The organism is Homoserinimonas aerilata (assembly GCF_006716125.1).
Lineage (GTDB): Bacteria > Actinomycetota > Actinomycetes > Actinomycetales > Microbacteriaceae > Homoserinimonas > Homoserinimonas aerilata.
The window spans coordinates 1660554-1717314 of the sequence record NZ_VFOM01000001.1 but is presented as its reverse complement, the minus strand read 5'-3'; the positions used below and the strand labels follow the sequence as shown (position 1 = coordinate 1717314).

Sequence of the window (56761 nt, the reverse complement as noted above, 5' to 3'; positions counted from 1 at the left end):
TCGCGGGCGCAGCGTGGGGCAGAAATTGACCTCTCGCGGAGGGGCGGCGCTCCTCAGGCGGTGCGGAGAGCCGCCGCCTCGTCGTCGTGCGACGCATCCGCAAACGCGTTCTTCGGCACGACGAGCAGCAGCAGCGCCGCCACGAGCCCCGCGCCGCCGCAGACGACCCACACCATCATGTAGCCGAAGAGGCTGCCCGCCGTCTGGCCGGCGATCTGTACGGCGCCGATCGCGAGCAGGATCGCGAAGGCGGAGGATGCGAACGAGCCGCCGATCGTCTTGGTCGTGTTGGTGAGGCCTGACGCGATACCGGTCTGGCCTCGCGGCGCTGCTGCCGCGGCGGCTGCGGGCATGGCTCCGACGAGCGCGCCGGAGCCGATTCCGACGAGCGCCATGTTGGTGCACACCTGCCACACCTCGAGATGGAACGGCACGAAGAGCAGGAACCCGAGGGCGACGCAGGCGGCCGACACGATGAGGGCGGCGCGCGGAGTGGTGAGCCGGGCGAGCATCGGGTAGAGCACGGCGCCGATGATCATGGAGACCAGGTAGAGGCCGATCACGTACGAGATGTCGCTCGCCTCGAGCCCGAGACCGTAGCCGAGTTCGCGGGGCGTTCCCGCGTAGAGCGAGAGCGGCGCCTGGGCGCCGAGCACGCTGATGCCGACCAGGAACGCGGTCACCTGCACGGGCCACATGTTCGGTTGGGCGAGCACCCGGATGTCGATGGCCGGGTCGGGCTGCTTCAGCTCGAAGAGGGCGAAGGGGATGAACAGCAGGAGCCCCACGGCGATGATGAGGAGCACCCAGCCCTGCGGACCGCTGTCCTTCATGATGGCGAGGCCGATGGTGATGCAGAGGAGGGCCGCGGTGAGGATGGCGAAGCCGGGCCAGTCGAGTCGGCGTCCGGCGAGCGGCTCCGACTCGGGCACGCCGAAGAGGATGACGAAGAAGACGAGCGTCACGGCCACCGCGGGCACCATGAGTGTCGGCGTGATCGCCAGGTCGAGGAGCTCGACGCCGCCGAAGGCCTTGAACACGGCGGAACCACCGAGTGCGCCCGCGATGGCTCCCGCTTCGAGCCCGACCACGAGGAGGCCGGCCGCCTTGCGGGTCGAGGATGCGGCGTGGCCGCTGCGCCTGCCCTTGTCGAAGATGAGCGCAACCTCGAGCGGAAGCCACACGGTGAGGAACGCCTGCAGCGTCCACGCGATGAGAAAGCTCCAGTAGTCGCCGGCGAAGGCGAGCCACCAGGTCGCGCCCGCAGTGAAGACGGTGGAGATGAGCAGGATGCGTTTGTGGCCGTATATGTCGCCGAGCTTGGCGAGCACGGGCACGACGAGGGCGGCGAGCAGAAGCTGCGTGCCCTCGAAGACGTTGAACTCGGCGTCGGCGATGCCCAGATGCTTCACCAGGTCGGGGATCAGCGGAACATAGAAGCCCTGCAGGATGCCGCTGACGAACTCGACGAGGATGAGAAAGCCGATGAGCCCAGCGGTTATGGAGCGGGGCTTCTTCGCCCGAGGTGTGCGCATGGGGTGAGCGTAGCGCCAGGGCGGGCTCACCGGCAGCGCCTCGCGGAGGCGACAGCGTCGGGGCCTGCCACTACGCTCGAAGCATGACGCCTCGCCCGCTCTCGCAGCTCGTCGAGCAGGGCTGGGCGGAGGCGTTGCGCCCCGTCGAGCCGACTGTTGCCGCGCTGGGGGAGTTCCTCCGGGCGGAGACGGCGGCGGGTCGCGACTATCTGCCGCCGGGTGAGCGCGTGCTGCGCGCCTTCGGCTACCCGCTGGCGGATGTCCGGGTGCTCATCGTCGGGCAGGATCCGTACCCGACGCCCGGGCACGCGATAGGGTTGAGCTTCGCCGTTGACAGGGGAGTGCGCCCGCTGCCGCGCAGCCTGCAGAACATCTACCGGGAGCTGCACGACGACCTCGGCATCGAGCCGGCGCAGCACGGCGATCTGAGCGCGTGGGCCGAGCGCGGCGTCATGCTGCTCAACCGGGTTCTCACGGTGCGCGCGGGTGAGTCCGGCTCGCACAGGAGGCGCGGCTGGGAGGAGGTCACGGAGGCGGCGATCCGTGCCCTGGTGGCGCGGCCGGAGCCCCTCGTCGCGATTCTCTGGGGCAATGATGCGGCGTCGCTTCGCCCGCTTCTGGGCTCGACGCCTGTCGTGGCATCCGCGCATCCGAGTCCTCTGTCGGCGTCGCGGGGTTTCTTCGGTTCGCGCCCGTTCAGCAGGGCGAATGCATTGTTGGAGGAGCAGGGCGCAGAGCCGATCGACTGGCGGCTGCCGTGAGGGGCTTTCCTCGATGGCCGATTATGGATAGGGTTGTTATATGACAAATAGAACAATGGGAGCCACGGGATGACCACGGTCCAGACGATAGAGATACACGGCCTCTCCAAACGCTTCGGCGCCGTCGCAGCCGTCAGCGACCTCAGCTTCACCGTCGAGCCCGGCCGGGTCACCGGATTCCTCGGACCCAACGGCGCAGGCAAGACCACAACACTGCGCATGCTCCTCGGGCTCGTCAAGCCGACATCCGGCACCGCGACCTTCGGCGGCACGAGCTACCGGCAGCTGCGCGCCCCGCTCTCGACCGTCGGCACGGCGCTCGAGGCGGCCAGCTTCCACCCCGGTCGCAGCGCCCACAATCACCTCGCCGTCTACGCGGCGGCAGCAGGCATCGGCCGGGCCCGCGTCGACACCGTGCTCGGGCAGGTCGGCCTCGCCGACTACGCCGGGCGACGCGTCGGCGGCTACTCGCTCGGCATGCGCCAGCGCCTCGGCCTCGCCTTCGCGCTTCTCGGCGACCCCGGCGTGCTCGTGCTCGACGAACCCATCAACGGCCTCGACCCGGAGGGCATCCGCTGGATCCGCACCCTCCTGCGCGAGCTCGCCGCGGAGGGTCGCACGGTGCTCGTCTCCTCCCACCTGCTCAGCGAGGTGCAGCAGACCGTCGACCGGCTCATCATCATCGCCGGGGGCCGCCTCGTCTACGAGGGTGGCCTGGATGAGCTCGACCACAGCACACAGGTCGTCGTCGACTCCCCGAATCGCCCGGCGCTCGCCGCAGCGCTGCTCGCGGCAGGAGCCGAACCGCGCGAGACCGATGCAGGCCTCGCCGTCGTCGGCATCGACGCCGCTCGGGTCGGAGCCGTCGCGCTCTCGGCCGGAGTGCCGCTGAGCCTTCTCATGGTGCAGCACGGAGGGCTCGAGAACTCGTTCCTCGAACTCGTCGGAGAGGGGGGTCGCCCGTGAGCGCCTCGCATTCGGCCGCAACGGTCGCATCCACGCCCGCATCGACGTTCGTCGGAGCGATCAGGGCAGAGTTCATCAAGCTGTTCAGCACCCGGATGTGGTGGGTGCTGCTCATGATCATGGTCGCCTATGTCGGCGTCATGGCTGCCGCGATGGCGGGCCTCTTCGGCTCCAACATGGGGGATGCGGGCGGCATGCCTCCCGCTGAGGAGGGGCAACTCGCCACGCTGCCCTCCCTCGTGTACAGCCTCGCGACATCGCTCGGCTACGTGTTCCCGGTCATCCTGGGCACGCTCGCGGTCACGGGTGAGTACCGGCACCAGACGCTCACCCCGACGTTCCTGGCGACGCCGAAGCGCGGGCGGGTGCTCCTCGCGAAGCTTCTCGTACTCGCGCTTGTGGGTGCTCTGTTCGGAGCGGCAGCGCTGATCGGAACCGTCGGCATCGGCGGCCCCATCCTCGCCGCGACGGGCAACGATTCGGGCCTCGGCGACACCGAGACCTGGATGCTCATCGCCAGGGCCGTGCTCGCCATGGCGCTCTGGGCGGTCATAGGGGTCGGGGTGGGGACCCTCATCCCCAACCAGGTCGCGGCCATCGTGGTGCTGCTCGCCTTCACGCAGTTCGTCGAGCCGACGCTGCGGGCCGCAGCTCTGTTCGCCGACTGGGCTGCCGACATCGGCCGCTTCCTGCCGGGAGCCGCCGGTGACGCCCTCGTCGGGGCCAGCTTCTTCTCGCTGGTCTCAGCGGGAGCGACATCCGCCGATCCGCTGTTGTGGTGGCAGGGCGGGCTTGTGCTGCTGGCGATCGCCGTCGTGGCGGCCCTCATCGGCTACGTGTCGGCGTGGCGCAAGGATGTCACCTGATGCATCGCTGCATGTCGGGAGCGGGAGGAGCGGATGCTTGAGGAGGAGTACGCGCCGAGGCGCCGTCTCCCCGCCCGCCTGCGCCCTCCGGCTCCCGACCCCGCCGCCTTCGAATACGACATCCGGGAGGCGGTGGTGGCGGATCTGCCCTCGGTGCGCGCCATCTACAACCACTACGTCGCCAACTCGGTGGTCACCTTCGACGAGGTGCCGCTGACGCTGCGCGCGCTGCGCTCGAAGTTCGCGCATCTGCAGAAGCTGGGCTTTCCGTTCATCGTGGCGGAGAGCCCCTCCGGCGAGGTTCTCGGCTACGCCTATGTGTACCCGTGGAAGGAGAAGGCCGCCTACCGGTTCACGGTCGAGAACTCCATCTATCTCGGCCCCGCCGCGACAGGCAAGGGCCTCGGCAGGGCGCTCATGGCGGAGCTCATCGAACGCTCGAAGGCCGCCGGAATCAAGGAGATCGTGGCGGTCATCGCCGACAAGGGGGCGGAGGGGTCGATCCGCCTGCACGAGCAGTTCGGTTTCACCGAGATCGGCCGCATGGGGCGGGTGGGCTTCAAGTTCGAGCGCTGGCTGGGCACCGTGCTCATGCAGAAGTCGCTCAAGTAGCCCACCCCGCGGCTCAGCTCTTGGGTGTCGCCTTCTGCAGCAGGAAGTAGCCGGAGATGGCGATCAGCGTGCTCGGCAGGAGCGACCACATGACGACCCCGAACGGGCCCATCTCGACGAACCACTGGCCGACGGTGACCCAGTTCTGGGTGAAGGTGATGAGTGCTGCCGCGCCGATGAGCAGCACGGCGAAGAGGGCCCAGAAGACGATCATGCCGTTCGAGCGCCACCTGACGTAGACGGCCGAAACGCCGGCGCCGACCAGGAAGAAGAACAGGAACAGCACGAAGAACAGCACGAACTGCATCACCGGGTTGGGCGCCTGAAAGTAGAGCACATCGAACATGCGCCCGCCGAAACCCCAGCCGTCCGTTGCACGCTCGATCGCGGCGAGGATCGTCATTCCGAGGCCGTAGTAGGCGCTCATGATGACGAACAGCACGAGCGACCCGAAGTAGAAGTCTCTGCGGGTTGCGCTGAAGCCGAGTGCGAAGGGGAACGTGAGGTTCACCGATTGCACGGCCACGACGAGCATGTAGACGAAGATGAAGCCGGTCGCGCCGCTGAACTGCATTCCGTCGGAGGCGTCGGCGCGGTCTGCTGCGCTGACATTCGTCATGATGAGCCACCAGACGGCCAGGTTGACGATGAAGATGAAGCCCAGGATCATCCATGGCAGCACGAGCAGCGAGAAACGGTTGATGAGCTGCATTCGTGTGACGTTGATGATGCGCCGCACGCCTCCTCCCTGGGGGAGGGCTTTGGTTTCGATTGCCGTGGTCATGCGGTCTCCTCGAATTCTTTTGTCGATGAGTTGGTCTTTCTGACGATGAGTTGCTGCAGCGAGACCGATGACAGTTCGAGGCCGGCGGCTGATGCCTCACGGCGTCCGTCGCTGTCGAGGGAGTCGACGGTGACGGATGCGAGCCCGCCGATCCCTTCGCGGTGCAGCACGGTGCGGCCTTCGACGAAGACGTCGATTGCGGTGCGCGTGCCGACGACTGTTGTCGCCGAGCCGCGCAGGGTCTCGGCCTCTTCGTCGATGATGATGCGACCGTTGTCGATGACGAGCACGTGTTCGAGAAGGTTGCTGACCTCATCGATCAGGTGCGTCGACAGGATGACGGTGCGCGGATGCTCGGCGAAGTCCTCGAGGAGGCGGTCGTAGAAGAGCTGCCTGGCCACGGCATCCAGCCCCAGATAGGGCTCGTCGAAGAAGGTCAGCGGCGCCCGCGAGGCGAGGCCGGTGATGACTCCGACGGCGGAGAGCTGGCCGCGGGAGAGCTTCTTGATGCGGCGGCCCAGGGGCAGTCGAAACTCGTCGACGAGGCGGTCGGCGAAGTCCTGATCCCAGTTCTCGAAGAACCAGGGGGCACTGCGCAGCACATGCTTGACGACGTAGTCCTCGGGGTAGCGCTGGCTCTCTTTGATGAAGCAGATGTTGCGCAGAACGGAGGCGTTTTCAACGGGGGAGGCGCCGAAGACCTCGATGTCACCGCGGCTGGCGAAGTCCTGGCCGGTGAGCAGGTTCATGAGGGTGGACTTGCCGGCGCCGTTGCGGCCGAGCAGGCCGTAGATGCGGCCCTCCTCGATGGTGAAGCTGACGTTGTCGACGGCGCGCACGCTGCCGAAGTTTTTGCTGAGCCCAGAGACGCTTACGACGGGGGTCATGCTCCGGTTCCCTTCTGTTCGGTTGTTGTTGAGCGGATCATGTCCGCGAGCTGCTGGGTGCCGATGCCGAGTTTGGCGGCCTCGTCGATGAGCGGTGCGAGAAAGTCGCGCTCGAAGCGCGTGCGGCGGCCGTCGACGATGCGGGCCCGCGAGCCTTCGGCTACGAACATTCCGATGCCTCGTTTCTTGTAGAGGATGCCGGCGTCGACGAGCAGGTTGACGCCTTTGCCGGCGGTGGCGGGGTTGATGCGGTGGAACGCGGCGAACTCGTTCGTTGACGGCACCTGGGTCTCTTCGGCGAGGGCGCCGCTGAGGATGTCGTTTTCGATGAGTTCGGCGAGCTGAACGAATATCGGTCGGCCTTCGTCCATGTCAGCCCCTCTCGTGTTGGTCGGTTAGTTACTTGACTAAGTAACCACCGAACGGAATCCGTGTCAAGGCTAGGCTCGAAGAATGTCTGAGATCCACGACCTGACCGCCCGCGAGCAGTGGGAACGGCTGCAACAGCGGCAGCTCAGCCCACTCGAGATCGTCGACCACTATCTCTCCCGCATCGAGAGGCTCGACGACGGCCTCGGTGCCTTCGTGACCGTCACCCCGGATGCCGCGAGAGAGCGGGCGCGCCGCCTCGGTGATGCGGGGCCGAGACCCGATCCGCTCTGGGGTCTGCCCTTCGCCGACAAGGACCTCACCATGCGCGCGGGCGTTCCCGCGAAGTTCGGCTCCCGGCTCATGGCGGACTTCGTGCCTGACACGAGCGACGAACTGCCGCAGGCGCTCGATGCCGCCGGCGGTATCAGCCTCGGCAAGACCAACACCCCCGAGTTCGGGATGCCCTCCTACACCGAGTCGCTTGTCGCCCCGCCCGCACGCACTCCTTGGAACCCGGCGCTCGGAGCAGGCGGCTCCAGCGGAGGGGCTGCCGTGGCTGTTGCTGCAGGGCTGCTGCCGTTCGCGCCCGGCTCCGACGGGGGCGGGTCCATCCGCATCCCCGCGGCGGCCACCGGCCTTGTTGGTGTGAAGCCATCCCGCGGGCTCGTGCCCTCCGGTTCCGGCATCGGCTCGCTCGGCGGCCTGCCCGTCGCCGGACCACTCGCCCGCACGGTCGGCGACGCCGCAATGCTCCTCGACGCGATGATCGGCGACGAGCCGTTCCCGTTCACGCTGAGGGCGCCGCGCTGGGAGGGCGGAGCGCTCTCCAACGCCGCCATCCGAGGGGAGGGGCGCTACCAGCTCGCCGTCATGACGACGAGCCCGTGGGACGACGCCTACGACATCACCGTCTCGTCCGAGGCATCCGCAGCCCTCGACCACGGCATCGCCGAGCTCGACGCGCTCGGGCACGGCATCGAGGCGATCGCCCTCGAACCGTGGCCTGACTACGCGCCCCACTTCAGGGTGCTCTGGCAGGCCGGCGCCGCCGGCATTCCTGCGGAGGGTGCCGCCCTCGAGCTGCTCGAACCGCTCACCCGCTGGCTCGTCGAGCGCGGCCGTGAACTGCCCGCGCGCAGGCTCGTCGAGGCGCTCGCCGGCCTCGCGCAGTTCGAGCGCTCCGTCATCCGCCAGTTCGCGCCCTACGACGCCATCGTCACGCCCGCGCTCGCGATGACGCCGCGCCCGCTCGGCTGGTACGACAGCGCCGACGGGGAGAAGAACTTCGCGCAGCAGGTGCAATACACGCCGTTCACCTCATTCGTGAACGTCAGCGGCCTTCCCGCCGTGACACTGCCGGTGCATCAGACGGATGACGGGCTGCCTATGGGCATCCAGCTGATCGGTCGCCCGGGAGGCGAGGCGACACTGCTGGCCATCGGCGCCCAACTGGAGAGGCGCATCGGCTGGCAGAGACGCCACCCACCGCAGTGGTGACGGCGCGGATGCGGGGCTAGCGGGCCGCGATGATGGCGCGGACCTCATCGATTCCGGCGCGCTGCACCGAGTGGAACCAGGCGCCAGGCTCGAACAGGAACGTGTCGTCGTGGCCGAGCGTGTTCGTCTCGGGGGCGAGGGCGTAGACGGCGTCGCTGCCCTCATCGCTGCGCACGTAGCCATCCGCCACCAGCTGCTCCTGCACCGCCGCGGCATCCGCATCACTGATCTCGGAGTAGCCGAACGCGGCCCAGCCGTCGCTGTTGGGCAGGAACCACATGCAGGCGATGCCGCCGAAGTCGAAGAACTTCGCCTCGATGCTGTTGTCGTCGCGCAGCGTCTGCTCGTAGGTCTCGTCGTGCACGAAGCCGTTCGCCTCGAACTCGGCCAGGGTCGCCTCCGAGACGAGCGAATCGCACGTCAGTGGCGCCGGCGACTCCGGTGTGCTGGGCTTGGCCTCGCCGGATGGTGCCGGCGCTGCGGTCGTGCTGGGAACGGTGCGGGCGTCGTCACCGCTCGGGGTCTCCTCGCCGCTCGAGCAGGCCGTCGCAAGGAGCGATACGGCGAGGGCCAGCGCCGCGAAGCGGGCGACACGAAGCTTCATGGTTCTCCAGGATGACGGAACGATTCGGGCGGAATGCCGCACACAGCGACGTCTAGACAGATTAGTGCAGGCGGCTGTGAGGGCAAGGGGAGAAGTGGCCCACCGTTATGCGATCGTCGCAGAATGGATGCCATGCCTCACCACGCGTCAGCGGTAGCCGCCGAGCTCCAACCCCGCCTCCACCTCGAAACGGTTCGTGCGCCCGTCGAGCCCGGCCGCGAAATACAGGGGGATGAAGGCCAGACCGTAGCGCCTCCACTGCGCGCGATGCACGGCCTCGTGACGCAGCACATCCGGTGAGATCGTGTCGCAGGTCAGATAGACGGCGCCCACCGTGGTGCCGCCTCGCCCGAAGGCCCAGCGGGGGCAGCTTCTGGCGACGATGACGCCGCCGTCACCGCGGATGCGACCCAGGCTCAGGATGGTGCCCCACAGCAGTCCCGCGGCCGTCGCCACCCAATAGCCGGGCCTCGCCACCACCGGATGCAGCAGAACAGTGCGAAGCCAGCCGACACGGGAGACACCGCGCACGAGCCCGCGACAGCTTCGCTCCAGCAGGGTCGGTGAGGCGGACATGACATGTTTCTAGCACGTCGTGCCGACACTCGGCCCGTACGCCAATACAGTGGCATCATGACGGGCACGCTGAGACGGGTTGCTCTGGTCTCGATGCACACGCCGCCTGCGCAGCAGGCCGGCACGGGAGACGCCGGCGGCCTCAACGTCTCCCTCATCGCGACCGCCCACGAGCTGGCGGCCCGGGGGGTCGAGGTGGAGTTGCTCACGCGGGCCGCAGGGGCTCCCCGCGTCAGCCGGGTGGGTGCGGGGGTGACCCTGCACGAGCTCGCCGCCGGGCCCGCATCCGTCATCGACAAGTCGTTCCTGCCGGGCATCGCCGACGACTTCGGGGAGGCCGTCGCCGAACTGGCCGGGCGTGACTCGTCGCGCTACGACGTCATCCACGCCCACTACTGGCTGAGCGGCATCGCCACCCTGCCCGTGGCGCTCGAGCTGGGCCTGCCGTTCGTGCAGAGCTTCCACACCCTGGGGGCGATGAAGAACCGCCACCTCGCCGCAGGGCAGACACCCGAATCAGACATGCGGATGCGATCGGAGGCCTACCTCGCCAGCCAGGCGGGCGCCGTCATCGCCGGCTCGGCCGCCGAGGTCGAGAGCCTCATCGACGACGCGAGGGCGCCCGCCGACCGCATCTGGGTCATCCCGCCCGGCGTCGACGTCGAACTCTTCACACCGGAACATCCGGATGCTGCGGCGCGCGTGCGCAGACGCTACGGCATCGAGGAGGGTCGCCCCATCATCGCCGTCGTCGGCCGCGTGCAGCCGCTCAAGGATCAGGAGTTGGCCATCCGTGCACTCGCCGGTGTGCACGAGCTGCGCGGCTGGGCGCCCGTTCTGGTGGTCGTGGGGGAGGCGACCCCCGGCGACGAACGTTACCTGGACTCGCTGCGCTCGCTGGCCGTCGAGCTGGATCTCGCCGAGGAGGTGCGCTTCGTCGGGGCGCTTGGGCGCGAACCGCTGGCCGAACTGCTGGCGGTCGCGAGCATCACACTCGTGCCCTCACACTCGGAGACGTTCGGTCTGGTCGCGCTCGAGTCTGCGGCGAGCGGCACCCCCGTCATCGGCTACCGCAGCACGGGGCTGGCGGAGTCGATCGCCGAGGGGCGCTCCGGTCTGCTCCTCGACACGCGTGATCCGCGCGACTGGGCGCACGCGATCACCGCGCTGCTCGACGATCCGGCGGCGCGGGCGGCGCTGTCGTCGAGCGCCCGCGAGCACGCCCTCGGCTACACGTGGGCGGCGACCGCCACGGCGCTCCTGGGCGTCTACGGCAGCCTGCGCTGAAAACGAAGGAGATTCTCGCCATCCGTGCCCCGAATGCGCCCGGCGCGGCTCTTTCCGCGAGAATCTCCTTCGTTTTCAGCGGGCGTCTCGGGGGCTCAGCGTCTCGGGGGCTCGGGGGCGCGACGGGGCGCGGGCGCGGGGGCGAGCTACGGCGTGGCCGTGAGCGCGCCGATGATGCGCAGGATGGTCGGCAGGTCGCCCTCCGCCTGCTCACGGGAGGCGGGCGCGAACTCGGTGATCCCCGCGCCGGCGAACTCGAAGCGCCGTCGCAGCGCCCGGATCGACTCCACGAGCGTCGCCGCCGTCAGCCCGAAGGGAACGGGGTAGCCGAGGCCCTCCACGATTCCGGGGTCGAGCACGTCGAGGTCAATGTGCAGGTAGACGGAGTCGGCGCCGGTCGCCTCGACGGCCGTCACGAGCGCATCCGGTCCCAACTCGAGCGGGCCGAGCATCCGGATGCCTGTGGTCTCGATGTATTCCTGCTCGCCGTCGTCGAGGGCGCGGGTTCCGGCGAGCACGACTTGTTCGGCTGCGAGCGGGTGCTGCGGCAGCAGCGCCTCCGGTCCGTCTCCGAGAAGCGTGCGCAGCACCATGCCGTGGAAGGCGCTGGACGGCGAGCCTTCGGGGTTGTTCAGGTCGGCGTGAGCGTCGAACCAGACGACGGCGAGCGTGCGCCCGCGCGCCGCGTGCTCGATGGCGGCGAGTTCGACACCGCAGTCGCCGCCGATGGTGATCGCCGGTTCGCGGCGGGAGGCGAGGGCGTCGGCGAGCCTGTCGCGCACCGCCGCGATCGAGCTGAGCCGGTGCACTCCGGTGTCCTGCGCGTCGCCGGCCTCCGCCGGCACGTCGATGACGGTGGTGGATGCTGAGGGCAGATCGCCCCGGATGGCGGCGGCCCCGTCGGCGAGCCGCATCGCGCGCGACGAACCAGACCCCTGCCATTGGGGTACGACGTAGAACGAGGCGGCCACGGCTCAGTCTCCCATGCCGTGGCCGCGCGAGGTGAGCAGGATGTTACTCGCCGCTCGTGACCTGCCGCGGGGCGGCCGTTCCTGCTTTGAGCGCCGCAAGTCGCGCATCCAACTCGACCGCGGTGTCGGATGCCTCGAGCTGTTCGAACTGCGAGTCGAGGCTTGAGGCGGCCAGCTCCTGGGCGCCGAGTACGCGCGCCTCTTCGCGGCGTACCTTCTCCTCGAAGCGGCTGATCTCGCTGGTGGGGTCGAGCAGGTCGATGCTCTTCATGGCGTCGAGCACCTGCGTCTGTGCGGATGCGGTCTTGGCCCGGGCGATGAGCTGGTCGCGCTTCGACGACAGTTCGCCGAGCTTGCCCTTCATCGCCTCGAGGCCCTTCTTGAGCTGGTCGACGACGGCGGTCTGCGAGGCGATGACGGGTTCGGCATCCGTCGCCTCCTTCTCTGCGGCCATCTGTCGGCCGAGGGCGACCTTGGCGAGGTTGTCGAACTTGTCGGCGTCGCCAGTGTTGCCGCCTCCGCGAAGTTCGTCGGCCTTGCGGCTGGCGGCGACGGCCTTGCGGCCCCAGTCCTCCGCGTTGGCGACGTCTTCGGCGTGGTCCTGCTCGAGCAGGCGCAGGTTGCCGATGGTCTCCGAGATGGCGCTTTCGGCTTCGGAGATGCTGCTGCTGTAGTCGCGCACCATCTGGTCGAGCATCTTGGCGGGGTCTTCTGCTGCGTCGAGCAGGGCGTTGATGTTCGCTTTCGCCAGTTGGGCGATGCGTCCGAAGATCGATTGCTTGGCCATGCGGGTCCTTTCGTCGGGGGCGGTCTTCCCTTGTGCGAGCGTATCCGAACAGGCTGGGCGTCGACAGGGGCGGCCGGCCTCGGCTATTCGATCGTGATGGCCTGCGCCGGCCCTGTCACGAGCTGCCCCGCCGATCCGTCTTCCGGTGTCAGAAGGATGGCGGCGCTCAGCTGGTATTCGCCGGGTTCGAGCGGCGGCAGCTCCGCGCGGAACTGCTCCTGCGTCTCGTCCTCCTCGCCGCAGAGCACAGGCGTGATCGTCGCGTCATATTCTCTGGATGCGCCCGGCGCGAGGTCGACGAGGGCGGCGAGCATGATGGTGGGCCCGTTGCTGTGCCACACGGTCACGCCGTCCTGCGACAGGGTCATGGTGGGCGAGGCTGCGGTCGTGCCGCGCACCTGCTGGGTTCCCGTGTTGAGCAGCGTGACGGTGCCGGCGACCTGCTGTGTGCCGGCGGCGACGGATGCCTCGAACTGCGGTTCGAGCACGAGCCCGGCCTCGTTCGGTGTGACCTCGGCGAGCGGGCCGCCGCAGCCGTTGAGCTTCTCGATGGGGGCGAGCCCGGTCGTGCCGCCGCCGGAGAACGTCGGCGCCCATTCGCCTGCGCCGGAAGAGTCGGAGGCCGTCTCAGCCATCATGCCCACGGGGCTGGGCTGAAGCCGGGTGAAGCCGGCGACCCCGATGCCGATGACGGCGAGCGTCATGGCGGAACCGACACCGATCTGGCGGGGCAGCCTGCGGCGCCTGCTGCGGCGGATGACCGAGCCGGTGTCGATGTCGAGTTTCGGCAGGGGAACATCCGCGAGCATGGTCCTGAGTTCGTTCTCACTGGGCATTGTCGGCTCCTTCCGCGTCGGATGGCGCGTTCCTGTTCTGCGATGCCGTCCTCCCGGATGGCGTGGTCAGTTCGAGCGGTTCTGCTTCGTCGTCGCGTTTCACGGAGATCGACAGCCGGGCCAGCCCGTCGCTGAGGTAGCGCTTGACGCTGCCCGGGCTGATGTCGAGGGTCTCGGCGATGTCGTCGACCTTGAGGTCGTCGTAGTAGCGCAGCACGATGCAGGCCCGCTCGCGCGGGGAGAGCCGCATGAGCTCGCCGCGGAGATCCAGGCGGGCCTCGGCGGCGGGGGCGGGGGAGTCGTGCGATTCGGGCTCTGCGGCCAGGTGGGAGATGGTGCGCCAGCGTGAGCGGCGGCGGGTCGCGTCGATGTGGCCGTTGAGGATGGCGCGGCGCACATACGCTTCGGCGCTCGTGATGCTGAGGCCGTTGCGGAGTCGCCCGAAGGTCTTGACGAGGGCGTCCTGCACGAGGTCGGCGGCGTCGTCGGCGCTGCCGGAGACCAGGTAGGCGTAGCGGGTGAGCGCTTCTCCGCGCTTGGCGACGAGCGTCGTCACGAGCTGTTCCCAGCTGTCTGCGGCCATCCGTTTCTCGCCTCTTCCTGTCGCGTCTTGTGTCGTCTCACCGAGCCTGCCCGTGGATGCGCCACGGGAGACCCCTCACACACTAAGACGCACGGGCCGACAGAAACGTTGGGGCGGATGCGCCGCACCGCTTAAACGACACAGCTGCGTTAAATGACACAGGCGCACCCCTCTTGGAAGGGGTACGCCCGTATCTCCACACTTCGGCGTCGTTTGAGCGCATCCGTGAATGAGACGTCCGTCGTGTGCGCACGCCGCAGTGTGGGGCCTGGGTGCTAGCGGTCTGCCTTCTGCAGCATCCGCTGGCGGATCTCGGCGAGCTGGGTCGCCATGGCTGCGGGCAGCCGATCGCCGAATCGGGCGAAGAAGCCCTCGGTGTCGTCGAGCTCGGCGAGCCACGCCTCGGGGTCGATCGCGAAGAGCTGCTTCAGCTGCTCGTCGTCGATGTCGAGTCCGTCGACGTCGAGCCCGCCCTCGACGGGGGCGTAGCCGAGCGGTGTGTCGACGGCGGCGGCGCTGCCGTCGACGCGGTCGAGGATCCACTCGAGCACACGCGAGTTCTCTGAGAAGCCGGGCCACAGGAAGCTACCGTCGTCACCCTTGCGGAACCAGTTCACCTGGAAGATGCGGGGGACGCTGCCGGTCTTGCGCAGGCCTTCGCCGACGGAGAGCCAGTGCGACCAGTGGTCGGCCATGTTGTATCCGACGAAGGGCATCATCGCGAAGGGGTCGCGGCGCAGCTCGCCGACGGTTCCCTCGGCCGCTGCCGTGCGCTCAGACGAGACGGTCGCGCCGATGTAGACGCCGTGCTCCCAGTCGCGCGCCTCGGTCACGAGCGGCACATTGGTGGCCCGGCGACCGCCGAAGATGATCGCGTCGATGACCACGCCCTGCGGGTCGTCCCAACTCTCGGCGATCGAGGGGGCCTGGTGCGCTGCGACGGTGAAGCGGGAGTTCGGATGTGCTGCGGGCGTTCCCGATTCGGGTGTCCATGGCCTGCCCTGCCAGTCGGTGAGGTTGGCGGGCGCCTTGTCCGTGAGCCCCTCCCACCACACGTCGCCGTCCTCCCGGAGCGCGACATTCGTGAAGATGGTGTTGCCCCAGAGTGTCTCGATGGCGGTCGAGTTCGTCTTGACACTCGTGCCGGGAGCCACGCCGAAGAAGCCGGCCTCCGGGTTGATGGCGCGCAGGCGGCCGTCGGCGCCGGGGCGCAGCCAGGCGATGTCGTCGCCGATCGTCTCGACCTTCCATCCCGGGATGCTCGGCTTGAGCATCGCCAGGTTGGTCTTGCCGCAGGCGGAGGGGAACGCCGCTGCAACGTGGAAGACTCGGCCGCGCGGGTTGGTGACCTTGAGGATGAGCATGTGCTCGGCGAGCCACCCCTCCTTGCGGGCGATCACGGAGGCGATGCGCAGGGCGAACGACTTCTTTGCGAGCAGCGCGTTGCCGCCGTAGGCGGAGCCGAACGACCAGATCTCGCGGGTCTCCGGAAAGTGCGAGATGTACTTGGTGTCGTTGCGCGGCCAGGCGACATCCTGCTGGCCGGCATCGAGCGGGGCGCCGACACTGTGAACGGCGGGCACCCATTCGGTGTCGTCGCCGATGAGGCGCAGCGCGTCGATGCCCATGCGGGTCATCACGGCGGTGCTCACGACGACGTAGGGGGAGTCGGTCACCTGCACGCCCAGCTTGGCGAGCGGGCTGCCGAGCGGGCCCATCGAGAACGGCATGACGTACATGGTGCGACCGCGCATGGAACCGGCGAACAGGCCCTTGAGCGTGGCGCGCATCTCTTTCGGGTCGACCCAGTTGTTGGTGGGGCCGGCATCCGCCTCGTTCTCGGATGCGATGAAGGTGCGCGATTCGACCCTCGCGACGTCGTCGGGGTGGCTGCGGGCCAGAAAGCTGTAGGGGCGGTGCTCGGGGTTGAGGCGGGTGAGGGTGCCGCGTTCGACCATCTCGCGGGTGAGGCGATCCCATTCCTGCGGTGAGCCGTCGCACCAGACGATGCTGTCCGGGGTGGTGAGCTCTGCGATCGATTCGACCCAGGCGATGACCTTCTCGTTGGCGCCGGCGGGCGCTCCGCTCGGTTCGCCGTTGATGGTGCCGAGTCCGGATGTCGTGCCCGTGGGGCGAGGTGTGGTGAGCGTCATTGGCCTTCCGTCCTTTTCGGTGCGTTCCGCGATGTCTGCTGAAAAGCGATCTGCTAAAAAGCGGTGACATATGCAGTCTGAGCCAGTGGACTGGCAAAATAGTGCCGGAATGAGTGGAAAGATCGGTGAATCTTTCGCTAATCTGAAGACATGACCGATCTTGCGACACTGGGCCAGCGCATCCGTCACTTCAGGGCTGGGGCGGGGCTGACGCTCGATCAGCTCGGCGCGGCCGTCGGAATCGCCGGCAGCCAGCTATCGCTCATGGAGAACGGCCGTCGCGAGCCGCGGCTCTCACTCCTGCAGTCCATCGCAGAGGCGCTCGGTGTGAAGGTGGCCGATCTTCTCAGTACGGAGCCGCCCACCGCGCGGGCCGCCCTCGAGATCGAACTCGACAGACTGCAGGGCGGCGCCATCTATTCGGCGCTCGGCCTTCCGAGCATCCGTGCCTCCCGTTCCATGCCCGACGACACGCTCTCGGCGCTCGTCGGGCTGCACCGCGAGCTCGCGCGCCGGGCCCGCGAGGCGATCGCGACCCCCGAGGAGGCGCGGCGGGCGAACACAGAACTTCGCCACCACATGCGCGACAGGAACAACTACATCCCCGAGCTCGAGAAGCTGGCGGAGGACACCCTCAGGAGCGTCGGGCACACGACGGGTGCGCTCACGCACCGCTCGGTCGCCCTCATGGCCAGACGCATCGGCTTCGACCTCATCCACGTCGACGATCTGCCGCACTCGACCCGCTCGGTCACCGATCTCAAGAACGGCCGCATCTATCTTCCGCCCGCCTCCATCCCCGGTGGGCACGGGCTGCGCTCGATGGCGCTGCAGGCGATGGCGCACCGGTTGCTCGAACATCACGAGCCGGAGAGCTATGCCGAGTTCCTCCGGCAGCGCCTCGAGATCAACTACTTCGCGGCGGCGTGCCTCATGCCGCTCCAGCAGTCCGTCGACTTCCTGCAGGCGGCGAAGGGTGACCGCAATCTGGCCATCGAGGACTTCCGTGACGCCTTCGGGGTCACACATGAGGCGGCCGCGCTGCGCTTCACGAATCTTGCGACCAGCCACCTCGACATGACGGTGCACTTCATGCGGGTCGGCGACGACGGCGCGCTCTACAAGGGCTACGAGAATGACGGGATGCGGCTGCCGACCGACGTCACGGGTTCGACGGAGGGGCAGGTCGTGTGTCGGCACTGGAGCGCCCGCGTCGCCTTCACCCGCACCAACCGCACGACCGAGTTCTACCAGTACACCGACACGCCCACGGGCACCTTCTGGAGTTCGACCCAGACGGGAACCGGTACCCAGGAGGACTTCTCGATCACCTTCGGCGTGCCGTTCAACGACGCCAAGTGGTTCCGTGGCCGCGACACACGCAACCGCGAGGTGTCGACGTGCCCCGACGAGAACTGCTGCCGACGGCCCTCCGGTGAGATCGCCGACCGCTGGGCGCACAAGGCGTGGGCGAGCGCCAGACTGCACGCGCACATCCTGTCACCGCTGCCGTCGGGCACCTTCCCCGGCGTCGACGACACAGAGCTCTACGACTTCCTCGAGGCGCATTCGGGCGACACCGACTGATGTCGAGCACAGAGCGTCGGATGCGAGTCCTAGGCTTGTCTGGTGGCGCGACTCGGTAGGTCCTTCGGCGGCCTGTGGTTCGCCACGGGCGCAGCGAACCTCGGCGACGGCATAATCCTGTTCGCCCTGCCGCTCGTCGCCATCGCGTCGGGTGCCACCGGTGGTCAGGTCGCGCTGATCACGGCGCTCGCCACCCTGGCCTGGCCGGTCGTGGGGCTGCACGCCGGCTGGGTGGTCGACCATCTCGGCTCACGCCGCATCCTCTTCGTCACCAATGCGGTGCGCGCCGTCGTGCTCGGTGCGCTCGCCGTCGCCATCGCGCTGGGGATGCTGACGTACCCGCTCCTTGCGGCGGCCGCCGTCATCTACGGCGTGGCCGAGGTGCTTGTCGACACCTCGCTGTTCGCGGCGATCCCGGCGACCATCACGAGGGAGCAGAGCGGCCGCGCGAACGCGCGCATCGAGGCGACGATCAACGTGTCCAATGACATGCTGGGCGCGCCGCTTGCGGGGGCGCTCATCCTCCTGGGGCAGTCCGTCGTCGTGGGGGTGAGTTCTGGACTGTACGCGCTCGCGCTCATCGGTGTCGGCTTCGTGCGGCGGCTCACACCGATGCCGGTGACCGCGCCGGGCGCCGTGCCGTCCGACCGGCGCGTGCGGGCGGGGCTCGTCTTCCTCTGGCGCAACCGCACGCTGCGCTGGCTGACCGCGATCAACGCCACCATGAATCTGAGCTGGGCGATGTGGATGGCCGTCATGGTGCTGTACGTCGTCGCGCCGGGCCCGCTCGGTGCGAGCACCGTCGAGTACGGGCTTGTCTTCACGGTCATGGCGGTCGGCGGCGTCATCGCGAGCGTCGTGTACCGCTGGCTGCGCGGTGCGCTGGGTGTTCGCCTGCTGCTCGCCTTCGACCCGATCGCGACCGTCGCACTGGTGCTGGCACCTGCGCTGGGTGCGAACCTCGTCGTCTGCGCGGCCGCAGCTTTTCTGGGCGGCGTGGGCAGCAGCACCTGGCGCATCCTGAACGCCACCGTGCGTCAGCACGTGACGCCGGTACGGATGCTCGGGCGCGCCTATTCGGCGTTCCGCGCCATCAGCTGGGGTGCGCTGCCGGCTGGCGCCTCGATCGCCGGGATCGTCATCGAGCTCGCGGGCCTGGCCGCGGTCTTCTGGGTCGCGACGGCAGTGGCGCTGTTCGCCCTCGGCCTCTACACCACAATGATGCTGCGCCATCCGATCGCCGACATGGACGGCGAGCCCGCGCGCCGCTGAGCCGCCCGCGCTGAGCCGCCCGCGTCGCTCTGCCATCCGCCCGCCCACTCGCGCCGCCGCGCCACTCGCGCCGCCCGGCCGCCCCGGCTGCCGCCCCGCCCTCTTCGCCGAGACTGCACGAATCGCACGCTTTTGTGCCAGAACCGTACGATTTGCGTACTCTCGCGGAGCATCCGCAGCCCTCGACCTCGCACCTCCCACGGGGCCGGTTCCGCCCCTCTTCGCCGAGACTGCACGTATTGCACGCTTTTGTGCCAGAACCGTGCGATTTGCGTACTCTCGCGGAGCATCCGCAGCCCTCGACCTCGCACCTCCCACGGGATTGGCCGCCCTCTTCGCCGAGACTGCACGTATTGCACGTTTTCGCGCCGGAATCGTGCAATTTGCGTACTCTCGCGGGGGCTGGGTACCCAAGGCTCAGCGCTCACACGAGCGGATAGCTGATGTGCGCACTCCAGACGGCCGGGTCGCTGAGGTCGGTGAGTGGGAAGCCGAGTTCGGCGCGCTCGAGAAAGGTGAGGCCGGGGCCGTCCGCGGCGAGGCGATCTCCGATGACGCTGAGCGCCAGCACGAGAGCCTGAACGGAGTCGATGCCGCCGGCTCTGGTCGCCCACAGCTCGCGCCCTTCGGAGTCTTCGAGGCGCACAGGGCAGAAGTGGTCAGGCAGACCCTCTTCGAAGGGCACGGGGAGGCCGATCAGCACGGTGAGTTCTTCGCCGTCGCGTTCGAGCGTTCGGCGGGCGATGATGGTTCCGAGGTCCTGGGTCACGGGCGGGCTCCTTTTCGGGCGTCCGGATGCTTCGGGGTCGTGCTTCCGCGACAACCGAGCCTAGCGAGACGCGGCAGAAGCAAGCCGAGAAAAAGCATGAGCAAGACTCATTAGGTGCCCTCGGAGGGATTCGAACCCCCGACCTTCGGTACCGGAAACCGGCGCTCTATCCCCTGAGCTACGAGGGCGGATGTGCACCCCGGGCGTGGAGGCCCGGGGTGCCTCAATAGATTAGCAGCAGCGCGGAGCGCCTCCCGCCGGTCGCGCCCCCGACGGAGCGGCTCAGCCGAGATGCTTCAGCGCGGGCTCGACGAGACCCCGGGCATCCGCCGCTTCGACGAATTCGGGCGACGAGACGCTGAGCCAGTGGGTGCCGCTGATGATCTGCACGGTGCCGCCGCTGAACCAGCCCTTCACTCCGAAGCCCGACACGGGCGTGGCGGAGGAGAGCTCCTTCTCGATGGCGGCGAGCGCGTCGGCGCCCGGGGTTGCGACGGCGACCACGATGGTCGTGCCGCTGGTCTGGTTGACGTAGCCGCAGGCCACGCCCTTCGCGGCGACGGCCTTGGATGCTGCGCTGTTCGCGGCCGGCGAGAAGCCGTTCACGAGGCTGTAGTTGGGGTTGTAGTTGTAGATGTCGTCCGCGCTGATCAGGGCGTCGCAACTGATGCCGACGGGGGTGGCCGGTTCGCCGGGTTTCGCCGAGCTGCTCGGCTCGGTTGTGTCGTCATCGGGCGCTGCAGAGCCGCTCGGGCCGGGCGTGGCGGAGGATCCGGGTGTTGCGCTCGTCGACGGGCCCGGCTGCGTGTCTTCTGGCGCGCATCCGGTGAAGAACATGACGGATGCGAGGGCGAGCGCCGTCGCGGCGCCCACACGGAGCAGATGGCTGGGCTGTGGTGGTGTCAGTGTTCGCACCTCTCCATCATGCCCCGGCCGCCGGCGCGCGCCCGGCAGGCGCGGGCGGTTCGGCTGATGCGGCCCGGTAGAATTCCCCCTGTGACTCCTGCTGAACTCTCTTTGCGCATCCTCGACATCGTGACCGCTGTGGTCGCCCGCCGCGGGGGAGAGGTGTCGCTCGGTCCTGATGATGTGCGGCTGGAGCGGCCGAAGAACCGTGAGCATGGCGATTGGGCCTCCAATATCGCGATGAAGTTGGCGAAGCCGCTCGGCGTGAACCCGCGCGAGCTGGCCACGGAGCTGGCTGAGGGTATTTCGGCGCTTGATGGTGTCGCATCCGTCGATGTCGCGGGCCCGGGCTTCATCAATGTGACGCTGGATGCGGCTGCCGCGGGCGAGCTTGCCCGGTCGATCGTGGAGCAGGGCGAGAGCTACGGCCGCAGCGAGGCCCTTCGGGGGCAGGTCATCAATCTGGAGTTCGTCTCGGCGAACCCGACGGGGCCTCTTCACATCGGGCACACCCGGTGGGCGGCGCTCGGCGATTCCATCGGTCGTGTGTTGCGGGCTGCGGGGGCGCAGGTCGCCAATGAGTTCTACATCAACGACGCCGGCAGCCAGATGGACAAGTTCGGGGCCAGCATCCTGGCGGCGGCTAAGGGCGAGCCGATGCCGGAGGGCGGCTACCCGGGGCTGTACATCGCCGACCTGGCGAAGGTGGTTCTCGAGCGTGAGCCCCGGCTTCTTCAGCTTGATGACGATGCGGCGCTGGCGGCGGCGCGTGAGCTCGGCTACGAGCAGCAGTTGGCTGAGGTCAGGGAGTCTCTCGCCCGCTTCAACGTCGAGTTCGATGTGTGGTTCTCGGAGCGTGAGCTGCACGCCGGCGATCCGAGCGCGATCGACACGGCTGTCGAGCGTCTGCGCGAGCAGGGGCACGTCTTCGATGAGGATGACGCCATCTGGGTTCGCACGACCGATTTCGGCGACGACAAGGATCGGGTGATCAGGCGCGGCAACGGCGTCTACACGTATTTCGCCGCCGATGCCGCCTACTACCTGAGCAAGACCGATCGCGGTTTCGACCACAAGATCTATCTGCTCGGTGCCGACCACCACGGTTATGTGCACCGCATCAAGGCGATTGCGGGTGCGGCGGGCGACGACCCCGAGCGTGATGTCGAGGTTCTGATCGGCCAGCTGGTCTCCATCAACGGCGCGAAGCTGTCGAAGCGCGCGGGCAACATCATCGAGCTCGACGATCTGCAGGCGTGGTTGGGCACGGATGCTCTCCGCTATTCGCTGGGTCGCTATCCGGCTGATTCCCCGCTCACGCTCGACCCTGAGGTGCTGCAGCGTCGCACCAACGACAACCCTGTCTTCTATGTGCAGTACGCCCACGCGCGCACGCACCAGGTGGCGAAGAATGCTGCCGCTTCGGGGGTGGACCGCAGCGTCTTCGATGCGGGTCTGCTCGATCACGAGACGGAGAGCGTGCTGCTCGGCGTTCTTGCGGAGTTCCCGCGCATCGTGCGCCAGTCGGCCGAGCTGCGCGAGCCGCACAGGGTCGCGCGCTATGCGGAGGAGCTGGCGGGCGCCTTCCACCGTTGGTACGACAACTGCCGTGTCACCCCGCTGGGTGATGAGGAGATCGCGGATGTCCACCGCACCCGTCTGTGGCTGAACGATGCGAGCGGGCAGGTGCTGCGTAATGCGCTCGACCTGCTCGGTGTCTCCGCCCCCGAGAGGATGTAGGCATGGTGCGGCGGCCGAGCTACGACGACTACACGGCTTCGGGTCCCGGCGTGGGCCGGAAGGTGGTCAAGATCGTCGCCGGTCTGGTGGTCACGCTGCTGCTCCTGGGTGGCGCTGTCGTCATTCTGGACATGGCGGCGCGCGATTTCACGCAGGCGCGCGCCCGCGACCAGGTGGCGTCCCGTCTGCCGGCCGGCAGCGGTGACGTTCAGGTGTCGATCGGTGGCTTCTCCTTCTTCCAGCAGCTCTTGTCGGGCAGTTTCGATGATGTGGGGTTGTCGTTCACGATGAGCGAGGGGGCGCTCACGCAGCTCGCCTCGGAGGGCGGCTTCGCCGGTCAGATGCGGCTCGTCGGCTCGGGTATCACCGTGGAGGGGAAGGTGGATGTGCTCGGCGTTGCCGTGCCGTACACGATCGACCTCGACCCGTCGCTTGATGGCGGCTATCTGGTGTTGACGGCGACGGGCGTCTCCGCTGCGGAGGCGGTCGACATCGATCTGACCCAGTTCGTCGATCTGGCGACCGTGGGTGCGAAGGTGTGCACGGCGAGTCTTCTTCCTGAGAGCATCCGTCTCACCAAGGTTGAGCCTGAGGGTGGTGTGCTCCGCTTCGAGGCGGTCGGCACGGGTGTTCCGGTCGATCTCGACCAGTTGATGACCCGCGGCAGTTGCGACGAGGTGGCTCCCGGCACTGAGGCCCCTGCGGACACCCCGGCGGAGGCCCCTGCCGATGGCGGGGCTCCGGCCGCGTAATAGAATCGCTGCAGGCATGGCCGGGCCGCGTGGCTCTGAACCTCTGCGGGCCGCACGCCTCAGGCAGTCCCCGTTCCCGACCCCCACCGTGAGGCATCCTTGACCGTCAACCCGCTCGCCCCTGACTGGCTCGCGCATCCGCTCGACGCCAATGGGCTCATCGACGGCGTGTGGCCGCGCGGTGCCGTTCGTGGCGGCGATGGCGTCATCGAGTTGGCCGGGGTGTCCGCGACGGAGCTTGCGGCCCGCTACGGCACTCCTCTCTATGTGATGGATGAGGCGGATGTCCGGGGTCGCGCCCGTGAGGCGCGCGAGGCTTTCGATCGTGAGTTCGCGGGCGTTGGTGGCAGCGCGAAGGTCTATTACGCGGGCAAGGCGTTCCTGTCGGCGGAGGTGGCCCGCTGGGTGACCGAGGAGGGTCTGTCGATCGATGTGGCCAGCGGCGGTGAGCTCGCGCTCGCGCTTGCGGCTGGCGTCGCCCCCGAGCGCATCGGTCTGCACGGCAACAACAAGTCTCTCGCCGAGATCGACCGCGCTGTGCGCGAGTCGGTCGGCGTCATCATCATCGACAGCATCGTCGAGATCGGCAGGGTCGCGGATGCCGCGGCACGGCATGGCAGGCGGCAGCCGGTGCGTCTGCGGGTCAACAGCGGGGTGCACGCCCACACGCACGAGTACTTGGCGACGGCGCGCGAGGATCAGAAGTTCGGCATCGCTCTGGCGGATGCGGCGGCGACTGTCGCGATCATCCGCTCCCGGCCCGAGCTGGAGTTTCTGGGGCTGCACAGCCACATCGGGTCTCAGATCTTCGAGACGGAGGGCTTCGCGGAGGCCGCCCGTCGGCTCATGGAGCTGCACGCCGAGCTGCTGGCCGGCGGCCCTGTTCCGGAGCTGAATCTGGGCGGAGGCTTCGGTATCGCCTACACGAGCGCAGACCGCGCGCTTCCGATCGAGCGCATCGCGGCGGCCCTCGCCGGCATCGTCGCGGCGGAGGCTCAGCGCCTCGGCGTGCCCGTTCCCGTGGTGGCGGTCGAGCCCGGCCGCGCGATCGTGGGCCCCTCGACGGTGACGCTGTACGAGGTCGGCACGATCAAGGATGTCCTTGTCGACGGCGCGGCCGTGCGCCGCTACGTCAGCGTCGACGGCGGCATGAGCGACAACGCCCGGCCGGCCCTCTACGAGGCCGACTATTCGGTGCGTATCGCGAGCCGGGCATCCGACGCCGATCCGGCTCTTGTGCGTGTGGCGGGCAAGCACTGCGAGAGCGGCGACATCGTCGTTCGGGCCGACTATCTGCCGGGCGATGTCGAGCCGGGCGATCTGGTGGCGGTTCCGGCGACGGGCGCGTACTGCTGGTCGCTGTCGAGCAACTACAACTATCTCGCGCGTCCGGCGGTCGTCGCCGTGCGCGATGGGGAGGCCCGCGTCATCGTGCGCGGCGAAACCGAGTCCGACCTCCTCGCACGGGACATGGGGCTCGCGCCCCGGATGCCCGAGGTCGGAACCGAAGCACAGAACGGAAAGCAATGATCGAGTACCGCAATCTCCGAGTCGCCCTCCTGGGGGCCGGCTCCGTCGGCGCGCAGGTCGTCGCCCTGCTGCAGAAGCACGGCGATGAGCTCGCCCAGAGGGCGGGCGCGGGCCTCGAACTGGTGGGCGTCGCCGTGCGCGACGTCGACGCGCCCCGCACTGCGGACATCCCGCGCGAGCTTCTCACGACGGATGCCGAGGCGCTCATCGTCGGAGCGGATGTCGTCATCGAGCTGATCGGCGGCATCGAGCCGGCACGCACCTACATCCTGCAGGCGCTGAACTCGGGCGCCGACGTGGTGACCGCCAACAAGGCGCTCATCGCGACCCACGGCCCCGAGCTGTTCGCGGCAGCTGAGCAGGTGGGTGCGCAGCTGTTCTACGAGGCGGCCGTCGCGGGGGCGATTCCGATCATCCGCCCGCTGCGTGACAGCCTCGCCGGCGACCAGGTGACCCGCATCATGGGCATCGTCAACGGCACAACCAACTTCATCCTCGATCGCATGGACACCGACGGCGAGGGGCTCGAGACGGCTCTCGCGACGGCCACGGAGCTCGGTTACGCCGAGGCGGATCCGACGGGCGACATCGAGGGCTTCGACGCCGCGCAGAAGGCGGCCATCCTGGCGAGCCTGGCCTTCCACACGACGGTTCCGATCGACTCTGTTCACCGCGAGGGCATCACCTCGGTCACGGCGGAGCAGGTCGCATCGGCACGGGCTGCGGGCTTCGTCATCAAGCTGCTCGCCATCTGCGAGAGGCTGACGGATGCGTCGGGCACCGAGGGCGTGAGCGCTCGCGTCTACCCCGCGCTGGTCCCGAGAACACATCCGCTCGCGGCTGTCCGCGGCGCCAAGAACGCCGTCTTCGTCGAGGCGGAGGCGGCCGGCGATCTCATGTTCTACGGTGCGGGAGCCGGCGGCATCGAGACGGCCTCCGCCGTGCTCGGCGATCTCGTCTCCGCCGCTCGCCGGCATGTCATCGGCGGCCCCGGCATCGCCGAGTCGAATCACGCCGATCTTCCTGTTCTGCCCATCTCGAGCGTCACGACCCGCTACCAGATCTCGCTGCTCGTCGGCGATCGGCCCGGCGTTCTCGCGACGATCGCCGCCGTCTTCGCCGAGCACGGCGTCTCCGTCGAGACGGTGTCGCAGTCGGTGAGCTCGGTGGGCGCAGATGGTGGCCCCGCCACCGCTACCCTTGTCATTGGAACCCATGAGGCGTCGGAGGCCGATCTGGCCGCGACCGTCGCCGCACTGGGCGGCAACGACGTCGTCAGGTCCGTCACCTCCGTCCTCCGCGTCGAGGGCTCGGACTAGAAGCCCACAACAGCAAGCCCACACGAGAAAGCCCGACCAGAAAGCCCGGGGTAGAAGGTTCATCATGGCCAATCAATGGCGCGGAGTCCTCCGCGAGTACGCAGACCGCCTCGACATCTCGGATGCGACGCCCATCGTGACCCTGGGCGAGGGCGGCACGCCGCTCATCCCCGCCCCTGCGCTCTCTGCGCGCACGGGTGCGAAGGTCTGGGTGAAGTTCGAGGGTATGAACCCGACCGGTTCCTTCAAGGACCGCGGGATGACGATGGCCGTCAGCAAGGCTGTCGAGGCCGGCGCGAAGGCTGTCATCTGTGCCTCGACCGGCAACACCTCGGCGTCGGCTGCGGCCTACGCCACGCATGCCGGCATCACGGCGGCGGTGCTGGTGCCTGAGGGCAAGATCGCGATGGGCAAGCTCGCGCAGGCGATCGCCCACAACGCGCAGCTGTTGCAGATCCAGGGCAACTTCGACGACTGCCTCGACATCGCGCGCGATCTCGCGGCGAACTACCCGGTGCATCTGGTCAACTCGGTCAACAACGACCGCATCGAGGGTCAGAAGACTGCGGCGTTCGAGGTCGTGGAGGTGCTCGAGGATGCGCCGGACTTCCATCTCATCCCTGTCGGCAACGCCGGCAACTACACGGCCTACTTCCGCGGTTACAGCGAGGAGCTCGAGCGCGGCATCACGACCAAGCTGCCGCGGATGTTCGGATTCCAGGCCGAGGGCAGCGCCCCGATCGTCCTGGGTCATGTGGTGAAGGATCCCGACACGATCGCCAGCGCGATCCGTATCGGCAACCCCGCATCATGGGAGCTGGCGATCGCCGCCCACGAGACCAGCAACGGCTACTTCGGCGCGATCTCCGACAAGCTCATCCTCGAGGCGCACCGCATCCTCTCGGCCGAGGTCGGCATCTTCGTCGAGCCCGCATCGGCGATCAGTGTCGCCGGCCTTCTCGAGCGGTCGGATGCGGGTGAGATTCCGAAGGGATCCACGGTCGTTCTCACGGTCACAGGCCACGGACTGAAGGACCCGCAGTGGGCGCTTCGCACGGCTGACGGCTCCGACGTGAAGCCCACTGTCGTCGCTGTCGACACCGCCGAGGTCGCCGAGGTCCTCGGCTTGTCGAAAGCCTGAGGATGGCTGCGGCTGCCGTTCCGATCGGAAGGTCGGTCTCCGTCAAGGTCCCGGCGACATCCGCCAATCTCGGGCCGGGCTTCGACACTCTGGGGCTCGCGTTGTCGTTGTATGACGAGCTTGAGGTGACGACGCGCCACGAACCGGGTGCGACCGTGACGGTCACCGGCGTCGGCGCCGGCGAGGTGCCGACGGACGCGAGCAATCTGGTGGTGCAGGCGATCGCGTTCACCTTCGATCGCTACGGCGTGGAGCTGCCCGGGTTGTTCCTGCTGGCGAACAACCGCATCCCGCACGGCCGCGGCATGGGGTCATCCGGTGCCGCGATCGTCGCCGGAGTGATGGCGGCGAAGGGCCTCCTCGAGGGCATCGTGGAGCTCGACTCGCATGCGCTGCTCTCGATCGCCACCGATATGGAGGGGCACCCCGACAATGTGGCTCCCGCGCTGTTCGGCGGGCTCACGATCGCCTGGACGAGCGAGTCCGGCCCGCAGCACAAAAAGCTGATCGTGCACCGTGGCGTCACCCCGCTGGTGTGCGTCCCCGAGGCGACCATGTCGACGGCGTTGGCGCGCAGCCTGCGCCCCGAGTCCGTTCCGCACGAGGATGCGATCTTCAACGTCTCGCGCTCGGCGCTCCTGATCGCGGCCCTCATCCAGAGCCCTGAGCTGCTGCTCGCGGCGACGGAGGACAGGCTGCATCAGAACTACCGTGCGAGCGCCATGCCCGACACGACCTCTCTCGTGGAGGAGCTTCGGGCGCAGGGTCTCGCGGCCGTCGTCTCGGGTGCAGGGCCGTCCATCCTTGTGCTGTGCAGCGACCCCGCGCAGAGGCTTGCCGCCGCCGAGATCGTGGCGGCGCATGAGGGCACGCCGTGGCAGAGCCTCATGCTGGCCGTCGACTTCAAAGGTGCTACAGTGATTTTGCACCCGGCAGAGGCTTCGGCCTAGGCAGGCCTGACTGTCAGTCAGGTCCACGGGTTGCGCAATCTCTAGCCTCGCTCCGTCACCCGCTCAGCCAGTGCCTCGGCACCGGCACCGGCGTGTGAGATGCGACTAGCTCTCCACCGGGTCCTCGCCATGTCATTCCCGATACGCGCCCGGTAGGGGAAAGGAATCCTCTTAGTGACTGATCCCATCATCCGCGCCGCAGGCCCGGACTCACATGCCGAGCTGTCCAAGCTGCGCCTTCCTGAGCTTCAGGCTCTGGCGGCCGAGCTGGGCATCAGCGGCGCATCGAAACTTCGTAAAGGAGCACTCGTGGACGCAATCAACGAGACGCAGAACAGCAACACCAGCGCGCCGGCCGAGCAGGCCGCCGCAGAGCCGAGCAGCTCAGAGGCGCCGGCAGCGCCGCGCAAGCGCGCATCTCGCCGTGCCACCGCCAGCGGCGGCGTGATCACGACGACCGAGGCCGAGGCACCCGCCGCAGCACCGGTCGCCGCGCCCGCAGCAGCACCGGTCGCCGCGCCCGCAGCAGCGGCAACCACCGAGACGGCCGCACCCGCCGCTGAGGCCGAGGCACCCGCAGCGAAGGCGCCCTCGCGTCGTCGCACGGCACCCAAGGCCGCAGCCGAGCACGCCAACGGTGGCGAGTCGGGTGTCGACGCGAGCTCAGCCGCAGCCCCGGCGGAGAAGGCAACGGATGCCGCAGCAGGCGTCGACGCCGATGCCGCAGCCGAGAAGCCCCAGCGCTCCGGCCGAGGTGGCGCGCGCAACGCGCAGAAGCCGGCCGTCGAGGGCGAGCAGTCCTCCGCCGACAACGGTGGCAGCGACAACAACGGCGACAACGCAGACAACAACGACAACGGCGACGGCTCGGAGCGCCCCCAGCGCAGCCGCAGCCGCAACCGGGGCCGCGGCCAGAAGAACAACGACGGCCAGGGCGGCAACCAGCAGGGCGGCAGCCAGCAGGGTCAGCAGCAGGGTGGCAACCAGCAGAGCCAGCAGGACGGTGGCCAGTCAGACGGCAACCAGTCCGACGGTGGTCGCGGCAACCAGCAGCGTCGCCAGCAGGACCTTGACGGAGAGCGTGGAGGCCGCGGACGCTACCGTGACCGCAAGCGCCGCGGGCCCGGCGGAGACGAGTTCGAGCCGGAGATCACCGAGGATGACGTCCTCATCCCCGTCGCGGGCATCCTCGATGTCCTCGACAACTACGCCTTCGTGCGCACCACCGGCTACCTGCCCGGCAACAACGACGTCTATGTCTCGCTCGGCCAGGTCAAGAAGTACAACCTGCGCAAGGGTGACGCCGTCGTCGGCGCCATTCGCCAGCCGCGCGACAACGACAACCAGGGCGGTCGCCAGAAGTACAACGCGATCGTCAAGATCGACTCCATCAACGGGTTGCCCATCGAGCAGGCGGGGGAGCGCGTCGAGTTCGGCAAGCTGACCCCCCTGTACCCCTCGGAGCGCCTGCGCCTCGAGACGGAGCCGCAGAAGCTCACGACCCGCATCATCGACCTCGTGTCGCCGATCGGCAAGGGTCAGCGCGGCCTCATCGTCTCGCCCCCCAAGGCGGGCAAGACCCTCGTGCTGCAGGCCATCGCGAACGCGATCGCCAAGAACAACCCCGAGGTTCACCTCATGGTCGTTCTCGTCGACGAGCGCCCCGAAGAGGTCACCGACATGCAGCGCACCGTCAAGGGTGAGGTCATCGCGTCGACCTTCGACCGTCCGGCCGAAGACCACACGACCGTCGCGGAGCTCGCCATCGAGCGTGCCAAGCGTCTCGTCGAGCTGGGCCACGACGTCGTCGTGCTGCTCGACTCGATCACCCGTCTGGGCCGTGCCTACAACCTGGCTGCCCCGGCATCCGGTCGCATCCTCTCGGGTGGCGTCGACTCCTCGGCGCTCTACCCGCCGAAGCGTTTCTTCGGCGCAGCGCGCAACATCGAGGATGGCGGCTCGCTGACCATCCTCGCGACGGCGCTCGTGGAGACCGGGTCCAAGATGGACGAGGTCATCTTCGAGGAGTTCAAGGGCACCGGCAACATGGAGCTCCGCCTGTCGCGCCAGCTGGCCGACAAGCGCATCTTCCCGGCCGTCGATGTGAACGCCTCCGGTACCCGCCGCGAGGAGATGCTCATGGGCACCGACGAGGTCAAGGTCACCTGGAAGCTGCGTCGCGCCCTCGCCGGTGTCGACACGCAGCAGGCGCTCGAGATCGTGCTCGGCAAGCTCAAGGAGACGCAGTCGAACGTCGAGTTCCTCATGCAGATCCAGAAGTCGCTCCCCGGCGCCGCGGCGAACAAGGAGGACTAGTCGTGTTCGAGTCAGTGGCGGTGCTGCTGGCCGAGCACGAGGATCTGCAGGTTCAGCTGTCGGATCCCGCCGTCCACGCGGATGCGGTCAGGGCCAAGAAGATCAACCGTCGGTACGCCGAGCTCAGCCAGATCAAGGCTGCGCACGAGCACTGGGTGCAGGCCACAGACGACCTGGCCGCCGCTCGCGAGCTCGCCAAGGAGGACGAGGCCTTCGCCGAGGAGGTCCCGTCGCTCGAGGTGGGGCTGGCGACAGCGCAGGAGAAGCTGCGCAGGCTGCTGATCCCGCGCGACCCGGATGACGGGCGTGACGTGATCATGGAGATCAAGGGTGGCGAGGGCGGGGCCGAGAGTGCCCTGTTCGCCGCCGATCTCCTGCGCATGTATATGCACTATGCGGAATCGAAGGGCTGGAAGACGGAGCTCCTCGAGCGCACCGAGAGCGACCTGGGCGGCTACAAGGACGTACAGGTGGCGATCAAGTCGAACGCCTCCGACCCTTCGCAGGGCGTGTGGGCGCACCTCAAATACGAGGGCGGTGTGCACCGCGTGCAGCGCGTTCCGGCGACCGAGTCGCAGGGGCGCATCCACACCTCGACGACGGGCGTGCTCGTGTTCCCCGAGGTGGATGCTCCCGAGGAGGTCGAGATCAGCCAGAACGATCTCAAGATCGACGTCTACCGTTCAAGCGGCCCCGGCGGCCAGTCGGTGAACACGACCGACTCGGCGGTGCGCATCACCCACCTCCCGACGGGCATCGTCGTGTCGATGCAGAACGAGAAGAGCCAGCTGCAGAACCGCGAGGCCGGCATGCGCGTGCTGCGTGCCCGCATCCTCGCGCGCCAGCAGGAGGAGCAGGCGGAGCTCGACAGCGCCGCGCGCAAGACGCAGATCCGCACCATGGATCGCTCGGAGCGCATCCGCACCTACAACTTCCCTGAGAACCGCATCGCCGACCATCGCACGGGCTACAAGTCGTACAACCTGGACTCCGTCATGGACGGTGCCCTCGGGCCCGTCATCGAGTCGTGCATCCAGTTCGACGAGGAGGCTCGGCTCGCCGACATCGGCGACCAGTCCTGACTGTGGGTTGAGGCATCGCCGTCCAGGGCGATCGTCTCGAAACCCACCCCACAAGAAACACTGCTCATGCCACTGACGATTGCAAGCATCAAGGCGGATGCCACTGCCGCGCTCGCGACCGCCGGCATCGAGTCTCCTGACGTCGACGCCGAGCTCCTCATCGGCCACGTGCTGGGGTTGAGTCGCGGCGAGGTGCAGGCGAAGTCCGTCACCGGAAGCGCGGTCGACGATTCGGATGCCGCGACCATCGCCGCATTCGTCGATCGTCGTGCTGCTCGCGAGCCTCTGCAGCACATCACGGGTCGCGCCCCGTTCCGTGCTCTCGAGCTGGCGGTGGGCCCGGGTGTCTTCGTGCCGCGGCCGGAGACGGAGCAGGTGGTGCAGTTGGCGATCGACGCCTTGCGGGCGGTGCCGTCTGCAGCTCCGATCGGGGTCGATCTCGGTTCGGGTTCGGGCGCGATCGCGCTGGCGATGGCGACGGAGGTGCCGCATGCGCGGGTCTTCGCAGCCGAGAACTCGCCGGAGGCGTTCCCGTGGACGCGCCGCAATGTCGATGAGAGCGGCGCCGAGAATGTCGTGCTCGAGTTCGTCGATCTGGGCGATGCCTTCCCCGAGCTCGACGGCACTGTCGATGTCGTCATCTCGAATCCTCCGTACATCCCGGCTGCCGCGATCCCGCGCGACCCGGAGGTCCGCCTGTTCGATCCGGCCCACGCGCTCTATGGCGGCGATGACGGGCTGGATGTTGTGCGTCGCGTCTCGCAGGTGGGCCTGCGCCTGTTGCATCCCGGCGGTGCCCTGGTGATGGAGCACGGCGAGCTGCAGGCTGCCGCGATCGCTGGGCTGCTGCGCGCGGACGGCTGGCTCGCTGTCGCTGGCCACCGCGATCTCACCGGGCGCGACCGCGCGACCACCGCCATCCGCTAGCCCTGTGCCCAGTCGGCTGCATCAGGAGAGGCGTGCCCACAGGCGGGGCCCGGTAGGATTGGCGCGACATGGCGACCATTCACGACTGCGCTGACCCGGGCGCTCTCCTCAGCGGTATGCGTCTCGCGCGGGCGGCGATCGCCCGTGGCGAGCTGGTCGTCATGCCCACAGACACCGTGTACGGCGTTGCGGCGGATGCCTTCAATCCTGTGGCCGTGCAGCGTCTCCTTGATGCGAAGGGTCGCGGCAGGCAGTCTCCGCCTCCTGTTCTCATCCCGAGTCTTGCGACGCTTGATGCTCTCGCCGCGGAGGTTCCGCCGCAGGTCCGTGCGCTCGTGGAGGCGTTCTGGCCGGGCGGGTTGACCGTCATTCTTCCGGCCCGCGACTCGCTTCAGTGGGATCTGGGTGACACCGCCGGCACCGTTGCCCTGCGGATGCCGGCCGATCAGGTGGCGCTCGAGTTGCTGGCCGAGACGGGTCCGCTCGCGGTGTCGTCGGCCAACCTGACGGGGGAGCCCGCAGCCCTGACGGCGGAGGATGCGCAGCGGATGCTCGGCGACAGCGTCACGGTCTACCTCGATGGCGGGCCCGGCGGCACGGCGAGCTCCACGATCGTCGACGCGACGGGGCTCTCCTCGGGAGGGGAGCTGCGCATCGTGCGCCACGGTGTCATCTCCGATGATGACATCCTCGCGGTGATCGCTGAGAGTGACGGTGGCGATTCATGAGAATCATCTTCTACATCCTCGTCGGCGGGGCGTCGGCACTGGTCACCTTCCTGCTTGCCCTCGCGATCCTCAAGCTGAGCATGCGGTACCGCCTCTACCCGAAGATCCGGGAGCGCGACGTGCATTCTCGGCCGACGCCGCGCCTGGGCGGGGTGGCCATGTTCATCGGGGTTCTGGTGGGGTTCGCCATCGCCTCACAGTTGGATCGCTTCCATCTGGTCTTCGTGAATCCGCGTCCTGTCCTCGCGCTCCTGGGTGCTGCGGCGATGATCGTGCTGATCGGTGTGGCCGATGACATCTGGGATCTCGACTGGGTGACGAAGCTCGCGGGGCAGATCCTCGCGGCGGGCCTGCTCGTGTGGCAGGGCGTGCAGCTCACGACGCTGCCGATCGGTGGTGTGACGATCGTCCCCTCGACGACGGGCCTCATCCTCACCGTTCTGGCGGTGGTGCTCGTCATGAATGCCGTGAACTTCATCGACGGCCTCGACGGCCTTGTGGCCGGTGTCGCGATCATCGCGAACGGTGTCTTCTTCGTCTACACCTACATCCTGTCGAACGGGGTGGGGGAGTCGGAGTACTTCAACCTGGCCTCCCTCATCACGACGGTCCTTGTCGGTGCCTGCCTCGGTTTTCTGCCACTCAACTGGCATCCGGCGAAGCTCTTCATGGGTGATGCCGGCGCGCTCCTGGTGGGGCTGCTGATGGTGGCCTCGGCAATCTCGGTGACGGGCTCGGTCGATCCGGGGGCGCTCGATTCCGGCAGGCAGCTGCTGCCCGCGTTCATCCCCATCCTGTTGCCGTTCGCGGTGCTTCTGGTGCCGCTGCTCGACTTCGCGCTCGCGGTCATCAGGCGCCTGCGCGCCGGAAAGTCTCCGTTCTCGGCCGACCGGATGCATCTGCACCACCGCCTGCTCGACATGGGGCATTCGCATCTGCACGCCGTGCTCATCTTCTACGCGTGGACGGCCGTCGCGTCGATCGGCTGCCTCCTGTTCATGCTGGTGCCGCTCGAGTGGGCGGTCGGCTTCCTCGCGGTCGGCTTCGCGCTGAGCGCCTGGTTCACGCTTGCGCCGTTGACGCGACGCAAGGCCGGTGAGGCTTCCGCCCAGCGCGCCAGGGGAGCCGAGGCGTCCGGTGTCGCCCGCCTCGATCCGCTGGATGCCGCATCCGAGTTCGACGCGGCCCCCGACGACAGCATCGTGACGGATGCCTCGCCCTCACCTAAGGAAACCCCATGAGTTCAGTCCCCGTCTTCAAGCGCGTCCTCCTCTTCGGAGGGCTGCTCGCCGCCGTCATCGCGATCGTCGGATCGGTCATCGGCTATTTCGTCGCGGGCGGTGTCGGCGTCATCAGCGCCCTGATCGGCACGGCGATCGCCCTGGTGTTCCTCGGCGTCACCTCGGCGAGCATCATCGTCGCCTCGCGATACGACCTGACGGTTTTCTTCGGCATCGTCATGGGCGCCTGGCTGCTCAAGTTCGTCGTGTTCCTGGCGCTGCTGTTCCTGCTGCGCGACCAGCCGTGGATCCATCCGCAGGTGCTGTTCTTCTGTCTTGTGGCCGCAGTCCTGGGCACACTCGTCGTGGATGTCGTGGTCATTGCACGGTCCCGGATGCCCTATGTCAGCGACATCGTGCTGCCGGATGCTCCGAAAGACGAAGATCAGGCGCCGTGAGTGTACTCTCAGGCTCCCAACTATTGATAGAGTGATTTCTGAACATCCCCCCATTTTGACGCCGCGTTTCATCACGCCCCGACTCTGGAGATAGTGCTGCTAGTCAACGCTCTGACATCGCTTATCCCCCTGGCCACCGGCGGCTCCGGGGGTGACGGTGAGTTCCATGGCCCCACGATCATGGAGTTCTTCCCCGACATCGTCCTGTTTGAGGGCACGCCCTTCGCCATGAACCGGATCATGATGATCCGTGTCCTCGTCACTCTGGTGATCGTGGCCGTCTTCTGGCTGGGAACGCGCAATCTGCGCCTCGTCCCCACCCGCGGTCAGGGTCTCATCGAGTACGGCTTCGACTTCGTGCGGGTCGGCATCGCAGAAGATCTGCTGGGCAAGAAGGATGGGCGGCGTTTCCTCCCGATCCTCATGACCTTCTTCTTCCTGGTGTTGGCGAGCAACATAACGGGAGTCGTGCCGTTCCTCAACATCGCCAACACGGGTGTCATCGGCCTGCCGTTGCTGCTCGCGCTCATCGCGTACGTCACCTGGATCTACGCGGGCCTCAAGAAGCATCCGGGTACGTTCCTCAAGAACGCGCTCTTCCCCCCGGGCGTCCCGCCGGCGCTGTACATCATCGTGACGCCGATCGAGTTCATCTCGACCTTCATCGTCCGTCCGGTGACGCACACGCTCCGACTCATGATGAACATGGTCGTCGGGCATCTTCTGCTCGTGCTGTTCTTCTCGGCGACGCACTTCTTCTTCTTCACCGTCGGGGGCGGCCTCGGCCTCTTCGGCGTGGGCACGCTTGCATTCGGCGTCGCGTTCTCGTTCTTCGAGATCCTGGTCGCCGTGCTGCAGGCCTACGTGTTCACGATCCTGACGGCGGTCTACCTCCAGCTCGCGCTGGCCGAGGACCACTGAGAACCACCCACTGGCTATGCACTAAGGGGTCGGGCATCCGCTCGGCTCACCTCATGGAAGGAAACACAACGTGGACGTAACAACCGTTGCTGAACTCAGCGGAAACATCGCGACCGTGGGCTACGGCCTCGCGGCGATCGGCCCGGCCATCGGCGTGGGTATCGTCGTCGGCAAGACGATCGAGTCGGTCGCCCGCCAGCCCGAACTGCAGGGCAAGCTCCAGGTGCTCATGTACATCGGTATCGCCTTCACCGAGGCGCTCGCGTTCATCGGCATCGCAACGTACTACATCTTCGCGTAAGGAATCTCGATGCTCAACGCACTGACACTCGCGGCTGAGGGGACGCCGAATCCGCTGGTGCCCGCCGACTACGACATCCTGTGGTCCGCGGTCTGCTTCATCGTCATCCTCCTCGTCTTCTGGAAGGCCGTCATCCCTCGGGTGACGAAGATGCTTGACGAGCGTGCCGAGGTGATTGAGGGCGGAATCGCCCGCGCGGAGAGCGCGCAGGCCGAGGCCAGTGCGCAGCTCGAGAAGTACAACGAGCTGCTTGCCGAGGCGCGTGCCGAGGCGGGCAAGATCCGCGAGCAGGCCCGTCTCGACGGTACGAAGATCCTGAGCGAGCTCAAGGAGCAGGCATCGGCCGAGGCGGCCCGCATCACTGCGAACGCCTCAGCGCAGATCGAGGCGGAGCGCCAGAGCGCGCTCGTGTCGCTGCGTGCCGAGGTCGGTTCGCTGGCCCTTGATCTCGCAGCCGGCGTCATCGGCCAGAGCCTCTCCGACGACAAGAAGGCGACGGCACTTGTCGACTCCTTCCTCGCGGACCTCGACGCAGCAGACAAGGCGACGAAGTAACCATGGGATCAGCGAGCAGAGAAGCGACCGTCGCATCGCGTGCGGCGCTTGCCGGCGTGGGCGCGAAGGTTGACCTGACCCTGGCAGAGCAGCTCTTCGCGGCGGGGCGCACCATCGGGGGCTCCCTGCAGCTGCGCACTCTGCTGGCGGAGCCGGCGGGCGACGCAGCGGCCAAGAAGGCTGCCATCGCGGCCGTCTTCGGCTCGTCGCTCAGCGCGACCGCCGTTTCACTGCTCGAGACCGTGACGGCAAGCCGTTGGTCGAGCGTTGATGATCTGCTCGCGGGCGTCGAAGACCTGGGGCTGCGTGCAGCCGCCCAGTCCTCGAACTCGTCGGCCGTCGTCATCGGCGAGCTGTTCGCATTCGGTCAGACGGTCACGTCCAACCCCGAACTCGAGCTCGCGATCGGCAGCAAGCTCGGCGACCCGGCCTCCAAGGCTGCGCTCGTCGACGCGCTCGTCGCCGGCAAGGTCTCGGGGCAGTCGGCAGCGATCATCCGGCATCTCGTGCAGCAGCCCCGCGGGCGCCGCATCGGGCGTCTGGTGTCGGATGCTGCGGCAACGGTCGCAGATCAGGCGGGCCAGGTCATCGCCACGGTCACCTCCGCGGCGACGCTCTCGGCCGCTCAGCGCACCAAGCTGCAGAAGGGCCTCTCGGCTCGGTACGGCAAGCCTGTGACCCTGAACGAGCTGATCGACCCCGCTTTGGTCGGGGGAGTTCGCATCGCGATCGGCGACGACATCATCGACGGCAGCATCGCGACGAAGCTTGCCGAACTCAGACTTCAACTGGCCGGCTGACCCTTCGGGGAACCGGCAAACAAAGCCACGGGGCCGCAAGGCGCCGCGAAGACAAGGAAACGCAAATGGCAGACGTAACGATCAGCCCGGATGAGATCCGTGACGCACTCAAGGACTTCGTCAAGTCATACGACCCGACGAAGGCCTCGACGACCGAGGTCGGCCACGTGGTCGATGCGGGCGACGGAATCGCCCACGTCGAGGGGCTCCCCGGCGTCATGGCGAACGAGCTCATCAAGTTCGCGGATGGCACCCTCGGCCTCGCGCTCAACCTCGATGAGAGCGAGATCGGCGTCGTCGTGCTCGGTGAGTTCAGCGGCATCGAGGCTGGCCAGGAGGTGACCCGCACGGGCGAGGTGCTCTCGGTTCCCGTCGGCGACGCCTACCTCGGCCGTGTCGTCGACCCGCTCGGCAACCCGATCGACGGACTCGGCGAGATCGCGAGCGAAGCCCGCCGCGCCCTCGAGCTCCAGGCTCCCGGCGTCATGGCCCGCAAGTCGGTTCACGAGCCGATGCAGACCGGCATCAAGGCGATCGACGCAATGATCCCGATCGGCCGCGGCCAGCGCCAGCTCATCATCGGTGACCGCCAGACCGGTAAGACGGCCATTGCGATCGACACGATCATCAACCAGAAGGCCAACTGGGAGTCGGGCGACACGAACAAGCAGGTTCGCTGCATCTACGTCGCCATCGGCCAGAAGGGCTCCACGATTGCCGCCGTCAAGGGCGCGCTCGAGGAGGCCGGGGCGCTCGAGTACACGACCATCGTCGCGTCTCCCGCATCCGACCCCGCCGGCTTCAAGTACCTCGCGCCCTACACCGGTTCGGCCATCGGCCAGCACTGGATGTACGGCGGCAAGCACGTTCTCATCATCTTCGATGACCTGTCGAAGCAGGCCGAGGCCTACCGCGCCGTGTCGCTGCTGCTCCGTCGCCCGCCGGGCCGCGAGGCGTACCCCGGTGACGTCTTCTACCTGCACTCCCGTCTGCTGGAGCGTTGCGCGAAGCTCTCCGACGAGCTGGGCGCAGGCTCGATGACCGGTCTTCCGATCATCGAGACGAAGGCCAACGACGTCTCGGCCTACATTCCGACCAACGTCATCTCGATCACGGACGGCCAGATCTTCCTGCAGTCCGACCTGTTCAACGCCAACCAGCGCCCCGCCGTCGACGTCGGCATCTCGGTGTCACGAGTCGGTGGTGACGCTCAGGTCAAGTCGATCAAGAAGGTCTCGGGAACGCTCAAGCTCGAGCTGGCCCAGTACCGGTCGCTGCAGGCATTCGCCCTGTTCGCATCCGACCTCGATGCGGCCAGCCGTCGCCAGCTCGCCCGAGGCGAGCGCCTCACCGAGCTGCTGCGCCAGCCGCAGTACTCGCCGTACCCCGTCGAGGACCAGGTCGTCTCGATCTGGGCCGGAACAAACGGCAAGCTCGACGAGGTCCCTGTCGAAGACATCCTGCGCTTCGAGCGCGAGCTGCTCGACTACCTGGCTCGCAACACCAAGGTGCTCGACACCCTGCGCGAGACCAACGTGCTCGACAACGACACCGTGTCGAACCTTGAGTCCGCGGTCGACAAGTTCAAGCTCGAGTTCCAGACGGGTGAGGGCAAGCCGCTCATCTCCGCCGGACGCGAGGAGTTCGCGGAGATCGCAGAAGAAGACGTCAACCAGGAGAAGATCGTCAAGCAGAAGCGCTGACGCCCTTCGGGCATCCGCACTTCGTTGATCATCGACTGATTAGGACAGAGAGAGAAACATGGGAGCGCAACTTCGGGTCTACCGGCAGAAGATTCGTTCTGCCCAGACGACCAAGAAGATCACTCGGGCCATGGAGCTGATCGCCGCGTCGCGGATCGCCAAGGCCCAGGCGCGGATGCAGGCGTCGGCGCCGTACTCGCGTGCAATCACGCGCGCGGTCTCGGCGGTCGCCACGTTCTCGAATGTCGACCACATCCTCACCACGGAGCCGGAGAAGGTCGAGCGCGCTGCGATCGTCATCTTCTCCTCCGACCGCGGACTCGCGGGTGCGTTCAACTCGAACGTGCTCCGCGAGGCCGAGGAGCTGGCGTCGCTTCTGCGCAGCCAGGGCAAGGATGTCGTCTACTACCTGGTGGGTCGCAAGGCCGTCGGCTACTTCGCCTTCCGCAAGCGCGACTTCGTGCAGAACTGGGTGGGCGGAACCGACAACCCCGAGTTCGACACGGCGCGGGAGATCGGCGCAGTCCTCGTCGAGGCCTTCGTCACCCCGGCGGCAGAGGGCGGCGTCGACGAGATCCACATCGTCTACAACCGCTTCGTGAGCATGCTCACGCAGACCCCCGAGGTCGTGCGGTTGCTGCCGCTCGAGGTCGTCGAAGGTGTGGAGGAGCCGGATGCCGGCGAGGTGTTCCCGCTCTACGAGTTCGAGCCGGAGGTCGGCGACGTGCTTGACGGTCTTCTGCCCGTCTACATCGAGAGCCGCATCTTCAACGCGATGCTGCAGTCCGCGACCTCGAAGCATGCGGCGACGCAGAAGGCCATGAAGTCGGCGAGCGACAACGCGGACACGCTCATCACGGACTACACGCGGTTGGCGAACAACGCCCGTCAGGCCGAGATCACCCAGCAGATTTCCGAGATCGTCGGTGGCGCCGACGCGCTCTCGACATCGAAGTAAAACCACGAGAACAGGGAAGCAATGACTACAACAGCCCCCGCTTCAAAGAAGCCAGCAGCACGTCGGCCCGCTGCGTCCAAGAAGGCCGCAGCCCCCGTCGCCCCCGTGGCCTCGGGCAGCGTCGGACGGGTCGCGCGCGTCACCGGCCCGGTCGTCGACATCGAGTTCCCGCACGACTCGATCCCGGGCATCTACAACGCCCTCAAGGCGACCGTCACGATGAGTGGTGAGACGCACGAGATCACACTCGAGGTCGCGCAGCACCTCGGGGACGATCTCATCCGCGCCATCGCGCTCAACCCGACCGACGGCGTCGTCCGCGGCCAGGAGGTTCGTGACACGGGCGAGCAGATCACGGTTCCCGTCGGTGACATCACCAAGGGCAAGGTCTTCAACGTCATCGGTGACATCCTCAACGCCAAGCCCGACGAGAAGATCGAGATCACCGAGCGCTGGCCCATCCACCGCACGCCGCCGCCCTTCGACCAGCTCGAGTCGAAGACCGAACTCTTCGAGACCGGCATCAAGGTCATCGACCTGCTCACACCGTACGTGCTCGGTGGAAAGATCGGCCTCTTCGGAGGTGCCGGCGTCGGCAAGACCGTGCTCATCCAGGAGATGATCCAGCGCGTTGCCTCCGACCACGGTGGTGTCTCCGTGTTCGCCGGTGTCGGTGAGCGTACCCGTGAGGGCAACGACCTCATCCACGAGATGGAGGAGGCGGGCGTCTTCGACAAGACCGCCCTTGTCTTCGGCCAGATGGACGAGCCGCCGGGAACGCGTCTTCGCGTGGCGCTGTCGGCCCTGACCATGGCGGAGTACTTCCGCGATGTGCAGAAGCAGGATGTGCTGCTCTTCATCGACAACATCTTCCGCTTCACGCAGGCCGGTTCCGAGGTCTCCACGCTGCTGGGCCGCATGCCCTCCGCCGTGGGTTACCAGCCGAACCTCGCCGACGAGATGGGTGTGCTCCAGGAGCGCATCACCTCGACGCGTGGTCACTCGATCACGTCGCTGCAGGCGATCTACGTGCCCGCCGATGACTACACCGACCCGGCCCCGGCAACGACCTTCGCGCACCTCGACGCGACGACCGAGCTGAGCCGTGAGATCGCATCGAAGGGCCTCTACCCGGCCGTCGACCCGCTGACCTCGACCTCGCGCATCCTCGACCCCCGTTACCTGGGCGAGGACCACTACCGCGTGGCCACCACGGTCAAGCAGATCCTGCAGAAGAACAAGGAGCTCCAGGAGATCATCGCGATCCTCGGTGTCGACGAGCTCTCCGAAGAAGACAAGATCACCGTCTCGCGGGCACGTCGCATCCAGCAGTTCCTCTCGCAGAACACCTACATGGCGAAGAAGTTCACCGGCGTCGAGGGATCGACCGTCCCGCTCAAGGACACGATCGAGTCGTTCGACGCGATCGCCAAGGGTGAGTTCGACCACGTGGCTGAGCAGGCGTTCTTCAACGTCGGTGGCATCAGCGACGTCGAAGAGCAGTGGGCGAAGATCCAGAAGGAGAACGGCTGATCATGGCCGTACTCAACGTCAGCCTCGTCTCGGCCGACCAGGAGGTCTGGTCGGGCGAGGCGAAGATGGTGGTCGCCCGCACGACCGAGGGTGAGATCGGCCTGCTCCCCGGCCACGAGCCGATGCTTGCCATCCTCGGAGCCGGCGAGGTGCGCATCACGCTCACCGACGGAGCAGCCGTGGTCGCCGATGCGGCCGAGGGCTTCCTCTCCGTTGAGCACGACACGATCACGATCGTCGCGCGTCACGCGGCGCTCGTGAACGCCTGAACAACCAACACCGAACGCCCCGGCGTCGATGCTGCTGATCCTTCCTCCCTCCGAGTCCAAGCGGACCGGAGGCGAGGAGGGCACAGCGCTCGACCCGGGGCGTTTGAGTTTTCCGGAGCTCGCAGTGCCACGGCGTGAGGTTCTGAGGGCGACGAAGGCGCTCGCGCGTAACCTCAGCACGATGGCGGCGGCGCTCAAGATCGGCCCGAGTCTGCAACACGAGCTGCAGCGCAACCGCGAGATCACCACATCGCCGGTCATGCCAGCAATCGACCGATTCACGGGCGTGCTCTTCGACGCCCTCGACGCGGGGAGCCTCTCCGAGCAGGCACGCACCTTCGCCGCCCGCACCATAGCGATTCATTCCGCGCTGTTCGGGCTTGTGGGGGCGCTCGACCCGATCCCGGCATACAGGCTCTCGCATGACTCCCGTCTGCCGGGCCTCTCGCTCAAGAAGGCCTGGTCGAAGCCGATCGCCTCCGTGCTCGCGCAGCAGCCCGGCCTCCTTCTCGACCTTCGCTCGGAGGCCTACGCCACGCTCGGACCAGCGCCGCAGCGCGACGGCTCGCTCTACCTGCGGGTGGTGGCGCAGGGAGCCGATGGTCGCATCCGGGCGCTCAATCATTTCAACAAGAAGGGCAAGGGCGAGTTCGCGCGGGCCGTCATCGAGGCCGGCATCGAGCATCCGGATGCCGCATCGCTCGTCGACTGGGCGGCATCCGTCGGCTTCGACCTCGGTCACGGACGCCCCGGCGAACTCGAACTCGTCGTCGCCAACAGCGTTGCGGCATGACTGCCGATCGGCGGCTTCGGTGCAGCCGCCCGCTCGATAGCATGGCCCGATGATGGTGGACGCTGCCCCGGATGCGCCGGGCGGGTCGATGGTGGCCCGCATCGCCACGATCCTGCGCGCCTTCGATGAGGACCACGACACCCTCTCGGCCTCAGAACTCGCCGAGCGCACGGGGCTTCCGGTGGCGACCGCGCATCGCATCGCGGGCGAGATGGTCGCTGAGGGGCTGCTCGATCGCGACGGCCGCCTGTACTCGATCGGCACGGGCCTCTGGGAGAGGGGCGAGCTCGCCGCCGTCAGCCTGCGCTTTCGCGAGATAGCGCTGCCGTTCCTGCTCTCGCTGTACGAGGTGACGGCGGAGAACGTGCACCTCGCGATCCTCGACGGGCAGGAGGCGCTGTACGTTGCACGCCTCATCGGGCACCGCTCGGTGCCGACGATCAGCCGCATGGGCGGGCGGCTGCCGCTGCACACGACGGGGGTGGGCAAGGCGCTGCTCGCGTTCCAGGATGAGGCGTTCCTGGCCGATTTCTTTGCGAAGCCGCTGCACCGCGCGACCCTGCACTCGCGGGTGGGCGAGGCCGGGCTGCGGGAGGAGCTCGAGGCGATTCGGGCATCCGGGTTCAGCATGACGAACCAGGAGATGACGCTCGGCAATGCCTCCATCGCGGTTCCCATCTTCACGGAGGACGGCCCGCCCTATGCCGCGGTCGGGCTCGTCACTCATCTGAACCGCTCCGATCAGCGGCGCAGTGTTCCGCTGTTGAAGGAGGCGGCGACAGGGATCTCGGATGCGCTCGGCGTGAGTCTCGACGGTGGGCGGCGGCGCTGGAGGGACCTGCTGCACTGAACGGCGCAGCATCCGGAGCATATTCTCACTGACTGAGAACGGGGGCTTGTCGCTCGGCCCTGAGCCTGCGAGCCTGTCCCCGTGACCGATTCAACCCCCACCCCAGCACCGTCGCAGGGCACAGACCCACTGGCGACGACCGCGACACAGGCCGACATCAGCGCCGAGATCCAGGACCTCGGGCGCCGCTACCAAGAGGGCGTCGCCGCGGGCGGGGCGCGCGAAGACAAGACGCGTATCGACTACGCGCCCTACCGCAGCAGCCTGCTCCGCCACCCCACCAAGAGCCTGCACCTCGCCGACCCCGAGACGATCGAGCTGCATTCGCCGGCCTTCGGCCATCGCGACGTGTCGTGGGTCGAGGCCGACCTGACCATCCAGCACAACGGTGAACCCCTGGGCGAGCGGATGATCGTGACCGGGCGGGTCATGGACGGCGACGGCCGCCCCGTGCGCAACCAGCTCGTCGAGATCTGGCAGGCGAACTCGGCCGGACGCTATGTGCACAAGCGCGACCAGCATCCGGCACCCCTCGACCCGAACTTCACGGGCACGGGCCGCTGCCTCACCGACGACGACGGCGTGTACCGGTTCCAGACGATCAAGCCGGGGCCGTACCCGTGGCGCAACCACACGAACGCGTGGCGCCCCGCGCACATCCACTTCTCGCTGTTCGGCACCGAGTTCACGCAGCGCATGGTCACCCAGATGTACTTTCCGAGTGACCCGCTGTTCGCACTCGACCCCATCTATCAGTCGATCGTCGACCAGGATGCGCGCGACCGCCTGATCGCCAACTACGACCACGACCTCACCAGCCCGGAGTACGCGCTGGGGTACCGTTGGGACATCGTGTTGACAGGGTCGAAGCGAACCTGGACCGAGCCCGAGGATGGAGACCACTGATGGCGAAACTCGTGGCGACCCCCGGCCAGACCGTCGGGCCGTTCTTCGGCTACGCGCTGCCGTACGCCGGCGGTGAGGATCTGGTCGACCGCACGCATCCGCACGCGGTGCGCCTGCACGGCAGGGTCACGGATGGGGCAGGCGCGGCCATCCCTGACGCTCTCGTCGAGCTGTGGCAGGCCGACGAGCAGGGGAACATCCCGCACGAGCCGGGTTCCCTCCGCCGTGACGGCTACACCTTCACAGGCTTCGGTCGAGCCGCCGTCGACGACACCGGCCACTACCAGTTCACGACGGTGGAGCCGGGGGCGACGGATGCGGGCAGGCCGCCGTTCTTCATGATCACGGTGTTCGCGCGCGGTCTGCTCGACAAGCTGCACACGCGGGCGTATCTCCCGGAGGCGGCGGCGCAGGGCGGCGACGCTGTGCTGTCTGCGCTTGCGCCTGACCGGGTTAGGACTCTCATCGCGACGCGGGATGGTGAGGGCAGCCTGCTGTTCGACATCCGCCTGCAGGGCGATCAGGAGACCGTCTTCCTCGACTTCGGGGCCTAGATGACGGGGCACGTCGACTCCGGTGACTTCGGGCTGCTCTCTCCGCAGTGGGCGGGCTCGGATGTCGCATCCGCGACCTCCGACGCCGCAGTGCTGCTGGCGATACTCGACGTCGAGGTGGCGCTCGTCGAAGCGTGGCAGGGGCTTGGGCTCGCGCCCGAGAACGCCGCCGCGACGGTGCGCTCGGCGCTCGACGGGGCCGGCATCGAGGGTCCGGGAATCGACGTGTCCGCGCTCGCCGCGCAGAGCCGAGCCGGGGGCAACCCGATCATCCCGCTCGTGAAGCGTCTCAGGGAGGCCGTCGCGAAGGGTGACGAGAAGGTCGCCACCTGGGTGCACCGCGGCGCGACCAGCCAAGATGTGCTCGACACCGCCCTCATGCTGGTCGCGCATCGTACCCTCGCTCTCATCGAGGCCGATCTCGAGGCGGTCGCCACATCGCTGGCCGCCCTCGCAGAGTCCCACCGCTCGACCCTCATGGTCTCCCGCACGCTCACCCAGCACGGCGTCCCGAGCACCTTCGGGCTGAAGGCGGCGGGCTGGCTCGACGGAGTCGTCGCAGCGGCCGTGCGGCTGCGCGAGGCGCGCGCCGGGCTCCCCGTGCAGTGGGGCGGGGCCGGGGGCACGCTCGCCTCCTTCGCCGTCATCGCCGGACCGGGAACGGGCCTGCGGATCGCGGATGCCCTGGCCGACAGCCTGGGCCTCGCACCGTCGACCCCGTGGCAGACGCAGCGGGCTCCCGTCACGATTCTGGGCGACGCTCTCGCGCAGGCGAGCGGTGCTCTCGGCAAGATCGCCGTCGACGTGCTCGCATCCGCCCGCCCCGAACTGGGCGAGCTGGGCGAACCGAGCGAGGCCGGCCGGGGAGGCTCCTCGGCGATGCCGCAGAAGCAGAACCCCGTGCTGAGCGTGCTCATCCACTCCTCTGCACAGCGGGCGCCCGGCCTTGCCGCGGAACTTCACCGCAGCGCCGTCGCCGTCGATGAACGCCCGGACGGTGCCTGGCACTCCGAGTGGAGCGCCCTGCGCGAGCTGCTCCGCTTCGTGGGCGGCGCATCCGAGCTCGCCGCAGAGCTGGCGGCCGGGCTCGTCGTGCACCCCGAGGCGATGCGTCGCAACCTCGAACTGAGTGGCCCGCTCGTCGTCGGCGAACGGCTCATGATCGAGCTGGCGCCGCTGCTGGGCCGGGAGCGGCTGCAGGAACTCGTGTCGGCCGTCGTCGCAGACCCCGAGCGAGACCTCTTCGGTCTGCTGCGCGCTGAGCCCGCCCTCGCTGAGCTCGGTGAAGGCCGCCTCGCAGCCATGCTCGACCCCGCAGGCTATGTGGGGGAGAGCGACGCCATCATCGACCGCGTGCTCGCACGGCACGCCGAATTCGCCGCCCGGGAGGGCCAGTGACTGTTCCCCGCCTCACAGGAGTCCGCATCGAGAACAGTTCGGGCCCCGCACTGGTGCTCGGCCCCTCGCTCGGAACCTCGTCAACCGTGCTGTGGGCCAGGGCGGTCGCGCTTCTGGCACCGCATTTCAGCATCCTCAGCGTCGACATCCCCGGGCATGGAGAGTCGCCTGCCGCGACCGAGTCGTTCACGGTCGGCGAGCTCGCGGATGCGGTCGTTGCGACGGCAGCGGATGCGGGCTTCGAGCATTTCTTCTATGCCGGGGTTTCGCTCGGCGGCCAGATCGCCCTCGAGCTGGCGCTGCGGCATCCGGAGCGCGTCGATGCCGTTTCGATCATCTGCTCCTCGGCGAAGGTCGGGCAGGCGGATGCATGGCACGAGCGGGCGGCGACCGTGCGCGCCCAGGGCAGCGCCGTGATGGTCGCGGGCTCGGCGAGCCGCTGGTTCGCGCCCGGTTTCATCGAGGAGCAGCCGGAGCATGCTGGGGCCCTGCTGAACTCGCTCGCCCATGCCGACGACAACAGTTACGCGCTGTGCTGCGAGGCGCTGGCCGCGAGCGACATCCGTGACCGCCTGCCGCAGCTCGCCGTGCCCACGCTCGCGCTCTGGGGCGAGCTCGACGGCGTCATCCCGCCCGTCGAGGCGCGTGCGGTCGCCGAGGGCGTGCAGCAGGGCACAGGGATCGAGATCGCGGGCGCCGCCCACCTGGCGCCGATCGAGCGACCCGAGGCGGTCGCGGATGCGCTGCTCGGATTCTTCAGGAAGGGAACGACGGATGCGTGACGACGGCCGCAGCAACCAGCAGAGCTACGACGAGGGCATGGGGGTGCGCCGCGAGGTGCTCGGGGCGACCCATGTGGATCGCGCCACGGCGTCGATCGACGAGACCACCGCCGACTACCAGGACCTCATCACCCGCTACGCGTGGGGCGAGATCTGGACGCGCCCCGGGCTCGACCGGCGTTTGCGCAGCGTTGCGACGATCACGGCGCTGATCGCGCACGGCCACTACGACGAACTCGCCATGCACCTGCGTGCGGCGCAGCGCAACGGGCTGAGCCGCGCCGAGATCAGCGAGGTGCTGCTGCAATCGGCGATCTACTGTGGCGTGCCCGCCGCGAACTCCGCATTCAAGGTCGCACAGGCGGTCTTCGCCGAGGCGCCTCCGACCGACTGAGGCCTCTCGCGGCGGTCTTCTGTGCCCGGTGATGACGACTCCGGCAGCGGATGTTTGCAGAAAGAACTTGTGTTCGCCTTGCGAACGCAGCATCATGGGTCTAAAGCGCGTCACCAGCGCCGGAAAGCCCCTCGCCCCCGCGAGGCAACAGGGACAGGAGCCATCTCCGCAATGATCTCCAAGATCGTCGACAGTGCCGCAGAGGCGGTGCACGGTATCCCCGATGGGGCGACAGTGATGATCGGTGGCTTCGGCAGCGCTGGTCAGCCCGTCGAACTCATTGATGCGCTGCTCGAGCAGAGCGCGACAGACCTCACCATCATCAACAACAATGCGGGCAACGGCGAGATCGGTCTCGCTGCGCTGCTCGCAGCGGGGCGGGTGCGCAAGATCATCTGCTCGTTCCCCCGGCAGGCAGACTCGCAGGTGTTCGACGGCCTGTACCGCGCGGGCAGGATCGAGCTCGAGCTCGTGCCGCAGGGCAACCTCGCTGAGCGCATCAGGGCGGCCGGCGCCGGCATCGGCGGCTTCTTCACCCCGACCGGCTTCGGCACCACACTTGCCGAGGGCAAGGAGACCCGGCGCATCGACGGGCGCGACTACGTCTTCGAGACGCCGCTGAAGGCCGACTTCGCGCTCATCAAGGCCGTCGCGGGAGACCGCCTCGGCAATCTCGTCTACCGCAAGACGGCCCGCAACTTCGGGCCGATCATGGCGACGGCGGCAGCGGTGACGGTCGCACAGGTCGACCGCGTCGTCGAGGCCGGCGAACTCGACCCTGAGGCGGTGGTGACCTCGGGCATTCACGTCAGCAGGGTCGTGCAGCTCGACTCGAACACCCAGATGATGGAAGGGGCGGGCCAGTGAGCGACGTTCGTGCGGGTCTCGACCGCAACCAGATGGCGGCACGTGTCGCCCAGGACATCCCCGAGGGTGCCTACGTGAACCTCGGAATCGGCCTGCCGACGAAGATCTCGGACTACCTGCCGAGCGACCGCGAGGTGATCCTGCACACCGAGAACGGCATGCTCGGCATGGGTCCTGTCGCTGTCGGCGACGAGGTCGACCCGGATCTCATCAACGCGGGCAAGATCCCGGTCACCGAGCTGCCCGGCGCCAGCTACTTCCACCACGCCGACTCGTTCGGCATGATGCGCGGCGGCCACCTCGACATCTGCGTGCTCGGCGCGTTCCAAGTGTCAGAGAAGGGCGATCTCGCCAACTGGCACACGGGGGCGCCGGATGCGATCCCCGCGGTCGGCGGAGCCATGGACCTCGCGATCGGTGCGAAGCAGGTGTTCGTGCTCATGGAGCTGACCACCCGCGACGGCGCGGCGAAGCTCGTCAAGGAGCTGACGTACCCGGCGACGGGCCTCGGATGCGTCACGCGGCTGTACACGGATCGTGCGGTGTTCGAGCTCGGCGCCGACGGGGCATCCGTCATCGAGACGTTCGGCGGCACGACGATCGACGAGCTGCGCGAACTTACCGGCCTCGACCTGAAGGAGCAGTGACGATGACCAGCTATGTCTTCGATGCGGTGAGGACCCCGTTCGGCCGCTACGGCAAAGCGCTTGCCGAGGTGCGCCCCGACGACCTGGGCGCGACAGTGATGAAGGCGCTCATCGAGCGCAACGAGGGCCTCGACCCGGCGCGGATCGACGATGTGCTGTTCGGCAACGCCAACGGCGCCGGCGAGGAGAACCGCAATGTGGCCCGGATGTCGGCCATCCTCGCGGGGTTCCCGACCTCGGTTCCCGGCGCGACCGTGAACCGCCTCTGCGGTTCTGGCGTCGAGGCGGTCATCCAGGGCAGCCGCGCCATCGAGGCCGGCGATGCCGAGCTGATCCTGGCCGGCGGTGTCGAGTCGATGAGTCGCGCCCCCTGGGTTCTGCCGAAGCCGTCGCGCACGTTCCCGGCCGGTAACGTGACCCTCGTCTCGACGACGCTCGGGTGGAGACTCGTCAACCCGGCGATGCCGAAGGAGTGGACGGTGTCGCTCGGCGAGACCGCCGAGATCCTGGCCGATCGCTACGGCATCAGCCGTGAGGAGCAGGACGAGTTCGCGGTGCGCAGCCACCGCAATGCTGCCGCAGCGTGGGCCGACGGCCGATATGACGACGAGATCGTCGCGGTCGACGGCGTCGAGCTGACCCGCGACGAGGGAATCCGAGACGACACGAATGCGGAGGCGCTCGCGGCGTTGAAGCCCGCGTTCCGCCGCGAGGGGGGTACCGTCACCGCCGGCAACTCCTCGCCGCTCAACGACGGAGCATCCGCTCTCCTCATCGGCGCCGAGAACGCGATTTCCGGTGTGGAACCGCTCGCGCGCATCACGGGTCGGGGCGTGTTCGCCAATGACCCGAACATCTTCGGTATCGCCCCTGTCGAGGCGGCCAACCGGGCGCTTGCGCGAGCCGGCCGCACCTGGGCGGATGTCGACCTCGTCGAGCTGAACGAGGCGTTCGCCGCGCAGAGCCTCGCCTGCCTGAAGCTGTGGCCGGAGCTCGACCCCGCTAAAGTCAACGTGGACGGCGGAGCGATCGCGATCGGCCATCCGCTGGGCGCCTCGGGCGGCCGCATCATCGGTCACCTCGCGCATGCGCTCAAGCGTCGCGGCGGTGGAATCGGTGTCGCGGCGATCTGCATCGGCGTCGGGCAGGGGCTCGCGGTCGTGCTCGAGGCGTGAGCCTCGATGGGCGGTTCTGAGGGAGGAACGACGATGTCGATGACGGATGCTGAGCTCAGCACAGCAGGCGGCGAGCCTGTGAGCACAAGCGCGACAGCGTCGGTTCAGTCCCTCGTGCGCGGCCTGTCGGTGATCCGCGCATTCGATGCGGAGCAGCCGGAGATGACGCTCAGCGACGTGGCGCGCAAGACGGGCCTGACGCGGGCGACGGCGCGCAGGTTCCTGTTGACGCTCATCGAGGTCGGCTACGTGCGCACCGATGGCAAGTCCTTCGCGCTGACGGCGCGCGTGCTCGACCTCGGCTACAGCTATCTCTCGGGCATGTCGCTGCCCGATCTCGCCCAGCCCCATCTGGAGTGGCTGAGCACCGCGGTGGGGGAGTCGACCTCGGCGTCCGTTCTCGACGGCACCGACATCGTCTACGTCGCCCGCGTGCCCACGAGGCGGCGCATCATGAGTGTCGGCATCTCGATCGGCACGCGCTTTCCCGCCTATGCGACCTCGATGGGGCGCGTGCTTCTGGCGGCGTTGCCGCAGCAGGAGCTTGAGGCCAGGCTCGACGGCCTCGAGCTGCCGTTGCGCACGGAGCGCACCATCAACACCGTCGCGGTGCTGGAGGACGAGCTTCGCAGGGTGAGGTCACAGGGTTTCGCCGTCACCGACCAGGAGCTCGAAGCGGGCCTGCGGTCGATGGCGATGCCGATCAGGGACGGGCAGGGTCGCACGCTCGCGGCGATCAACGTCTCAGGGCATGCCGCCGACGGCACTCTCGAGGAGTTCACCGAGCGCGTCGAGGCGCCGCTGCGCACCGCGACGGAGGCGATAGTCGCCGATCTACGGCGGGCGAAGCCCGTGTCGAGTCTGTTCCTGCCGAACTGAGTCGTCGTCTCTCGCTCAGCGGTGTTTCGCCGTCGGCGAACGAGGTCGTTCGGAGTTGTGAGTGAGTACTCACTCAACTAGAGTCTTCCGGTGACCTCGACAGCAGAACCCGACGCCCCGAGCAGGCGTGCCAGCCCTCTCGCGGTCGAAGAGCGCCAGTCGATGATCATCGACGCCATCATGCCGCTCCTCATCGAACACGGCCGTGACGTCACGAGCAGGCAGATCGCCGAGGCCGCCGGAATCGCCGAAGGCACCATCTTCAGGGCCTTCGGCGACAAGGACTCGCTCATCGACGCGGCGATCGAACGGTATCTCGACCCCGAGCCGATGAAACGCGAGCTGCGGATGATCGACGTCGGCAAACCGATCGAGGAGAAGCTCCTGCTGCTCATCACGATCATGCAGGAGCGCTTCGGCCATGTCTTCCGCATCCTGACCGCAGTAGGCCACAGGAGGCCACCCGAGCGATCGCAGCGCGAGGATTTCGCCCGCATCGTCTCGGAGGTGCTCGAGCCCGAGCTCGACGCCCTCGGCTGGGCGCCCGATCGGGTTGCCCACATCATCCGCATGATCACCTTCTCCACGGCGTTCCCGCAGCTCAACCACGGGATCGAGTTCACACCGGAGGAGCTCACCCACCTCGTGCTGCATGGCATCATGCGCACGCCGCCCACACCATCCCAAGGAAACCGATGCTCGCACGACTCCTAGGCCGCTACCTCAGGCCGCACTGGCCGCTCCTCGTCGCGGTCGGCATATTCCAGCTCGCACAGTCGCTGGCATCCCTCTACCTGCCGAGCCTCAACGCCGACATCATCGACCAGGGCGTGGCCAAGGGCGACATCGACTACATCTTCTCGACGGGCGCCATGATGCTCGGCGTGACGCTCATCCAGGTCGTGTGCGCCATCTCGGCCGTGTACTTCGGGGCCCGCTCGGCGATGCTGCTCGGCCGCGACCTGCGCGGCGCGGTGTTCGGCAAGGTGAGCGAGTTCTCGGAGCGCGAGGTGTCGAAGTTCGGCGCACCCTCGCTCATCACCCGCTCGACCAACGATGTGCAGCAGGTGCAGATGGTCGTGCTCATGATGTGCACGCTCTTCGTCTCCGCCCCCATCCTCGCGGTCGGCGGCGTCATCATGGCCCTCCGCGAAGACCCGGGGCTGTCGTGGCTCATGGGCGTCAGCATCCCGATCCTGCTCGTCGGCCTCGGCCTCATCATCGTGCGGATGATGCCACTCTTCCAGTCGATGCAGAAGCGCATCGACAACGTCAACCGGGTGCTGCGCGAGCAGCTCACGGGCATTCGCGTCGTGCGCGCCTTCGTGCGTGAAGATGTCGAGACGAAGCGTTTCGCCGACGCCAACGCCGAACTCACCGACGTCGCGCTCAAGGTGGGCAAGCTCTTCGCCCTCATGTTCCCCATGGTCATGCTCGTGCTCAACGTGTCGAGCGTCGCCGTGATCTGGTTCGGCGGGCTGCGGGTCGACTCGGGCGAGATCGAGGTGGGAACCCTCATGGCGTTCCTGCAGTACCTCATGCAGATCCTGATGGCCGTCATGATGGCCACCTTCATGGCCGTCATGCTGCCGCGCGCCGCCGTCAGCGCCGACCGCATCGGCGAGGTTCTCGAGACCGAGTCCTCCGTCGTGCCGCCGAGCAACCCGGTCACCGAACTGCACGAAAGCGGAACGGTCGAACTGCTCGACACGAGTTTCGCCTACCCCGGCGCCGAGGAGTCGGTGCTGCACAACATCAGCTTCAGGGTGCAGCCGGGCACGACGACCGCGATCATCGGCAGCACGGGCTCCGGCAAGACGACCCTCGTCAACATGCTGCCGCGCCTCTTCGATGCGACGGGCGGCTCTGTTCTGGTCGACGGCGTCGACGTGCGCGAACTCGACCCCGATCTGCTGTGGAGCCGCATCGGAATCGTTCCGCAGAAGCCATACCTGTTCTCGGGCACCGTCGCGAGCAACCTCCGCTACGGGCGGCCGGAGGCCACCGACGAGGAGCTGTGGGAGGCCCTTGAGGTCGCCCAGGCGGCCGGATTCGTGCGCCGCATGGAGGACGGGCTCGAGTCATCGATCGCCCAGGGCGGCACCAACGTCTCGGGCGGCCAGCGCCAGCGCCTCGCCATCGCGAGGGCGCTCGTGAAGCGCCCCGAGATCTACGTCTTCGACGACTCCTTCTCGGCCCTCGACTCGGCGACGGACGCCCGACTGCGGGCCGCCCTCACATCCGAGCGGGCGGATGCGACGCGCATCATCGTCGCCCAGCGCGTGTCGTCGATCATCGACGCAGACCAGATCATCGTGCTCGAGCACGGCCGCATCGTGGGGATGGGAACCCACGACGAGCTGCTCGAGACGTCGGAGACCTACGCAGAGATCGTGTCGTCCCAGCTGACGGCGGAGGAAGCAGCATGAGCACCGAGACACAGAACCCGGGCGGCCCCCTGGACGACGAGAAGCCCGAACCCGAGACCGGTGCCATCACGACGGTCGCAAGGCCGCGCCCCGGAGGCGGCCCCTTCGGCGGCGGCGGAATGCCGGCCGAGAAGTCGAAGAACTTCGGAACATCCGCCAAGCGTCTCGTCGGGCGTCTCCGCCCGGAGGCCTTCAAGATCGTCTGGGTCTTCGTGCTGTCGATCGTGAGCGTCGTGTTCACGGTGCTCGGCCCCAAGATCCTCGGCCAGGGCACGACCCTCATCTTCGAGGGCGTCATCTCGAAGTCGCTGCCGAAGGGCGCCACCCAGCAGCAGATCATCGACGGGCTGCGGGCCAAGGGCGAGGACTCGCAGGCCGACCTGCTCAGCGGAATGCACCTCACGCCGGGCGTCGGAATCGACTTCGGCACCCTCAGCACCGTGCTGTTCTGGGTTCTCGCGCTCTACTGCCTGTCCTCGATCTTCGGCTGGCTGCAGGCGCTCGTGCTCAACGTCGTCACCCAGCGCACCATCTACAGGCTGCGTGAAGACGTCGAGACGAAGATCAACAGGCTGCCACTCAGCTACTTCGACCGCATGCCGCGCGGTGAACTGCTCAGCCGGGTCACGAACGACATCGACAACATCTCGCAGACCCTGCAGCAGACGATGAGCCAACTGCTCAACTCGCTGCTGTCGGTCATCGGTGTGCTCGTCATGATGTTCGTCGTGTCACCGCTGCTGGCAGCCATCTCGCTGGTCACGATTCCGCTGACCGTGCTCATCACCGCCCTGATCGCGAAGCGCTCGCAGCCTCTGTTCGTGGCGCAGTGGAAGCACACGGGCGAGCTCAACGCGCAGATCGAGGAGGGCTTTACCGGCCACTCGCTCGTCAAGGTGTTCGGCCGCCAGCGCGAAGTGCAGGAGGTCTTCGACCGCAAGAACGAGGAGCTCTTCAAGGCGAGCTTCGGCGCCCAGTTCGTGTCAGGCATCATCATGCCGGCCATGATGTTCGTCGGAAACCTGGTCTACGTCGTCATCGCCGTCGTCGGCGGGCTGCAGGTCGCGAACGGGTCTATGCGCCTCGGCGACGTGCAGGCGTTCATCCAGTACTCGCGCCAGTTCACGCAGCCGCTCACGCAGCTGGGCAGCATGGCCAACCTGCTGCAGTCGGGCGTCGCATCCGCCGAACGCGTCTTCGAACTGCTCGACGCGGAGGAGCAGTCGGAGGACCCCGCAACGCCCGCCGTGCCGGCCGAGAAGAAGGGCCGCCTCGCGTTCGAGGACGTCACGTTCAGCTACAGCCCGGAGAAGCCCCTCATCGAGGGCCTGAACCTGTCGGTCGAGCCGGGCCAGACGGTCGCGATCGTCGGGCCGACGGGCGCGGGCAAGACGACGCTCGTGAACCTCATGATGCGCTTCTACGAACTGAACTCGGGGCGCATCACGCTCGACGGCGTCGACATCGCGACCATGTCGCGCGACGGCCTGCGCTCGCGCATGGGCATGGTGCTGCAGGACACCTGGCTGTTCGGCGGCACCATCCGCGACAACATCGCCTACGGCCGTCCGGATGCCACGGAGGACGAGATCATGGACGCCGCGAAGGCCACCTACGTCGACCGCTTCGTGCACACCCTGCCCGACGGCTACGACACGGTGCTCGACGACGAGGCGAGCAACGTGAGCGCGGGAGAGAAGCAGCTGCTGACCATCGCGCGTGCGTTCCTCGCCCGCCCGAGCGTGCTCATCCTCGACGAGGCGACGAGCTCGGTCGACACGCGCACCGAGGTGCTCGTGCAGCACGCCATGAAGGCGCTGCGCTCCGACCGCACGAGCTTCGTGATCGCGCACAGGCTGTCGACGATCCGCGATGCGGACCTCATCCTCGTGATGGAGAACGGCACGATCGTGGAGCAGGGCAACCACGGCGAGCTGCTCGCCGCGGAGGGCGCCTACTTCAGGCTGTACAACGCCCAGTTCGCGGGCCCGGTCACCGAAGGGTACTGAGGCTCCAGCCGTCGAGTTGCCCGCTTTCGCCCTCTTTTCGCAGAGATTCGGGGCCGAAAGTGGGCAACTCGAGATCTCACGAGCGCAGAGAAGTGCGGGAGGGGCTACTGCGGCGCCTCGGTGCCGGCCGCGCCGCCGATGTTGAGGCCGCGCTGCAGTTCGGCGGAGGTCGCGTTGAGCTGCCCGAGCTGCGACGCGAGCGCGTCGTACTGGTCCTGACGCTCCAGAACCGAGGCGTAGAGGGCATCCAGCTCGTCCCTGCGCTCCATCAGTGACGTCCTGGCGGTGGTGAACGCGGCCTCCGAGGCGAAGAAGCTGCTGTCGGCGCGCCTGTTGAAGGTGCGGATGTCGCTGTTGAGCTCGTCGTAACCCGAGACATAGCTCGCATAGTCGGCCTCGGTGGACTGCCGTAGCGCCGTCATCTGCTGGACCAGGGCATCCGACTGTCTCTGCAGCTCGACGAAGACGGCGTTGGATGCTGCGTGCAGGCCCGTCACCACGTCGCGGTCGACGAAATACTGCGAGTAGTACTTCTCAAGCTCGGGGGAGACATCCGCGATCTCCGTGCCGATGATGGAGTGCAGCTCGTTGTGACGCTGACCCGGCTCGATCCGCGCGTAGAAGTCCATGCGCTTCGCGAACTCCTCGTCGCCCATGTGCTTGGCGGACTCGGCCTCCAGCAGGGTGCCGAGGTGCTCGCGCTCGTCGTCGCTGAGGCGATCCCAGGCGGCGTGCAGCATCTCGTGGGCCGCGACGACCTCCTCGCGTCCGTCGAGCCGCTCATCGGTGACGTCGAAGAGGAAGATCGTCTTGTCCTTGGGCAGGTAGCAGCCCAGGATGCCGAACTCCTGCTCGTCGTCATTCTTGGGGCATTCGGTGGCGAAGGCATCCGCGCCGCTCACGACGGGGTTGCTGGCGTAGTAGAGGAAGCGGCCGTGGTCGCTCAATTGCAGGCGTTCCGCATGGCCGGCGATGACGGCATCCGGCTCGAACTGCCACACCGTCACCTGATCGATGAGCGGCTGCGGGTTGTTGACGACCCAGATTCCGGCGAATGCCACAGCAGCGATGATGGCCGTGCCGACGAGGCTGGAGACGACGGTGCGGGCGCGTGAGCGGGTGCGTCGCGGTCGGCGCGGCGAATCGCCCTCGTCGTACAACGCCACTGATGCTCCCTGCCTGCCGATGCTCGCCGTCTGCCGATCGGCGCCCGCCTGCCTCCGCCGACGCGGCCCCCGAGGCCGGCGCAGAGTAACCAGCACAG

At 67.8% G+C, this 56761-nt stretch carries 56 protein-coding genes and 1 tRNA gene; 42 read left to right on the top strand and 15 right to left on the bottom strand.

The window, feature by feature from the left end; all coding sequences use genetic code 11:
* Positions 1-53: 53 nt before the first annotated feature.
* Positions 54-1535, bottom strand: coding sequence for an MFS transporter (locus FB562_RS08100; RefSeq protein WP_141880636.1), 1482 nt, complete (start codon positions 1533-1535; stop codon positions 54-56).
* An 83-nt stretch (positions 1536-1618) separates the two neighbouring features.
* On the opposite strand from FB562_RS08100, the gene FB562_RS08095 reads away from it, so the two are divergent.
* From FB562_RS08095 to FB562_RS08080, 4 genes are all read left to right on the top strand, one after another.
* Entirely contained in the window at positions 1619-2296 is a 678-nt protein-coding gene (locus FB562_RS08095; protein WP_141880635.1) for a uracil-DNA glycosylase, read from the top strand.
* 69 nt (positions 2297-2365) lie between these two features.
* Positions 2366-3262: an ABC transporter ATP-binding protein gene (locus FB562_RS08090; RefSeq protein ID WP_141880634.1), complete on the top strand. Its 897-nt coding sequence runs from the start codon at positions 2366-2368 to the stop codon at positions 3260-3262.
* Positions 3259-4128, top strand: a complete 870-nt coding sequence (locus tag FB562_RS08085; protein ID WP_246081395.1) for an ABC transporter permease — start codon at positions 3259-3261, stop codon at positions 4126-4128. The genes FB562_RS08090 and FB562_RS08085 overlap by 4 nt, the downstream gene beginning before the upstream one ends.
* 33 nt (positions 4129-4161) lie before the next feature.
* A complete protein-coding gene (locus tag FB562_RS08080; RefSeq protein WP_141880633.1) occupies positions 4162-4740 on the top strand; it encodes a GNAT family N-acetyltransferase in 579 nt (192 codons plus the stop codon).
* Between the two features lie 13 nt (positions 4741-4753).
* Here FB562_RS08080 and FB562_RS08075 read toward each other — a convergent pair whose 3' ends face one another.
* Genes FB562_RS08075 through FB562_RS08065 form a run of 3 tightly spaced genes read right to left on the bottom strand, consistent with a single transcriptional unit; the run spans position 4754 to position 6782 of the window.
* Positions 4754-5524, bottom strand: coding sequence for a hypothetical protein (locus FB562_RS08075; protein ID WP_141880632.1), 771 nt, complete (start codon positions 5522-5524; stop codon positions 4754-4756).
* On the bottom strand, positions 5521-6411 hold the full coding sequence (locus FB562_RS08070; protein WP_141880631.1) for an ABC transporter ATP-binding protein: 891 nt from the start codon (positions 6409-6411) through the stop codon (positions 5521-5523). Before FB562_RS08070 ends, FB562_RS08075 begins: the two co-directional genes overlap by 4 nt.
* The gene (locus tag FB562_RS08065; protein ID WP_141880630.1) at positions 6408-6782 is read right to left on the bottom strand and encodes a GntR family transcriptional regulator; all 375 of its coding nucleotides are present in this window, start codon (positions 6780-6782) and stop codon (positions 6408-6410) included. The genes FB562_RS08070 and FB562_RS08065 overlap by 4 nt, the downstream gene beginning before the upstream one ends.
* Before the next feature lie 82 nt (positions 6783-6864).
* Between FB562_RS08065 and FB562_RS08060 the strand changes: the two genes are divergently transcribed.
* Positions 6865-8280 carry an amidase gene (locus FB562_RS08060; protein WP_141880629.1) on the top strand — a complete coding sequence of 472 codons (1416 nt, stop codon included), beginning with the start codon at positions 6865-6867 and terminating at the stop codon, positions 8278-8280.
* A gap of 16 nt (positions 8281-8296) precedes the next feature.
* Here FB562_RS08060 and FB562_RS08055 read toward each other — a convergent pair whose 3' ends face one another.
* Positions 8297-8884, bottom strand: coding sequence for a hypothetical protein (locus FB562_RS08055; protein ID WP_141880628.1), 588 nt, complete (start codon positions 8882-8884; stop codon positions 8297-8299).
* 147 nt (positions 8885-9031) lie between these two features.
* Positions 9032-9460: a hypothetical protein gene (locus tag FB562_RS08050; protein WP_141880627.1), complete on the bottom strand. Its 429-nt coding sequence runs from the start codon at positions 9458-9460 to the stop codon at positions 9032-9034.
* A 57-nt stretch (positions 9461-9517) separates the two neighbouring features.
* Here FB562_RS08050 and FB562_RS08045 point away from each other — a divergent pair, with 57 nt between their 5' ends.
* The gene (locus FB562_RS08045; RefSeq protein ID WP_185740485.1) at positions 9518-10747 is read left to right on the top strand and encodes a glycosyltransferase; all 1230 of its coding nucleotides are present in this window, start codon (positions 9518-9520) and stop codon (positions 10745-10747) included.
* Between the two features lie 146 nt (positions 10748-10893).
* Here the strand turns inward: FB562_RS08045 and FB562_RS08040 are convergent, their stop codons facing one another.
* The 5 genes from FB562_RS08040 to FB562_RS08020 form a co-directional block, all read right to left on the bottom strand.
* The gene (locus FB562_RS08040; RefSeq protein WP_246081394.1) at positions 10894-11718 is read right to left on the bottom strand and encodes an arginase family protein; all 825 of its coding nucleotides are present in this window, start codon (positions 11716-11718) and stop codon (positions 10894-10896) included.
* Positions 11719-11761: 43 nt separating this feature from the next.
* Positions 11762-12505 (bottom strand): PspA/IM30 family protein, encoded by a 744-nt coding sequence (locus FB562_RS08035; RefSeq protein ID WP_141880625.1) that lies wholly within the window; start codon positions 12503-12505, stop codon positions 11762-11764.
* An 83-nt stretch (positions 12506-12588) separates the two neighbouring features.
* A complete protein-coding gene (locus FB562_RS08030) occupies positions 12589-13341 on the bottom strand; it encodes a hypothetical protein (protein ID WP_141880624.1) in 753 nt (250 codons plus the stop codon).
* On the bottom strand, positions 13331-13924 hold the full coding sequence (locus FB562_RS08025) for a SigE family RNA polymerase sigma factor (protein ID WP_141880623.1): 594 nt from the start codon (positions 13922-13924) through the stop codon (positions 13331-13333). The genes FB562_RS08030 and FB562_RS08025 overlap by 11 nt, the downstream gene beginning before the upstream one ends.
* A 275-nt stretch (positions 13925-14199) precedes the next feature.
* Positions 14200-16077, bottom strand: coding sequence for a phosphoenolpyruvate carboxykinase (GTP) (locus tag FB562_RS08020; RefSeq protein ID WP_141880622.1), 1878 nt, complete (start codon positions 16075-16077; stop codon positions 14200-14202).
* A gap of 150 nt (positions 16078-16227) precedes the next feature.
* Here FB562_RS08020 and FB562_RS08015 point away from each other — a divergent pair, with 150 nt between their 5' ends.
* Together FB562_RS08015 and FB562_RS08010 are read left to right on the top strand one after the other, a co-directional pair.
* Positions 16228-17664 (top strand): XRE family transcriptional regulator, encoded by a 1437-nt coding sequence (locus FB562_RS08015; RefSeq protein ID WP_141880621.1) that lies wholly within the window; start codon positions 16228-16230, stop codon positions 17662-17664.
* A gap of 42 nt (positions 17665-17706) precedes the next feature.
* Positions 17707-18936 carry an MFS transporter gene (locus FB562_RS08010; RefSeq protein ID WP_185740484.1) on the top strand — a complete coding sequence of 410 codons (1230 nt, stop codon included), beginning with the start codon at positions 17707-17709 and terminating at the stop codon, positions 18934-18936.
* 424 nt (positions 18937-19360) lie between these two features.
* Here the strand turns inward: FB562_RS08010 and FB562_RS08005 are convergent, their stop codons facing one another.
* The 3 genes from FB562_RS08005 to FB562_RS07995 all read right to left on the bottom strand — a co-directional run bounded on the left by FB562_RS08005 (position 19361) and on the right by FB562_RS07995 (position 20620).
* Positions 19361-19705: a DUF6968 family protein gene (locus FB562_RS08005; RefSeq protein ID WP_141880619.1), complete on the bottom strand. Its 345-nt coding sequence runs from the start codon at positions 19703-19705 to the stop codon at positions 19361-19363.
* Positions 19706-19820: 115 nt separating this feature from the next.
* Positions 19821-19893: transfer RNA gene (locus FB562_RS08000), tRNA-Arg, on the bottom strand.
* Positions 19894-19987: 94 nt separating this feature from the next.
* On the bottom strand, positions 19988-20620 hold the full coding sequence (locus FB562_RS07995) for an arginyl-tRNA synthetase (RefSeq protein WP_141880618.1): 633 nt from the start codon (positions 20618-20620) through the stop codon (positions 19988-19990).
* Between the two features lie 81 nt (positions 20621-20701).
* Here FB562_RS07995 and argS point away from each other — a divergent pair, with 81 nt between their 5' ends.
* From argS to FB562_RS07825, 34 genes are all read left to right on the top strand, one after another.
* Positions 20702-22351: an arginine--tRNA ligase gene (gene argS, locus FB562_RS07990; RefSeq protein WP_141880617.1), complete on the top strand. Its 1650-nt coding sequence runs from the start codon at positions 20702-20704 to the stop codon at positions 22349-22351.
* Positions 22352-22353: 2 nt separating this feature from the next.
* On the top strand, positions 22354-23103 hold the full coding sequence (locus FB562_RS07985; RefSeq protein ID WP_141880616.1) for an LmeA family phospholipid-binding protein: 750 nt from the start codon (positions 22354-22356) through the stop codon (positions 23101-23103).
* A 99-nt stretch (positions 23104-23202) separates the two neighbouring features.
* The gene (lysA, locus tag FB562_RS07980; protein WP_141880615.1) at positions 23203-24633 is read left to right on the top strand and encodes a diaminopimelate decarboxylase; all 1431 of its coding nucleotides are present in this window, start codon (positions 23203-23205) and stop codon (positions 24631-24633) included.
* Complete coding sequence (locus FB562_RS07975; protein ID WP_141880614.1) at positions 24630-25952, top strand: homoserine dehydrogenase; 1323 nt, start codon at positions 24630-24632, stop codon at positions 25950-25952. The genes lysA and FB562_RS07975 overlap by 4 nt, the downstream gene beginning before the upstream one ends.
* A 64-nt stretch (positions 25953-26016) precedes the next feature.
* Positions 26017-27093, top strand: a complete 1077-nt coding sequence (gene thrC, locus FB562_RS07970) for a threonine synthase (RefSeq protein WP_141880613.1) — start codon at positions 26017-26019, stop codon at positions 27091-27093.
* Between the two features lie 2 nt (positions 27094-27095).
* Positions 27096-28043 carry a homoserine kinase gene (gene thrB, locus FB562_RS07965; protein WP_141880612.1) on the top strand — a complete coding sequence of 316 codons (948 nt, stop codon included), beginning with the start codon at positions 27096-27098 and terminating at the stop codon, positions 28041-28043.
* A 174-nt stretch (positions 28044-28217) separates the two neighbouring features.
* Positions 28218-30359 carry a transcription termination factor Rho gene (gene rho / locus FB562_RS07960; RefSeq protein WP_141880611.1) on the top strand — a complete coding sequence of 714 codons (2142 nt, stop codon included), beginning with the start codon at positions 28218-28220 and terminating at the stop codon, positions 30357-30359.
* A gap of 2 nt (positions 30360-30361) precedes the next feature.
* Positions 30362-31441 carry a peptide chain release factor 1 gene (gene prfA / locus FB562_RS07955; RefSeq protein ID WP_141880610.1) on the top strand — a complete coding sequence of 360 codons (1080 nt, stop codon included), beginning with the start codon at positions 30362-30364 and terminating at the stop codon, positions 31439-31441.
* Between the two features lie 66 nt (positions 31442-31507).
* A complete protein-coding gene (prmC, locus tag FB562_RS07950) occupies positions 31508-32368 on the top strand; it encodes a peptide chain release factor N(5)-glutamine methyltransferase (RefSeq protein WP_141880609.1) in 861 nt (286 codons plus the stop codon).
* 68 nt (positions 32369-32436) lie between these two features.
* Entirely contained in the window at positions 32437-33096 is a 660-nt protein-coding gene (locus FB562_RS07945) for an L-threonylcarbamoyladenylate synthase (protein WP_141880608.1), read from the top strand.
* Positions 33097-33098: 2 nt separating this feature from the next.
* Complete coding sequence (locus FB562_RS07940) at positions 33099-34337, top strand: MraY family glycosyltransferase (RefSeq protein WP_425459826.1); 1239 nt, start codon at positions 33099-33101, stop codon at positions 34335-34337.
* Positions 34334-34774 carry a Cg1360 family ATP-synthase-associated protein gene (locus FB562_RS07935; protein ID WP_141880606.1) on the top strand — a complete coding sequence of 147 codons (441 nt, stop codon included), beginning with the start codon at positions 34334-34336 and terminating at the stop codon, positions 34772-34774. Before FB562_RS07940 ends, FB562_RS07935 begins: the two co-directional genes overlap by 4 nt.
* Positions 34775-34864: 90 nt before the next feature.
* Complete coding sequence (gene atpB, locus FB562_RS07930; protein ID WP_425459825.1) at positions 34865-35695, top strand: F0F1 ATP synthase subunit A; 831 nt, start codon at positions 34865-34867, stop codon at positions 35693-35695.
* A 70-nt stretch (positions 35696-35765) separates the two neighbouring features.
* Positions 35766-35996 carry an ATP synthase F0 subunit C gene (gene atpE, locus FB562_RS07925; protein WP_141880605.1) on the top strand — a complete coding sequence of 77 codons (231 nt, stop codon included), beginning with the start codon at positions 35766-35768 and terminating at the stop codon, positions 35994-35996.
* Positions 35997-36005: 9 nt separating this feature from the next.
* Complete coding sequence (locus FB562_RS07920; protein ID WP_141880604.1) at positions 36006-36551, top strand: F0F1 ATP synthase subunit B; 546 nt, start codon at positions 36006-36008, stop codon at positions 36549-36551.
* Positions 36552-36553: 2 nt separating this feature from the next.
* Positions 36554-37351 carry a F0F1 ATP synthase subunit delta gene (locus tag FB562_RS07915; RefSeq protein WP_141880603.1) on the top strand — a complete coding sequence of 266 codons (798 nt, stop codon included), beginning with the start codon at positions 36554-36556 and terminating at the stop codon, positions 37349-37351.
* Positions 37352-37416: 65 nt separating this feature from the next.
* Entirely contained in the window at positions 37417-39054 is a 1638-nt protein-coding gene (gene atpA, locus FB562_RS07910; RefSeq protein WP_141880602.1) for a F0F1 ATP synthase subunit alpha, read from the top strand.
* A gap of 58 nt (positions 39055-39112) precedes the next feature.
* On the top strand, positions 39113-40012 hold the full coding sequence (locus tag FB562_RS07905) for a F0F1 ATP synthase subunit gamma (protein ID WP_141880601.1): 900 nt from the start codon (positions 39113-39115) through the stop codon (positions 40010-40012).
* Between the two features lie 21 nt (positions 40013-40033).
* Positions 40034-41545: a F0F1 ATP synthase subunit beta gene (gene atpD, locus FB562_RS07900; RefSeq protein ID WP_246081393.1), complete on the top strand. Its 1512-nt coding sequence runs from the start codon at positions 40034-40036 to the stop codon at positions 41543-41545.
* A 2-nt stretch (positions 41546-41547) separates the two neighbouring features.
* Positions 41548-41814 (top strand): F0F1 ATP synthase subunit epsilon, encoded by a 267-nt coding sequence (locus tag FB562_RS07895; RefSeq protein WP_141880600.1) that lies wholly within the window; start codon positions 41548-41550, stop codon positions 41812-41814.
* A 28-nt stretch (positions 41815-41842) separates the two neighbouring features.
* The gene (locus FB562_RS07890) at positions 41843-42607 is read left to right on the top strand and encodes a YaaA family protein (protein ID WP_141880599.1); all 765 of its coding nucleotides are present in this window, start codon (positions 41843-41845) and stop codon (positions 42605-42607) included.
* A gap of 49 nt (positions 42608-42656) precedes the next feature.
* The gene (locus tag FB562_RS07885; RefSeq protein WP_141880598.1) at positions 42657-43457 is read left to right on the top strand and encodes an IclR family transcriptional regulator; all 801 of its coding nucleotides are present in this window, start codon (positions 42657-42659) and stop codon (positions 43455-43457) included.
* Between the two features lie 81 nt (positions 43458-43538).
* Positions 43539-44363 (top strand): protocatechuate 3,4-dioxygenase subunit beta, encoded by an 825-nt coding sequence (gene pcaH / locus FB562_RS07880; protein WP_141880597.1) that lies wholly within the window; start codon positions 43539-43541, stop codon positions 44361-44363.
* Positions 44363-44917 carry a protocatechuate 3,4-dioxygenase subunit alpha gene (gene pcaG / locus FB562_RS07875; RefSeq protein WP_185740482.1) on the top strand — a complete coding sequence of 185 codons (555 nt, stop codon included), beginning with the start codon at positions 44363-44365 and terminating at the stop codon, positions 44915-44917. The genes pcaH and pcaG overlap by 1 nt, the downstream gene beginning before the upstream one ends.
* Complete coding sequence (locus FB562_RS07870; protein ID WP_141880596.1) at positions 44918-46315, top strand: class-II fumarase/aspartase family protein; 1398 nt, start codon at positions 44918-44920, stop codon at positions 46313-46315.
* Positions 46312-47097, top strand: coding sequence for an alpha/beta fold hydrolase (locus tag FB562_RS07865; RefSeq protein WP_141880595.1), 786 nt, complete (start codon positions 46312-46314; stop codon positions 47095-47097). Before FB562_RS07870 ends, FB562_RS07865 begins: the two co-directional genes overlap by 4 nt.
* Positions 47090-47491 carry a 4-carboxymuconolactone decarboxylase gene (gene pcaC / locus FB562_RS07860; protein WP_246081392.1) on the top strand — a complete coding sequence of 134 codons (402 nt, stop codon included), beginning with the start codon at positions 47090-47092 and terminating at the stop codon, positions 47489-47491. Before FB562_RS07865 ends, pcaC begins: the two co-directional genes overlap by 8 nt.
* A gap of 171 nt (positions 47492-47662) precedes the next feature.
* Positions 47663-48358: a 3-oxoacid CoA-transferase subunit A gene (locus FB562_RS07855; RefSeq protein ID WP_141880593.1), complete on the top strand. Its 696-nt coding sequence runs from the start codon at positions 47663-47665 to the stop codon at positions 48356-48358.
* A gap of 32 nt (positions 48359-48390) precedes the next feature.
* On the top strand, positions 48391-49005 hold the full coding sequence (locus FB562_RS07850) for a 3-oxoacid CoA-transferase subunit B (RefSeq protein WP_141881148.1): 615 nt from the start codon (positions 48391-48393) through the stop codon (positions 49003-49005).
* A gap of 2 nt (positions 49006-49007) precedes the next feature.
* Complete coding sequence (locus tag FB562_RS07845; RefSeq protein ID WP_141880592.1) at positions 49008-50180, top strand: thiolase family protein; 1173 nt, start codon at positions 49008-49010, stop codon at positions 50178-50180.
* Between the two features lie 39 nt (positions 50181-50219).
* The gene (locus tag FB562_RS07840; RefSeq protein ID WP_141881147.1) at positions 50220-51059 is read left to right on the top strand and encodes an IclR family transcriptional regulator domain-containing protein; all 840 of its coding nucleotides are present in this window, start codon (positions 50220-50222) and stop codon (positions 51057-51059) included.
* Between the two features lie 90 nt (positions 51060-51149).
* On the top strand, positions 51150-51773 hold the full coding sequence (locus tag FB562_RS07835) for a TetR/AcrR family transcriptional regulator (protein ID WP_246081390.1): 624 nt from the start codon (positions 51150-51152) through the stop codon (positions 51771-51773).
* Positions 51755-53488 carry an ABC transporter ATP-binding protein gene (locus tag FB562_RS07830; RefSeq protein WP_141880591.1) on the top strand — a complete coding sequence of 578 codons (1734 nt, stop codon included), beginning with the start codon at positions 51755-51757 and terminating at the stop codon, positions 53486-53488. The genes FB562_RS07835 and FB562_RS07830 overlap by 19 nt, the downstream gene beginning before the upstream one ends.
* A complete protein-coding gene (locus FB562_RS07825) occupies positions 53485-55497 on the top strand; it encodes an ABC transporter ATP-binding protein (RefSeq protein WP_141880590.1) in 2013 nt (670 codons plus the stop codon). The genes FB562_RS07830 and FB562_RS07825 overlap by 4 nt, the downstream gene beginning before the upstream one ends.
* 104 nt (positions 55498-55601) lie before the next feature.
* Here the strand turns inward: FB562_RS07825 and FB562_RS07820 are convergent, their stop codons facing one another.
* Positions 55602-56663: a hypothetical protein gene (locus FB562_RS07820; protein ID WP_246081389.1), complete on the bottom strand. Its 1062-nt coding sequence runs from the start codon at positions 56661-56663 to the stop codon at positions 55602-55604.
* Positions 56664-56761 lie beyond the last annotated feature (98 nt).

Excerpts from the sequence above, each read along its gene's own strand:
- FB562_RS08100 (WP_141880636.1), bottom strand. The coding sequence starts at position 1,535 with ATGCGCACACCTCGGGCGAAGAAGCCCCGCTCCATAACCGCTGGGCTC.
- FB562_RS08095 (WP_141880635.1), top strand. The coding sequence starts at position 1,619 with ATGACGCCTCGCCCGCTCTCGCAGCTCGTCGAGCAGGGCTGGGCGGAG.
- FB562_RS08090 (WP_141880634.1), top strand. The coding sequence starts at position 2,366 with ATGACCACGGTCCAGACGATAGAGATACACGGCCTCTCCAAACGCTTC.
- FB562_RS08080 (WP_141880633.1), top strand. The coding sequence starts at position 4,162 with ATGCTTGAGGAGGAGTACGCGCCGAGGCGCCGTCTCCCCGCCCGCCTG.
- FB562_RS08075 (WP_141880632.1), bottom strand. The coding sequence starts at position 5,524 with ATGACCACGGCAATCGAAACCAAAGCCCTCCCCCAGGGAGGAGGCGTG.
- FB562_RS08070 (WP_141880631.1), bottom strand. The coding sequence starts at position 6,411 with ATGACCCCCGTCGTAAGCGTCTCTGGGCTCAGCAAAAACTTCGGCAGC.
- FB562_RS08065 (WP_141880630.1), bottom strand. The coding sequence starts at position 6,782 with ATGGACGAAGGCCGACCGATATTCGTTCAGCTCGCCGAACTCATCGAA.
- FB562_RS08060 (WP_141880629.1), top strand. The coding sequence starts at position 6,865 with ATGTCTGAGATCCACGACCTGACCGCCCGCGAGCAGTGGGAACGGCTG.
- FB562_RS08055 (WP_141880628.1), bottom strand. The coding sequence starts at position 8,884 with ATGAAGCTTCGTGTCGCCCGCTTCGCGGCGCTGGCCCTCGCCGTATCG.
- FB562_RS08050 (WP_141880627.1), bottom strand. The coding sequence starts at position 9,460 with ATGTCCGCCTCACCGACCCTGCTGGAGCGAAGCTGTCGCGGGCTCGTG.
- FB562_RS08045 (WP_185740485.1), top strand. The coding sequence starts at position 9,518 with ATGACGGGCACGCTGAGACGGGTTGCTCTGGTCTCGATGCACACGCCG.
- FB562_RS08035 (WP_141880625.1), bottom strand. The coding sequence starts at position 12,505 with ATGGCCAAGCAATCGATCTTCGGACGCATCGCCCAACTGGCGAAAGCG.
- FB562_RS08030 (WP_141880624.1), bottom strand. The coding sequence starts at position 13,341 with ATGCCCAGTGAGAACGAACTCAGGACCATGCTCGCGGATGTTCCCCTG.
- FB562_RS08025 (WP_141880623.1), bottom strand. The coding sequence starts at position 13,924 with ATGGCCGCAGACAGCTGGGAACAGCTCGTGACGACGCTCGTCGCCAAG.
- FB562_RS08020 (WP_141880622.1), bottom strand. The coding sequence starts at position 16,077 with ATGACGCTCACCACACCTCGCCCCACGGGCACGACATCCGGACTCGGC.
- FB562_RS08015 (WP_141880621.1), top strand. The coding sequence starts at position 16,228 with ATGACCGATCTTGCGACACTGGGCCAGCGCATCCGTCACTTCAGGGCT.
- FB562_RS07985 (WP_141880616.1), top strand. The coding sequence starts at position 22,354 with ATGGTGCGGCGGCCGAGCTACGACGACTACACGGCTTCGGGTCCCGGC.
- FB562_RS07975 (WP_141880614.1), top strand. The coding sequence starts at position 24,630 with ATGATCGAGTACCGCAATCTCCGAGTCGCCCTCCTGGGGGCCGGCTCC.
- thrC (WP_141880613.1), top strand. The coding sequence starts at position 26,017 with ATGGCCAATCAATGGCGCGGAGTCCTCCGCGAGTACGCAGACCGCCTC.
- thrB (WP_141880612.1), top strand. The coding sequence starts at position 27,096 with ATGGCTGCGGCTGCCGTTCCGATCGGAAGGTCGGTCTCCGTCAAGGTC.
- prmC (WP_141880609.1), top strand. The coding sequence starts at position 31,508 with ATGCCACTGACGATTGCAAGCATCAAGGCGGATGCCACTGCCGCGCTC.
- FB562_RS07945 (WP_141880608.1), top strand. The coding sequence starts at position 32,437 with ATGGCGACCATTCACGACTGCGCTGACCCGGGCGCTCTCCTCAGCGGT.
- FB562_RS07935 (WP_141880606.1), top strand. The coding sequence starts at position 34,334 with ATGAGTTCAGTCCCCGTCTTCAAGCGCGTCCTCCTCTTCGGAGGGCTG.
- FB562_RS07920 (WP_141880604.1), top strand. The coding sequence starts at position 36,006 with ATGCTCAACGCACTGACACTCGCGGCTGAGGGGACGCCGAATCCGCTG.
- FB562_RS07915 (WP_141880603.1), top strand. The coding sequence starts at position 36,554 with ATGGGATCAGCGAGCAGAGAAGCGACCGTCGCATCGCGTGCGGCGCTT.
- atpA (WP_141880602.1), top strand. The coding sequence starts at position 37,417 with ATGGCAGACGTAACGATCAGCCCGGATGAGATCCGTGACGCACTCAAG.
- FB562_RS07905 (WP_141880601.1), top strand. The coding sequence starts at position 39,113 with ATGGGAGCGCAACTTCGGGTCTACCGGCAGAAGATTCGTTCTGCCCAG.
- atpD (WP_246081393.1), top strand. The coding sequence starts at position 40,034 with ATGACTACAACAGCCCCCGCTTCAAAGAAGCCAGCAGCACGTCGGCCC.
- FB562_RS07895 (WP_141880600.1), top strand. The coding sequence starts at position 41,548 with ATGGCCGTACTCAACGTCAGCCTCGTCTCGGCCGACCAGGAGGTCTGG.
- FB562_RS07890 (WP_141880599.1), top strand. The coding sequence starts at position 41,843 with ATGCTGCTGATCCTTCCTCCCTCCGAGTCCAAGCGGACCGGAGGCGAG.
- FB562_RS07885 (WP_141880598.1), top strand. The coding sequence starts at position 42,657 with ATGATGGTGGACGCTGCCCCGGATGCGCCGGGCGGGTCGATGGTGGCC.
- pcaG (WP_185740482.1), top strand. The coding sequence starts at position 44,363 with ATGGCGAAACTCGTGGCGACCCCCGGCCAGACCGTCGGGCCGTTCTTC.
- FB562_RS07870 (WP_141880596.1), top strand. The coding sequence starts at position 44,918 with ATGACGGGGCACGTCGACTCCGGTGACTTCGGGCTGCTCTCTCCGCAG.
- pcaC (WP_246081392.1), top strand. The coding sequence starts at position 47,090 with ATGCGTGACGACGGCCGCAGCAACCAGCAGAGCTACGACGAGGGCATG.
- FB562_RS07855 (WP_141880593.1), top strand. The coding sequence starts at position 47,663 with ATGATCTCCAAGATCGTCGACAGTGCCGCAGAGGCGGTGCACGGTATC.
- FB562_RS07850 (WP_141881148.1), top strand. The coding sequence starts at position 48,391 with ATGGCGGCACGTGTCGCCCAGGACATCCCCGAGGGTGCCTACGTGAAC.
- FB562_RS07845 (WP_141880592.1), top strand. The coding sequence starts at position 49,008 with ATGACCAGCTATGTCTTCGATGCGGTGAGGACCCCGTTCGGCCGCTAC.
- FB562_RS07840 (WP_141881147.1), top strand. The coding sequence starts at position 50,220 with ATGACGGATGCTGAGCTCAGCACAGCAGGCGGCGAGCCTGTGAGCACA.
- FB562_RS07830 (WP_141880591.1), top strand. The coding sequence starts at position 51,755 with ATGCTCGCACGACTCCTAGGCCGCTACCTCAGGCCGCACTGGCCGCTC.
- FB562_RS07825 (WP_141880590.1), top strand. The coding sequence starts at position 53,485 with ATGAGCACCGAGACACAGAACCCGGGCGGCCCCCTGGACGACGAGAAG.